The 49808-nt window shown below is 68.6% G+C and carries 45 protein-coding genes, 2 pseudogenes and 1 riboswitch; of the genes and pseudogenes, 19 read left to right on the top strand and 28 right to left on the bottom strand.

Translation table 11 applies throughout. The annotated features are described in order from the left end of the window. The 5 genes and pseudogenes from FOZ70_RS28465 to glyQ form a co-directional block, all read right to left on the bottom strand. Positions 1-117 (bottom strand): annotated as a pseudogene (locus tag FOZ70_RS28465) (metal-dependent hydrolase); the annotation flags it as partial. Between the two features lie 46 nt (positions 118-163). Further along, on the bottom strand, positions 164-928 hold the full coding sequence (locus FOZ70_RS28460; protein ID WP_021161198.1) for a lysophospholipid acyltransferase family protein: 765 nt from the start codon (positions 926-928) through the stop codon (positions 164-166). Positions 929-971: 43 nt separating this feature from the next. Further along, positions 972-1535 (bottom strand): D-glycero-beta-D-manno-heptose 1,7-bisphosphate 7-phosphatase, encoded by a 564-nt coding sequence (gmhB, locus tag FOZ70_RS28455; RefSeq protein WP_042976157.1) that lies wholly within the window; start codon positions 1533-1535, stop codon positions 972-974. Positions 1536-1545: 10 nt separating this feature from the next. Continuing rightward, positions 1546-3645 (bottom strand): glycine--tRNA ligase subunit beta, encoded by a 2100-nt coding sequence (gene glyS / locus FOZ70_RS28450; RefSeq protein WP_059620592.1) that lies wholly within the window; start codon positions 3643-3645, stop codon positions 1546-1548. Positions 3646-3667: 22 nt separating this feature from the next. Continuing rightward, positions 3668-4672: a glycine--tRNA ligase subunit alpha gene (gene glyQ / locus FOZ70_RS28445; protein WP_011885965.1), complete on the bottom strand. Its 1005-nt coding sequence runs from the start codon at positions 4670-4672 to the stop codon at positions 3668-3670. A 321-nt stretch (positions 4673-4993) separates the two neighbouring features. Here glyQ and FOZ70_RS28440 point away from each other — a divergent pair, with 321 nt between their 5' ends. Further along, a complete protein-coding gene (locus FOZ70_RS28440) occupies positions 4994-6649 on the top strand; it encodes a tetratricopeptide repeat protein (protein ID WP_219707324.1) in 1656 nt (551 codons plus the stop codon). Between the two features lie 78 nt (positions 6650-6727). On the opposite strand, the gene lnt is transcribed toward FOZ70_RS28440, so the two are convergent. The 8 genes from lnt to FOZ70_RS28400 form a co-directional block, all read right to left on the bottom strand. Continuing rightward, the gene (gene lnt / locus FOZ70_RS28435; protein WP_219707323.1) at positions 6728-8416 is read right to left on the bottom strand and encodes an apolipoprotein N-acyltransferase; all 1689 of its coding nucleotides are present in this window, start codon (positions 8414-8416) and stop codon (positions 6728-6730) included. A gap of 52 nt (positions 8417-8468) precedes the next feature. After that, positions 8469-9356: a transporter associated domain-containing protein gene (locus tag FOZ70_RS28430; protein WP_021160150.1), complete on the bottom strand. Its 888-nt coding sequence runs from the start codon at positions 9354-9356 to the stop codon at positions 8469-8471. A gap of 305 nt (positions 9357-9661) precedes the next feature. After that, on the bottom strand, positions 9662-9811 hold the full coding sequence (locus FOZ70_RS28425) for a hypothetical protein (RefSeq protein ID WP_174415894.1): 150 nt from the start codon (positions 9809-9811) through the stop codon (positions 9662-9664). A gap of 70 nt (positions 9812-9881) precedes the next feature. Beyond that, positions 9882-10514: a gamma-glutamylcyclotransferase gene (locus FOZ70_RS28420; protein WP_048025972.1), complete on the bottom strand. Its 633-nt coding sequence runs from the start codon at positions 10512-10514 to the stop codon at positions 9882-9884. A gap of 12 nt (positions 10515-10526) precedes the next feature. Continuing rightward, the gene (gene ybeY, locus FOZ70_RS28415) at positions 10527-11303 is read right to left on the bottom strand and encodes an rRNA maturation RNase YbeY (RefSeq protein ID WP_059708193.1); all 777 of its coding nucleotides are present in this window, start codon (positions 11301-11303) and stop codon (positions 10527-10529) included. A gap of 146 nt (positions 11304-11449) precedes the next feature. Then, the gene (locus FOZ70_RS28410) at positions 11450-12496 is read right to left on the bottom strand and encodes a PhoH family protein (protein ID WP_021160154.1); all 1047 of its coding nucleotides are present in this window, start codon (positions 12494-12496) and stop codon (positions 11450-11452) included. 25 nt (positions 12497-12521) lie between these two features. Next, positions 12522-13895, bottom strand: coding sequence for a tRNA (N6-isopentenyl adenosine(37)-C2)-methylthiotransferase MiaB (miaB, locus tag FOZ70_RS28405; protein WP_059552869.1), 1374 nt, complete (start codon positions 13893-13895; stop codon positions 12522-12524). A gap of 218 nt (positions 13896-14113) precedes the next feature. After that, positions 14114-15046 (bottom strand): LysR family transcriptional regulator, encoded by a 933-nt coding sequence (locus FOZ70_RS28400; protein ID WP_048025978.1) that lies wholly within the window; start codon positions 15044-15046, stop codon positions 14114-14116. Positions 15047-15190: 144 nt separating this feature from the next. Here FOZ70_RS28400 and FOZ70_RS28395 point away from each other — a divergent pair, with 144 nt between their 5' ends. From FOZ70_RS28395 to ribB, 3 genes are all read left to right on the top strand, one after another. Beyond that, positions 15191-16366, top strand: coding sequence for an MFS transporter (locus tag FOZ70_RS28395; RefSeq protein ID WP_021160157.1), 1176 nt, complete (start codon positions 15191-15193; stop codon positions 16364-16366). Positions 16367-16576: 210 nt separating this feature from the next. Further along, entirely contained in the window at positions 16577-17269 is a 693-nt protein-coding gene (locus FOZ70_RS28390; protein WP_021160158.1) for an XRE family transcriptional regulator, read from the top strand. 188 nt (positions 17270-17457) lie between these two features. Further along, positions 17458-17606, top strand: a riboswitch (FMN riboswitch). A gap of 118 nt (positions 17607-17724) precedes the next feature. Next, positions 17725-18435, top strand: a complete 711-nt coding sequence (gene ribB / locus FOZ70_RS28385) for a 3,4-dihydroxy-2-butanone-4-phosphate synthase (RefSeq protein ID WP_034201392.1) — start codon at positions 17725-17727, stop codon at positions 18433-18435. Between the two features lie 107 nt (positions 18436-18542). On the opposite strand, the gene FOZ70_RS28380 is transcribed toward ribB, so the two are convergent. Further along, a complete protein-coding gene (locus FOZ70_RS28380; protein WP_048025979.1) occupies positions 18543-19229 on the bottom strand; it encodes an HAD family hydrolase in 687 nt (228 codons plus the stop codon). Positions 19230-19355: 126 nt separating this feature from the next. Between FOZ70_RS28380 and FOZ70_RS28375 the strand changes: the two are divergent. Next, a pseudogene (locus tag FOZ70_RS28375) lies at positions 19356-19559 on the top strand (hypothetical protein); the annotation flags it as partial. Positions 19560-19601: 42 nt separating this feature from the next. On the opposite strand, the gene FOZ70_RS28370 reads toward FOZ70_RS28375, so the two are convergent. The 3 genes from FOZ70_RS28370 to glpD all read right to left on the bottom strand — a co-directional run bounded on the left by FOZ70_RS28370 (position 19602) and on the right by glpD (position 23533). Next, positions 19602-20318: an MIP/aquaporin family protein gene (locus FOZ70_RS28370; RefSeq protein WP_021160162.1), complete on the bottom strand. Its 717-nt coding sequence runs from the start codon at positions 20316-20318 to the stop codon at positions 19602-19604. A gap of 82 nt (positions 20319-20400) precedes the next feature. Next, positions 20401-21903 (bottom strand): glycerol kinase GlpK, encoded by a 1503-nt coding sequence (gene glpK, locus FOZ70_RS28365; protein ID WP_021160163.1) that lies wholly within the window; start codon positions 21901-21903, stop codon positions 20401-20403. A gap of 106 nt (positions 21904-22009) precedes the next feature. Next, positions 22010-23533 carry a glycerol-3-phosphate dehydrogenase gene (gene glpD / locus FOZ70_RS28360; RefSeq protein WP_219707322.1) on the bottom strand — a complete coding sequence of 508 codons (1524 nt, stop codon included), beginning with the start codon at positions 23531-23533 and terminating at the stop codon, positions 22010-22012. Positions 23534-23695: 162 nt separating this feature from the next. On the opposite strand from glpD, the gene FOZ70_RS28355 reads away from it, so the two are divergent. Continuing rightward, complete coding sequence (locus FOZ70_RS28355; RefSeq protein WP_219707321.1) at positions 23696-24064, top strand: hypothetical protein; 369 nt, start codon at positions 23696-23698, stop codon at positions 24062-24064. A gap of 96 nt (positions 24065-24160) precedes the next feature. Here the strand turns inward: FOZ70_RS28355 and FOZ70_RS28350 are convergent, their stop codons facing one another. Then, positions 24161-24358, bottom strand: coding sequence for a hypothetical protein (locus FOZ70_RS28350; RefSeq protein ID WP_021160166.1), 198 nt, complete (start codon positions 24356-24358; stop codon positions 24161-24163). A 303-nt stretch (positions 24359-24661) separates the two neighbouring features. Next, a complete protein-coding gene (locus FOZ70_RS28345; RefSeq protein WP_027789189.1) occupies positions 24662-25441 on the bottom strand; it encodes a DeoR/GlpR family DNA-binding transcription regulator in 780 nt (259 codons plus the stop codon). A 221-nt stretch (positions 25442-25662) separates the two neighbouring features. Here FOZ70_RS28345 and FOZ70_RS28340 point away from each other — a divergent pair, with 221 nt between their 5' ends. From FOZ70_RS28340 to FOZ70_RS28330, 3 genes are all read left to right on the top strand, one after another. After that, positions 25663-27303, top strand: coding sequence for a gamma-glutamyltransferase family protein (locus FOZ70_RS28340; RefSeq protein WP_219707320.1), 1641 nt, complete (start codon positions 25663-25665; stop codon positions 27301-27303). Between the two features lie 327 nt (positions 27304-27630). Continuing rightward, positions 27631-28458 (top strand): ferritin-like domain-containing protein, encoded by an 828-nt coding sequence (locus FOZ70_RS28335; protein WP_027789191.1) that lies wholly within the window; start codon positions 27631-27633, stop codon positions 28456-28458. 70 nt (positions 28459-28528) lie between these two features. Further along, positions 28529-29035 carry a hypothetical protein gene (locus FOZ70_RS28330; RefSeq protein ID WP_059586736.1) on the top strand — a complete coding sequence of 169 codons (507 nt, stop codon included), beginning with the start codon at positions 28529-28531 and terminating at the stop codon, positions 29033-29035. Here FOZ70_RS28330 and FOZ70_RS28325 read toward each other — a convergent pair. The 3 genes from FOZ70_RS28325 to FOZ70_RS28315 form a co-directional block, all read right to left on the bottom strand. Continuing rightward, positions 29029-30471: a DEAD/DEAH box helicase gene (locus FOZ70_RS28325; RefSeq protein WP_219707319.1), complete on the bottom strand. Its 1443-nt coding sequence runs from the start codon at positions 30469-30471 to the stop codon at positions 29029-29031. The genes FOZ70_RS28330 and FOZ70_RS28325 overlap by 7 nt on opposite strands. A 134-nt stretch (positions 30472-30605) precedes the next feature. Further along, entirely contained in the window at positions 30606-31904 is a 1299-nt protein-coding gene (locus FOZ70_RS28320) for a cytochrome c (RefSeq protein WP_021160171.1), read from the bottom strand. Positions 31905-31923: 19 nt separating this feature from the next. Further along, positions 31924-32688, bottom strand: a complete 765-nt coding sequence (locus FOZ70_RS28315) for a c-type cytochrome (RefSeq protein ID WP_042975501.1) — start codon at positions 32686-32688, stop codon at positions 31924-31926. Between the two features lie 373 nt (positions 32689-33061). Between FOZ70_RS28315 and FOZ70_RS28310 the strand changes: the two genes are divergently transcribed. Beyond that, positions 33062-33994 carry a CopD family protein gene (locus FOZ70_RS28310; RefSeq protein ID WP_021160174.1) on the top strand — a complete coding sequence of 311 codons (933 nt, stop codon included), beginning with the start codon at positions 33062-33064 and terminating at the stop codon, positions 33992-33994. A gap of 204 nt (positions 33995-34198) precedes the next feature. On the opposite strand, the gene dgoD is transcribed toward FOZ70_RS28310, so the two are convergent. Further along, the gene (gene dgoD, locus FOZ70_RS28305; RefSeq protein WP_021160175.1) at positions 34199-35347 is read right to left on the bottom strand and encodes a galactonate dehydratase; all 1149 of its coding nucleotides are present in this window, start codon (positions 35345-35347) and stop codon (positions 34199-34201) included. A 163-nt stretch (positions 35348-35510) separates the two neighbouring features. Here dgoD and FOZ70_RS28300 point away from each other — a divergent pair, with 163 nt between their 5' ends. After that, positions 35511-36194 (top strand): FCD domain-containing protein, encoded by a 684-nt coding sequence (locus FOZ70_RS28300; protein ID WP_111938853.1) that lies wholly within the window; start codon positions 35511-35513, stop codon positions 36192-36194. 27 nt (positions 36195-36221) lie between these two features. Here FOZ70_RS28300 and FOZ70_RS28295 read toward each other — a convergent pair whose 3' ends face one another. Then, positions 36222-36467, bottom strand: coding sequence for a DUF1272 domain-containing protein (locus FOZ70_RS28295; RefSeq protein WP_021160177.1), 246 nt, complete (start codon positions 36465-36467; stop codon positions 36222-36224). Positions 36468-36619: 152 nt separating this feature from the next. On the opposite strand from FOZ70_RS28295, the gene FOZ70_RS28290 reads away from it, so the two are divergent. Then, positions 36620-36967: a GFA family protein gene (locus FOZ70_RS28290; RefSeq protein WP_048026339.1), complete on the top strand. Its 348-nt coding sequence runs from the start codon at positions 36620-36622 to the stop codon at positions 36965-36967. Positions 36968-37001: 34 nt separating this feature from the next. Here FOZ70_RS28290 and FOZ70_RS28285 read toward each other — a convergent pair whose 3' ends face one another. Beyond that, positions 37002-40109, bottom strand: a complete 3108-nt coding sequence (locus tag FOZ70_RS28285) for a transglycosylase domain-containing protein (RefSeq protein ID WP_219707318.1) — start codon at positions 40107-40109, stop codon at positions 37002-37004. 426 nt (positions 40110-40535) lie between these two features. Here FOZ70_RS28285 and FOZ70_RS28280 point away from each other — a divergent pair, with 426 nt between their 5' ends. Continuing rightward, positions 40536-40922: an MAPEG family protein gene (locus FOZ70_RS28280; RefSeq protein ID WP_219707325.1), complete on the top strand. Its 387-nt coding sequence runs from the start codon at positions 40536-40538 to the stop codon at positions 40920-40922. Between the two features lie 9 nt (positions 40923-40931). Here the strand turns inward: FOZ70_RS28280 and FOZ70_RS28275 are convergent, their stop codons facing one another. Beyond that, a complete protein-coding gene (locus FOZ70_RS28275; protein ID WP_021160181.1) occupies positions 40932-41849 on the bottom strand; it encodes a LysR substrate-binding domain-containing protein in 918 nt (305 codons plus the stop codon). A 199-nt stretch (positions 41850-42048) separates the two neighbouring features. Here FOZ70_RS28275 and FOZ70_RS28270 point away from each other — a divergent pair, with 199 nt between their 5' ends. The 4 genes from FOZ70_RS28270 (at position 42049) to FOZ70_RS28255 (ending at position 46643) form a co-directional block, all read left to right on the top strand. Beyond that, complete coding sequence (locus FOZ70_RS28270; protein WP_021160182.1) at positions 42049-43365, top strand: MFS transporter; 1317 nt, start codon at positions 42049-42051, stop codon at positions 43363-43365. 63 nt (positions 43366-43428) lie between these two features. After that, positions 43429-44901 (top strand): amidase, encoded by a 1473-nt coding sequence (locus FOZ70_RS28265; RefSeq protein WP_219707317.1) that lies wholly within the window; start codon positions 43429-43431, stop codon positions 44899-44901. A gap of 116 nt (positions 44902-45017) precedes the next feature. Then, positions 45018-46220: a porin gene (locus tag FOZ70_RS28260; protein WP_175890963.1), complete on the top strand. Its 1203-nt coding sequence runs from the start codon at positions 45018-45020 to the stop codon at positions 46218-46220. Between the two features lie 138 nt (positions 46221-46358). Next, positions 46359-46643: a PAAR domain-containing protein gene (locus FOZ70_RS28255; RefSeq protein ID WP_219707316.1), complete on the top strand. Its 285-nt coding sequence runs from the start codon at positions 46359-46361 to the stop codon at positions 46641-46643. A 58-nt stretch (positions 46644-46701) separates the two neighbouring features. On the opposite strand, the gene FOZ70_RS28250 is transcribed toward FOZ70_RS28255, so the two are convergent. Together FOZ70_RS28250 and FOZ70_RS28245 are read right to left on the bottom strand one after the other, a co-directional pair. After that, entirely contained in the window at positions 46702-47013 is a 312-nt protein-coding gene (locus FOZ70_RS28250; protein WP_048026350.1) for a cupin domain-containing protein, read from the bottom strand. 67 nt (positions 47014-47080) lie between these two features. Further along, positions 47081-47764 (bottom strand): DJ-1/PfpI family protein, encoded by a 684-nt coding sequence (locus FOZ70_RS28245; protein ID WP_021160187.1) that lies wholly within the window; start codon positions 47762-47764, stop codon positions 47081-47083. Between the two features lie 117 nt (positions 47765-47881). Between FOZ70_RS28245 and FOZ70_RS28240 the strand changes: the two genes are divergently transcribed. After that, positions 47882-48853 carry a GlxA family transcriptional regulator gene (locus tag FOZ70_RS28240; protein WP_042975508.1) on the top strand — a complete coding sequence of 324 codons (972 nt, stop codon included), beginning with the start codon at positions 47882-47884 and terminating at the stop codon, positions 48851-48853. A 181-nt stretch (positions 48854-49034) separates the two neighbouring features. Continuing rightward, the coding region (locus FOZ70_RS28235; protein ID WP_219707315.1) for a LysR family transcriptional regulator at positions 49035-49808 on the top strand (774 nt) is incomplete at its 3' end.

The raw sequence follows: 49808 nt of genomic DNA, 5'->3' as shown, positions 1-49808 counted from the left end.
CGCGGGCGGGGCGGCGGGCGCAGACGGTGCGGCGGCCGGCCCGTCGAAGAGCGGCAGATCCATCTGGCGATGATCGAGGGCCACGACGGCAGGCCGTGGCCGCGGACGCTGTTTCATCAATTCGCTTCTTTTTGTCGTACGCAACGGCTGCCACCCGGGGGCGTCAGACACGCGCGGCATCGCGCGTGCCGGCGTTGCCCGCCTGGCGATACGAATCCGGATCGATCCGGCGCATTTCCGCTTCGATCCATGCTTCGACCTGCGAGTTCAATGCATCGGGCGTCAGCCCCTCGCTGGGGATCGGCTTGCCGATCGACACGGTGACGACACCCGGGAATTTCGTGAACGAGTTGCGCGGCCACACCCGGCCTGCATTGTGCGCGATCGGTACGACGGGTGCACCGGTTTCGATCGCGAAGCGCGCGCCACCCGTCTTGTACTTGCCCTGCTTGCCGACCGGCGTGCGCGTGCCTTCCGGGAACATGATCATCCATGCGCCTTCCGACAGGCGCTTCTTGCCCTGGCGGATCACCGACGTGAACGCGTTTTTGCCTTCCTTGCGGTTGATGTTGACCATGTGCAGCAGCCCGAGCGCCCAGCCGAAGAACGGCACGTACAGCAGCTCGCGCTTGAACACGTAGCAGAGCGGTTTCGGCATCAGCGCGGGAAACGCGAGCGTTTCCCATGCGGACTGGTGCTTCGACAGCAGCACGGCCGGGCCGTCGGGCAGGTTCTCGTAGCCCTCGATCCGGTAGCGGATGCCGTTCAGCCAGCGCACGACCCACAGCGTGGACTTGCACCAGCCGGCCGCCATCCAGTAGCGCGCGTCGGCGCGCATGAACGGAAAGGCGATGAAGCACGCGGTGGCGTACGGCACCGTGTACACGACGAAGTAGATCAGCAGCAGCAGGGAGCGGACGAAGCGCATCGGCGTAAGTCTGGCGTTAGGGAGGATGCGCGCGGCGGCCGCATCACTCGTGTTCGTGTGAAAGGAAATCGAGCGCGAACGCGCGCAGGTCGTCGTGGACCTTCGTGCCGGGCGGCAGGTTGCCGGCGGCGAGCGTCTTCTTGCCCTTGCCGGTGAGCACGAGGTGCGGCTGGCAGCCGACCGCGACGCCGGCCTGCAGGTCGCGCAGCGAATCGCCGACCACCGGCGTGTGATCGGGATCGATCTCGAAGCGCTCGGCGATCATCTGCATCATCCCGGGTTTCGGCTTGCGGCAGTCGCAGTGATCCTCGGCCGTGTGCGGGCAGAAGAACACCGCGTCGATCCGCGCGCCGACCGCGGCCGCCGCGCGATGCATCTTCAGGTGCATCTCGTTGAGCGCGGCCATGTCGAACAGCCCGCGACCGATGCCGGACTGGTTGGTCGCGACGACCACGCGATACCCCGCGTGGTTGAGCCGGGCAATCGCCTCGAGGGCGCCGGGCAGCGCGATCCATTCGTCGGGCGTCTTGATGAACGCATCCGAATCGACGTTGATCACGCCGTCCCGGTCGAGGACGACGAGCTTTCGGTTGGGGCTGGTCGGCATCGTGCGGCCCTTATGCGGCGAGCTTCGAGATGTCGGCGACGCAGTTCATCTGCTGGTGCAGCGCGGACAGTAGCGCGAGACGGTTCGCGCGCAGTGCCGGATCTTCCGCGTTGACCATCACGTCGTTGAAGAACGTGTCGACCGGTGCGCGCAGCGCGGCGAGCGCCGACAGCGCGCCCGTGTACGCACGCGCCTCGAGCTGCGACTGCACGTGCGGCGTCACGGCCGCGAGCTGTTCGTGCAGCGCCTTCTCGGCGGCCTCGACGAGCAGCGTCGGCTGCACCGCGCCGTTCGCACCGCCTTCCGACTTCTTCAGGATGTTCGAGATCCGCTTGTTCGCGGCCGCGAGCGCCTCGGCTTCCGCGAGGCGCGTGAATTCGCGCACCGCGTCGAGGCGCGCGACGAGATCGTCGACGCGCGTCGGGTTCAGGCTCAGCACCGCGTCGATTTCGCCGGCCGAATAGCCGCGCTCGCGCAGCAGGCCGCGCAGGCGATCCATGAAGAACGCGAGGATCGCGTCGGTCGATTCGGCGACGCCCGGCACGCCTTCGAAGCGCGCATGAGCCGTGCGCAGCAGCGACACGAGATCGAGCGGCAGCTGCTTCTCGAGCAGCAGGCGCAGCACGCCAAGTGCGTGGCGGCGCAGCGCGAACGGATCCTTCTCGCCGGTCGGCGCGAGGCCGATCCCCCAGATGCCGACGATCGTCTCGAGCTTGTCGGCGAGCGCGACGGCGGTCGACACGGGCGTGGTCGGCAGTGCGTCGCCGGAGAAACGCGGCTGGTAGTGCTCGGCGCACGCGAGCGCGACGTCGTCGGCTTCGCCGTCGTGGCGCGCGTAGTACGTGCCCATCGTGCCCTGCAGTTCCGGGAACTCGCCGACCATGTCGGTCAGCAGGTCGGCCTTCGCGAGGCGCGCGGCGCGCTTCGCGTGTGCGGCGTCGGCGCCGATCGCGGGGGCGATCTCGCCGGCCAGCGCCTCGAGGCGCTCGACGCGCGCGAGCGCCGAACCGAGCTTGTTGTGATACACGACGTTCGCGAGCTGCGGCACGCGGTCGGCGAGCGGCTTCTTCTTGTCCTGCTCGAAGAAGAACTTCGCGTCGGCGAGGCGCGGGCGCACGACGCGCTCGTTGCCTTCGATGATCTCGCCCGGCGTCTTCGTCTCGATGTTCGACACGATCAGGAAACGCGAGCGCAGCTTGCCGGCGACGTCGGTCAGTGCGAAATACTTCTGGTTGGTCTGCATCGTGAGGATCAGGCATTCCTGCGGAACCTGCAGGAATTCGTCCTCGAAGCGGCACGGGTAGACGACCGGCCATTCGACCAGCGACGTCACTTCGTCGAGCAGCGACTCGGGCATCACGACGGTATCGCCGTTCGCGTGTTCGTTCAGCTGCGTGCGGATCGTTTCGCGGCGATCGGCGAAGTGCGCGATCACGCGGCCCTTGTCGCGCAGCGTGTCGGCGTACGCGCGCGCATGCTGGATCGCGACGAGGCCGTCGGACAGGAAGCGGTGGCCGAGCGTCGTATCGCCGGCATCGACGCCGAATGCGGTGACGGGCACGATGCGGTCGTCGTGCAGCACCGTCAGGCGATGCACCGGGCGCACGAACTTCACGTCGGAGCCGTCCGGGCGCTGGTAGGTCATCACCTTCGGGATCGGCAGCTTCTCGAGCGTTTCGTCGAGCGCGGCCTGCAGGCCGTCGGCGAGCGTCGCGCCGGCTGCCGAATAGTTGATGAAGAACGCTTCGGCCTTGCCGTCCTGCGCACGCTCGAGATCGGCGATCGACAGGTTCGGGTGGCCGAGCGCCGCGAGCTTCTTCGCGAGCGGGGCGGTCGGCTTGCCTTCGGCGTCGAGCGCGACCGACACGGGCAGGACCTTTTCGCGGACCTGCTTTTCAGGGGCGACGGCGCGCACGTTCTGCACGACGACGGCGAGGCGGCGCGGCGTGGCGTAGCGTTCGAACACGAGTTCGCCGTCGACGAGGTCGCGTGCCGCGAGGCGTTGCGCGAGGCCTTCGGCGAATGCGTCGCCGAGGCGCGCGAGGGCCTTCGGCGGCAGCTCTTCGGTCAGCAGTTCGACGAGCAGGGGGGCGGGATGATTGTGCGTCATGTCTGGAATAAATCTCGTCTCGTCAGTCCTGATCGATCTTGCGTTCGACCTTGAGCGGCGGCGCCCATGCCGGCTGCGCGGCATCCTGGGCGTCGGTGGTGAGGCCCGGCACGCCCGGCGGGTTGCCGAGCATCGGGAAGCCGAGCTTCTCGCGCGAGTCGTAGTAGGCCTGTGCGACGAGACGCGACAGCGCGCGGATGCGGCCGATGTACGCTGCCCGCTCGGTGACCGAGATCGCGCCGCGCGCGTCCAGCAGGTTGAACGTGTGGCCGGCCTTGAGGACGAGCTCGTACGCGGGCAGCGCGAGCTGCGCGTCGATCATCTTCTTCGCTTCCGCTTCGTAGCTGTTGAAGAACGTGAACAGCAGGTCGACGTTCGCGTGCTCGAAGTTGTAGGTCGACTGCTCGACCTCGTTCTGGTGATAGACGTCGCCATACGACAGGCGGCGCAGCTCGGGGCCGTTCGGGCCTTGCTCTTCCCACTCGGTCCACACGAGGTCGTACACGTTCTCGACCTTCTGCAGGTACATCGCGAGGCGCTCGAGGCCGTACGTGATCTCGCCGAGCACCGGCTTGCAGTCGAGGCCGCCGACCTGCTGGAAATACGTGAACTGCGTGACTTCCATCCCGTTCAGCCACACTTCCCAGCCGAGGCCCCACGCGCCGAGCGTCGGGTTTTCCCAGTCGTCCTCGACGAAGCGCACGTCGTTCTGCTGCAGGTCGAAGCCGAGCGCCTCGAGCGAGCCGAGGTACAGGTCGAGGATGTTTTCCGGTGCCGGCTTGAGCACGACCTGGTACTGATAGTAGTGCTGCAGGCGGTTCGGGTTCTCGCCGTAGCGGCCGTCCTTCGGGCGGCGCGACGGCTGCACGTACGCGGCGCGCCACGGCTCGGGGCCGACCGCGCGCAGGAACGTGTGCACGTGCGACGTGCCTGCACCGACTTCCATGTCGATGGGCTGGAGCAGGGCGCAACCCTGCTTGTCCCAGTAGGACTGCAGCGTCAGGATGATTTGCTGAAACGTAAGCATGAAGAGCCTTCGTGGCGCTGGCGCTCCGTTGCGGGCGGCGCTCCGGGCGGGGCCCGGAGGGTCGGCTCGCGCGGCGGCGCGGCTTGTTAGTGTGCTGAAACGCGTAATTTTACCGGATCGGCGAGCGGATGCGGCCGGAACGCGGGCGGGCGTGCCGTCGGCCCCGTCCGGGCGGCCTGCGCGGGCATGGCCGGCGCGCGCCGGGCGGCCGCGCGCGGCAGGTCGCGACGCGCGTGCCGCACGGCTTCGCACGGGCGTTAAGATGCGCGTATTGCGGTGCGCGCGACGCGTGCCGCGCCACCGCTTGCCGATCCCGACTGCATGGACGAACCGACCGACATCCTCATTCCGCTGCTTCCGCCCTTCCTCGCGCTGCTCGGGCAGGCCGCCGACGCGCAGGCGCGCGGCGAGGCCGCCGCGCACGATCTGTGGCTGGCCGCCGCCGCGCACCTGCATGCGGTCGACGCCGATGCGCTCGCGCAACTCACCGGCGCGCTCGTCACGCGGCAGCGCACGGCCGATGCGGTCGCGCTCGCCGAATGCGCGGCGCGCGTGCAGCCGGGCGCGACCGCATACTTCAATCTCGGCTACGCGCTGCAGATGGCCGGTCGTCACGCGGACGCCGTGGCGCCGTATCGCGCGGCGCTGGCGCTCGATGCCGGGCGGCCGTCGCTGCGCAACAACCTCGCGATCGCGCTGCGGCTGTCGGGCAGCGACCGCGCGGAGGAGATCGCGCTGCTCGACGCGGCCGTGCGCGCCGATCCGTGCGACGTGCAGGCATGGATCAACCTCGTCGTCGCGCGGATCGCGACGCACGACCTGGACGGCGCGCTCGCGTGCGCCGCGCGGCTCGTGGAGCTCGCGCCCGACAACGCGCTCGCGATGAACAACGTCGCGATGGCGATGAAGGAGGCGCAGCGCTGGGACGATGCCGAGCGCTGCGCGGCGCGCGCGTGCGAGCTGGCGCCCGACGACGCGTCCTACCGTTTCAATCTGGCGATCATCCAGCTCGTGCGCGGCAACCACGCGGCCGGCTGGCGCGGCCACGAGGCGCGCTGGGACGGCGCGGGCGAGTTGCGCGGCCGCCGGCCGGTGTTGCCGGGCCCGCGCTGGCAGGGCGAGCCGCTCGCCGGCAAGACGCTGCTCGTGTGGGGCGAGCAGGGGCTCGGCGACGTGCTGCAGTTCTGCCGCTTCGTCGCGCCGCTCGCCGAGCGCGTGCATCGCGAGGGCGGCCGGCTCATATGGAACACGTTTCCGCAGGTGGGCACACTGATGCAGCGCAGCCTCGGCGCGCATGCGGATGCGTTCAGCGCGGGTGGCGGCGTCGACGTGCTGCCCGCCTTCGATTACGAAATACCGCTGATCGGCCTGCCGCTGATGCTCGGCATGGAAGCGTCGACGCTCGCGTCGTCGGTGCCGTACCTGCATGCCGATCCGCCTGCGCGTGACGCGTGGCGCGCGCGGCTCGCGGGCGACAGCCGGCTGAAGGTCGGGCTCGTGTGGACGGGCAGCGCGGGGCACCAGCGCAATCCGTTCCGGCGCGTCGGGCTCGAGCGTTATGCCGACGCATTCCGCGGGATCGACGGCGTCGCGTTTCATTCGCTGCAGCCGGGTGCGCAGGCGGATGTCGCGGCGGCGCGCGCGGCCGGCTTCGCGATCGAGGACTTCACGGCGGAACTGACGAGCTTCGACGATACGGCCGCGTTCATCGGCGCGCTGGATCTCGTGATCACCGTGTGCACGTCGGTCGCGCATCTGGCGGGCGCGCTCGGCGCGCGCACGTGGGTGCTGCTCGACGTGAATCCGCACTGGCCGTGGTTGCTCGAACGCACGGACAGCCCGTGGTACCCGAGCGCGACCCTGTACCGGCAGCCGGCGTTCGGCGCATGGGAGCCCGTGATGGAAGCGGTGAGCCGCGACCTGCGGCGCCTGTCTGCGCAGCCGGTTCAGGCGGTGGAGTCGGCCCGGCGGGCCTGAGCGGCCGGCCGGTTCGCGGTCAACGGCCGCTGCATGCGGCGGCCGCCACCACGCGCTGCGCGGTGGCGGCGTGCCGCATCATTTCGGCGGGGCGTCGCCGTTGTTCCCGCCGTTGCGCCGGCGCAGCCCGGGGCCGAACGTGAAGCCGAACGCGAGCAGCACCAGCGACACCGCGAGCACGATGTTGTTGCCGCTCGTCACGTAAGGCGTGAAGCCGCTCGTGCCTTCGATCCGCACGTCGAGCGAGCCGATCGTGAACGGCTTCAGCTGGCCGAGCACGCGGCCGCGCGCATCGATCGCGGCCGTCATCCCGGTGTTGGTCGAGCGCAGCATCGGCCGGCCCGTCTCGAGCGAGCGCATCCGTGCGATCTGCAGGTGCTGGTCGAGTGCGATCGTGTCGCCGAACCACGCGAGGTTCGTCACGTTGACGAGCACGCCCGGCGGCTGCGGGTTGTCGCGGATCGACGCGGCGATTTCCTCGCCGAACAAGTCCTCGTAGCAGATGTCGGCCATCACCGGCTGGTTGTGCACGAGGAACGGCTTCTGCACCGGCGCGCCGCGCGCGAAGTCGCCGAGCGGCATCTTCATCAGGTCGACGAACCACCGGAAACCCCACGGGATGAATTCGCCGAAGGGCACGAGGTGGTGCTTGTCGTAGTGATAGATGTCGCGCGAATTCGGCGTCACGCCGTACAGGCTGTTCGTATAGTCGACGTAGTGGCCGTCCTCGGTCACCGATGCGCCGACCGCGCCGAACAGCACGGCCGAGCCCGTCGTGTCGCTGAACTTGCGGATCGCGACGGCGAACGGCTCGGGCAATTCCTGGATCATCACCGCGATCGCGGTTTCGGGCGTGACGATCAGGTCGGCCGGCTTCTCGACGATCATCTGCGTGTACATCTTGATCGCCGCGTCGATGCCCGCTTCCTCGAACTTGATGTCCTGCTTCACGTTGCCCTGCAGCAGCCGCACGGTGAGCGGCGCGTTCGCGGGCACGGTCCACGTGACCTGCGACAGCCCGAGACCGGCCGCGATCAGCGCGACCGCGATGCCGGCCGGCGCGGCGATGCGCACACGCGCATTGCCGGCACGGAGTTCGGCGAGCGGCGACGGCCGGGCGGCGGCGAGCGCCTGTACGACGAGCGCGGCAAACAAGGCCAGCACCCACGCGATCCCGTACACCCCGGCGACCGGCGCGAAGCCCGCGAACGGGCCGTCGACCTGCGGATAGCCGCTTGCGAGCCACGGGAAGCCGGTGAAGACGGTGCCGCGCAGCCATTCGCCGAGTGCCCATGCGCTCGCGAATGCGAATGCGCCGTGCCAGGTCGGCGAAAACGGCCGCGGGTCGGGCGTGCGGCGATGCCACGCATGGCCCGCGCAGAACGACCACAGCCCGGCGGAGAACGCCGGGTACAGCGACAGGTACAGCGAGAACAGCACGAGCGCGCCGCCCGCGAGCGGCGCGGCCATCTCGCCGTAGACGTGCATGCTGATGTAGAGCCACCAGATGCCGCTGATGAAATTGCCGAAGCCGAACGCGCCGCCGGTGAGCGCGGCGCTGCGCCAGCTCGCGGTGCGCGTGAGCTGCGCGAAAAACCAGACGAATACGACGAGTTGCAGCCAGCCGCCATGCGGCGTCGGCGCGAAGCTGAGCGTATTGGCGGCGCCGGCGAGCAGCGCGGCCGGGTAGTGCCAGCGCGGCAGCGCGCGCCCGGGAGGCGGCGCGAGAAGACCGCCAGCCGGGCGGGACAGGATCGGATCGTCCATGTGAAGCGAAGGTGGGCGAGCGGTTGTGGAACGCGCGGCTGGCGCGCGACGGTCAGTCCTCGTGCGAGGTTTCGGCGCGACGGCTCGCGAGCGGATTGCGGCGTACCAGCAGCACGTGGACCTGGCGCGCATCGCCGCGCTGGATTTCGAACACGAGGTTGCCGAGCTGCAGCTTCTCGCCGCGATGCGGGACGCGGCCGAAATGATGCGTGATCAGCCCGCCGATCGTATCGACTTCGTCATCCGGGAAATCGGTGCCGAACGTCTCGTTGAACTGTTCGATCTCGGTAAGCGCACGCACGCGGTAGCGGCCGTCGGGCCCCGAGATGATGTTGCCGGCTTCCTCGTCGAAATCGTATTCGTCCTCGATGTCGCCGACGATCTGCTCGAGCACGTCCTCGATCGTGATCAGGCCCGCGACGCCGCCGTATTCGTCGACGACGATCGCAAGGTGGTTGCGGTTCACGCGGAAGTCGTGCAGCAGCACGTTCAGGCGCTTCGATTCGGGAATGAACACGGCCGGGCGCAGCATCCCGCGCACGTCGAATTCCTCTTCGGCATAGAAACGCAGCAGATCCTTCGCGAGCAGCACGCCAATGACGTTGTCGCGGTTCTCCTCGTACACGGGGTAGCGCGAGTGCGCCTTTTCGAGGACGAACGGGATGAAATCCTCGGGCTTGTCGGCGATGTTGATCGCGTCCATCTGTGCGCGCGGCACCATGATGTCGCGCGCGCACAGGTCGGACACCTGGAACACGCCTTCGATCATCGACAGCGAATCGGCGTCGATCAGGTTGCGTTCGTGGGCGTCCTGGAGGATTTCCAGCAGCTCGCCGCGGGATTCGGGCTCGGGCGAGATGAAGTCGGTCAGGCGCTCGAGCAGCGAGCGCTTTTCTTGCGGTTTGTCGGTTGGCTTACGACTGGGATACGAATCGTTCATGGTGGTGCGCCCGGGTCATGCCGGAGCGCGCTGTCACGGAGTAGGCAAGGATACACCAAGGGCACGACGCGACCGTGTCACACCGGCCGCACGGCCAGGGTGGGCAGCGCGTACGGGCCCCGCTCTCGGACGGCCGCGCCGGGCGCGACATCGTCCTCGCGCCCATCCTATCCCAGAAAAGGGCGGCGGGGCAGCGGCGAAAAAAACGGGTGCGGACGGGAAGCGGAGCCGTGACGCGGAAAAGCGTTCGGCCGGGGTGGTGAGCGGCGGCATTCTGCCGCACGCGGACTTCGCCCGGCCGCGGTTCAGAACCGCATGCCGGCCGAGCAGCCGCCGGCGGCTGCGCCGTTGGTCGCGGCGCCGCCGCAGCCGAGTATTCCGCAGCCGGACAGCGCGACGCTCGCGGCGACGATCAGCGCGGCAACCCTGCAACACGACCAGCGAGACGGTTTCATCGGTCTTGCCCTCGCAAGAATGCGCCCACGGCGCGGCAGCGCGTGGCGGCGAGCCGGGCGCCGTGCCGCGTCACCGGCATCGCGCGAGCAGCCCTTCGAGCGCGCGATCGGGGATGCCGCTCGCGCGCAGCGCGTCGACCGTGCGGCTGACGTAGTCGAGCGTCGTGCCGTAGCGGCCGGCCGCGCAACTGAACACTTCCCTGACGACGGGGTCTGGCAGCTTGCCCGTATAGGTCGGCGCTTCGCGGCGCATCACGAACGCGAGTGCGTTCACGCGCTCGCCGTTCTCGAGCGAGCACGGCAGCCATGCGGGCCGGTACGAACCCATCGGCATCTCGCGTTTCCACAACGTTTCGAGGTGCGGTTGCGCGGTCGGTCCGGCGAGCCGGAACGCGATGCCCGAGCACGAGCCGCCGCGATCGAGCGCGAGCACGAGGCCCGGGCGTTCGGGCGTGCCGCGGTTCACGCGCGACCACAGGTAGAGCCCGCGATGATAGCCGTGCACCTTGCCGCGTATGGCTGCGACGGTCGGCAATCCCGGGTTCCAGATCAGCGAGCCATAGCCGAACAGCCACAGATCCTGCCGGCCGTCCCAGTCGCGCATCGTGTGCGCGAGCGACGCCGCGAGTTCGTCTTCCGTCAGCAGGCGCCCGTCGCCGATCGACGGCGGGTAGGCGGGCGAGAGCGTCGCGGCGTTGCGCATCGTGCGGACGGCTTACTGGTACGGGTTCGGGAAGCCCAGCTTCGCGAGGATGTCGACTTCGAGCGCTTCCATTTCGGCTGCGTCCTCGTCGCTCGTCTCGTGGTCGTAGCCCTGCGCGTGCAGCGCGCCGTGCACCAGCAGGTGCGCGTAATGGGCGGTGAGCGGCTTGTCCTGGTCGTGCGCTTCCTTCTCGACGACCGGGCAGCACAGCACGAGGTCGCCGATCACGGTGCCGTCGGGCGCCGCGTCGTACGCGAAGGTCAACACGTTGGTCGGATAGTCCTTGTGGCGGTAGCCGGCGTTCAGCGTGCGGCCTTCTTCTTCGCCGACGAAGCGCACGGTGAGCTGCGCACTGGAGAACAGCGCCGGTTCGAGCCATTCGGCAATCAGCTTGCGCTTGGGCAGCGTCTTGCGCACGTCGCTCGTGATCTCGTCGCCGTACTGCACGGACAGGTCGAGCTCCGGCTCGCGCAGTGCGTCTTCGGTGTCGTCCTCGCGCGGTGCGGGCTCGGCACCCACGTGCAGCGTCACGCTGTCGTAGTGCTCGGGCTGCAGCGCGATCTTCGCGCGCATGGCCGGATCGTTGTGCTGCGCGACGATCGCGACGGCGGCTTCCCCGGAACTGCCCGACAGGTCGAACATCAGGCTGCGGCCGTCAGGGAAGTCGATGCGCAGCCCTTGTGCGTTGACGGTCCGGGCCTTGCCTTTCGCATCGAACAGCGAAAGGCGGGGGGAGGCGGGCGCGGCGGACTGGGCGCGCCCGGACTTGCGGGAACGGGAGGATTTCATGACGCGTGCGGCGATTGGGACGCGTTGAGGATACACCAAACGGCCGATCGCACCCGAATTCGCGCAGGCGAAAAAAAGCCCGGCGCGCCGTCTGGCGGGCCGGGCCGGGCTGTCAGGCCGGGCGGCGTGCGGGTGCCGCCGGCCGGTCAGCCGTCCTGGTGCTGCGCGTGGAATTCGTCGTACGCCTCGACGATGCGCGCGACGAGCGGATGGCGCACGACGTCCGCGCTCGTGAAGCGCGTGAGCGCGATGCCGCGCACGCCGCCGAGCACCTGCTGCGCCTCGACGAGGCCGCTCTTGTGGCCGCGCGGCAGGTCGACCTGGCTCGTGTCGCCGGTCACGACCGCCTTCGAGCCGAAGCCGATCCGCGTGAGGAACATCTTCATCTGCTCGGGCGTCGTGTTCTGCGCCTCGTCGAGGATGATGAACGCGTGGTTCAGCGTGCGGCCGCGCATGTACGCGAGCGGCGCGATCTCGATCATCTGGCGCTCGAACATCTTCGCCGTCTTGTCGAATCCGAGCAGGTCGTACAGCGCGTCGTACAGCGGGCGCAGGTACGGGTCGACCTTCTGCGCGAGATCGCCCGGCAGGAAGCCGAGCCGCTCGCCGGCCTCGACGGCCGGGCGCGTCAGCACGATCCGCTTGACCTGGTCGCGCTCGAGCGCGTCGACCGCGCAGGCGACCGCGAGGTAGGTCTTGCCGGTGCCGGCCGGCCCGATGCCGAACGTCACGTCGTGCGACAGGATCTGCTTCAGGTATTCGCGCTGCGCCGGCGTGCGTCCGCGCAGGTCGGCACGCCGCGTGTAGAGCTTCGGCGCGGGCTCCTCGTCCGGCTCGCTGGCGTCGAGCTGGACGACGGGGTCGTCGAACGGATGGTCGGGGTCGCCGCGGAAGCGCACGTCGAGCGTGTCCTGGCGGCCGTTGCCGCCCGTGTGGCGCACCTCGACCAGCGCGAGCTGGATGTCGTCGACCGACAGCGCATCGCGCGCGCGGTTGTAGAAGTTCTCGAGCGCGGCGAGCGCGAGCTTGGCGCCGCGCCCGCGGATCGCGATCCGGTGGCCGCGTCGCGACAGCGTGACGTCGAGCGCCTGTTCGATCTGCCGCAGGTTCTCGTCGAGCGGGCCGCAGAGGTTGGCGAGGCGCGCATTGTCGTCGCGCGGCGCGACGAATTCCAGTGCTTGGGTCGGCTTCAAAGTGGCGTCGGGCTCCAGTGGAACGTCAGTGCGTGGCCGCGCTCGCGTCGTCGCTCACGAGCACGAGCTCGCCGCGCAGCGAATGCGGGTACGCGTGGTTGATCTTCACGTCGATCATCTGGCCGATCAGGCGCGGGTGCGACGCGAGCGGCGCCGGGAAATTCACGACCCGGTTGTTCTCGGTGCGGCCCGCGAGTTCGTTCGGGTCCTTGCGCGACGGGCCCTCGACGAGGATCCGCTCGACCTTCCCGACCATCGACTGGCTGATGCGCGCGACGTTTTCCTCGATGGTCGCCTGCAGATGTTGCAGGCGTTTGAGCTTGACCTCGCGCGGCGTGTCGTCGTGCAGGTTCGCGGCCGGCGTGCCGGGGCGCGGGCTGTAGATGAACGAGAAGCTCGTGTCGTAGCTCATCTCGTGCACGAGCGCCATCATCTTGTCGAAATCCTCCTCGGTCTCGCCGGGGAAGCCGACGATCATGTCGGTCGACAGCGACAGGTCCGGGCGGATCGCGCGCAGCTTGCGGATCACCGACTTGTATTCGAGCACCGTGTAGCCGCGCTTCATCGCCATCAGGATGCGGTCGGAGCCGTGCTGCACGGGCAGGTGCAGGTGGCTCACGAGCTTCGGCACCTTCGCGTAGGTGTCGATCAGCCGCTGCGTGAACTCCTTCGGGTGCGACGTCGTGTAGCGGATCCGCTCGATGCCGGGGATGTCGGCGACGTATTCGATCAGCGTCGCGAAATCGGCGATCTCGGTCGAGCCGGCCGCCAGCGCGCCCCGATAGGCATTCACGTTCTGGCCGAGCAGCGTGACTTCGCGCACGCCCTGGTCGGCGAGGCCGGCCACTTCGGTCAGCACGTCGTCGAGCGGGCGCGATACTTCATCGCCGCGCGTGTACGGCACCACGCAGTAGCTGCAGTACTTCGAGCAGCCTTCCATGATCGACACGAACGCGCTCGGCCCCTCGACGCGCGCGGGCGGCAGGTGGTCGAACTTCTCGATCTCGGGGAAGGTGATGTCGACCTGCGCGCGGCCGCTCTCGCGGCGCGCGTCGATCATCTGCGGCAGGCGGTGCAGGGTTTGCGGGCCGAACACGAGGTCGACGTACGGCGCGCGCGACACGATCGATGCGCCTTCCTGGCTGGCGACGCAGCCGCCGACGCCGATCAGCAGGCCGGGCTTCGCTTCCTTCAGCTCGCGCACGCGGCCGAGATCGGAGAACACCTTTTCCTGCGCCTTTTCACGCACCGAGCACGTGTTGAACAGGATGATGTCCGCGTCTTCCGGCGTGTCGGTCTTTTCGAGGCCTTCGGCCGCATTCAGCACGTCCACCATCTTGTCCGAGTCGTACTCGTTCATCTGGCAGCCGAAGGTCTTTACGTAAACTTTCTTGGTCATGGGGATTCGCCGTTCGCAGTGGTTGACCTGGGGGCGTCGTCAAGAGTGAATCGGGACGGCCGCGCGCGCCGCACGCGGATCGCGTGCAGCCAGCATGTGAAAGGCCGTCGGGAAAGCTTTCCATTATAGCTTTTCACGCTGCCCGGGACGGGCGGCGGGTTGCGGCCGCGCGACGCCGGCCGGCGCGTTCCGACCCTCGAGCCGCGATGCGCCGGCCGTCAGCGGCACGCGTTCAGCAGGTCGTCGTGCGCGGCTTCCTCGCGCGCGAAGCGTTCGGCGAGAAAGTCGAGCAGCACGCGCACGCGCGGCGCCATGTAGCGCTTGCCGGGATAGATCGCGTGCAGCGGCGCGCTCTGGTGCCGCCAGTCGGGCAGCAGGACCTTGAGCCGCCCGGCGCGGATGTCGTCGGCGACATCCCAGATCGAGTTCAGCACGATGCCGCGGCCGCGCAGCGCCCATTCGCGGGCGAGGCCGCCGTCGTTGGTCTCGAACGCGGTGGCGAGCGGCACCGTGCAGGTCTGCGTGTCGTCGCCGCGCGTGAAGCGCCACGTGTTCATCGGCCCGGACGCGATCGTGATCACGTTGCATGGAAAGCGGGCCAGATCGTGCGGATCGCGCGGCACGCCGTGGCGTTCGACGAACGACGGCGCCGCGCACGGCACGCGCCGGTCCGCGGCGAGCCGGCGGGCGATCAGCGCGCCGTCGGGCGGCGCGGCGAAACGGATCGCGAGGTCGATCTCGTCCTGCCACAGGTTCACCGTCGAGTCGGACGCCGTCAGCGAGAACGTCACGTCCGGGTAAAGCGCGGTGAATTCGTCGAGCCAGTCGAGCAGCCGGCGGCGGCCGAAATCGGACGTCGCCGACAGCCGAACCCGGCCGGCGACCACGTTGCGGCCGGCCTGGAGCAGCGCGTTTGCGTCGTCGAGCGCCTGCAACGCCTGCCGGCAGCCGTTCAGGTACAGGCGCCCCTCGTCGGTGAGCCGCAACTGCCGGGTCGAACGGTCGAGCAGCCGGGTGGCGACCGCCGCCTCGAGCTTCGCGAGGCGCGCGCTCGCGGCGGCCGGCGTGAGGTTCAGCTTGCGCCCGGCGGCGGACAGGCTGCCCAGTTCGGCCGCCTCGACGAACAGCCGGATATCGCCCAGTCGGTCCATGCGATTTTCCAGAAATATTTGAAAATGGTTCAAACGCCACGCCAATTATCAAATAGCGATGTCTTCGGGACAATGCGCACATCCTGCCTTTTGTGCGGTGCGGCACCGACCGGGCGCCGCGTCCGCCGCCTTCCGGAGAACGTCATGCCCATTCCGTTACTGGCGCTTGCGATCAGCGCCTTCGCCATCGGTACCACCGAGTTCATCATCATGGGCCTGCTGCCCGAAGTGGCGCACGACCTGGCCGTGTCGCTGCCGTCGGCCGGCCTGCTGGTCACCGGCTACGCGCTCGGTGTCGCGGCCGGCGCGCCGCTGCTCGCGGTGCTGACGAGCCGCATGCCGCGCAAGGCCGCGCTGCAGCTGCTGATGGCGATCTTCATCGTCGGCAACGTGCTGTGCGCGACCGCGTCCGGCTACGCGATGCTGATGGTCGCGCGCGTCGTCACGTCGTTCGCGCACGGGTCGTTCTTCGGGATCGGCGCGGTGGTCGCCGCGTCGCTCGTGCCGGCCGACAAGCGCGCGAGCGCGATCGCGCTGATGTTCACGGGGCTCACGCTGTCGAATGTGCTCGGCGTGCCGTTCGGCACGTTCGTCGGCCAACTGCTCGGCTGGCGCGCGTCGTTCTGGATCGTCGCCGGGCTCGGCGTGCTGGCGCTCGGCGGCGTCGCCGCGCTCGTGCCGAACCGTCACGACAGCGGGCCGGGCGGCCTCGGCCACGAAGTGCGCGTGCTGAAGGAGCCGCAGGTGTGGCTCGCGCTGTTGATGACCGTGCTCGGCTTCGGCGGCGTGTTCGTCGTGTTCACGTACATCGCGCCGATCCTCGAGACCGTGTCCGGTTTCTCGCCGCGCTCGGTCGCGCTGATCCTCGTGCTGTTCGGCGCGGGGCTGACGATCGGCAACACGCTCGGCGGCAAGTTCGCCGACCGCGCGCTGATGCCGTCGCTGATCGCGATCCTCGTCGCGCTGATGGCCGTGATGGCCGTCTTCGCGAAGACGAGCCACCTGCCGGTCGCGGCCGCCGTCACCGTGTTCGTGTGGGGGATCGCCGCGTTCGCGACGGTGCCGCCGCTGCAGGCGCGCGTGGTCGAGAAGGCCGCGAGCGCGCCGCATCTCGCGTCGACGCTCAACATCGGCGCGTTCAACGTCGGCAATGCGGGCGGCGCGTGGCTCGGCGGCCTTGCGCTGGAACACGGCCTCGCGCTCGATGCGCTGCCGTGGGTCGCCGTCGCGGTGACGTTCGCGGCGCTCGTCGTCACGTGGTTCGCGATGCGGCTCGACACGCGCGGGTCGGCACGCGGTGCGGCGCCGGCGGCGCAATGAGCGAGCCCGGCGGCGCGATGCGATAGCGGCGGGAAACGGGGCGCGAGAAACGCATTCCTCCGCGATGCTGATAACGGTGTGAAGATAACTTCGTTTGCCGGTGCAAGGCCGGGTGATAGCGTTTCGATACGCGCCGTTGCTGGCGCAACCCGATTCCCCATCCCGGCTTACCCCATACGCAGGGCCGCACAGCGGCCCGGAGGCAATGCTATGTCTTCATCCCTGGCGCTCGTGCGCGACGTGTCTTCCTTCGAGTCCGGCGACGCCGCCGATGCGCGGGCGTCCGCGTCGCTCGACGTTCTCGAGCAGGTCGTCGGCGTGAACCTCGCGCGCTTGCGTGCCGAGCGGCAGTTGTCGCTCGATGCGCTCGCGCGGCTGTCCGGCGTGTCGCGCGCGATGCTCGCGCAGATCGAGTCGGCGCGCAGCGTGCCGTCGATCAAGGTGCTCTGCAAGATCGCCGCGGCGCTGAAGGTTTCGGTCGCCGCCTTCCTGCGCCGCCATGCGGTGAACGGCTTCGAGCACCTGGCGGCCGAGCGCGCGTCGCGCGTCGTCAGCTCGAACGGCCGCTTCTCGGCGCGCGCGCTTTATCCGGAAGGCGAGCCGGCCGCGGCCGAATTCCACGAGCTGCGGATCGCGCCGCTGCACACGGAGCCCGGCGCACGCCGCGCGCCCGGCACGACGGTCAACCTCGTCGTCAGCGAGGGCACGCTCGAAGTCAGCGTGCACGACCGCCGCCAGTTGCTCGCGACCGGCGATGCGATCGTGTTCGATGCCGACCAGCCGTACAGCCTGCGCAACCCGGGCGACAGCGAGGCGCGCGCGTTTCGCGTGACGGTGAGCCCCGAGGTGCCGCCGCGCTGGCTCGTGCCCGATGCGGCACACGCCGCGCATGCGGCCGGCTGATCGCGCAGGCCGCCCGGAGCGGGCCGCGTTCCCGTCGTTCGGGCGGGATCGCGGGTCGTCCGTCGGCCGTTCGGACGATGCCGTTAGACGGGGTCGTCGGTAAGGTTTTAGCTGGAGTTCACTGCGCCGCGCGCGCAGCTGTTGTATGCTTGGCCCGCCGTTGACGGGGTTGTCCCGTCCGGCAATCAGTGCGTCTTCAGGGCGGGGCGAAATTCCCCACCGGCGGTAGGCTGGCGTAAGCCGGCGAGCCCGCGAGCGCCCGCGCATCCGCGCGGGGTCAGCAGATCTGGTCGAATGCCAGAGCCGACGGTCACAGTCCGGATGAGAGAAGATGTGCAGATAGTCATGTCCGCCAGGGCCGCTTCGCCACATGTGCGAAGCGGGTTGTCGTTCTGTCTGTTTGCAATGCCCTGAAACGTTTTTCGCCCAAACCGTATTTGCGAGGAGCGTTTCACATGTCCTTGATGTCCGTTTCGTCGGCACCTGCCGACGCCTTTGCCGATCTCCCGTTGCTGGATTCCGAACCGGTGCCGCCGCGCATCGCCGCCGCGCTCGATGCGATGCGCGCAGGCCGTGCGGTCGTGCTGCAGGACGACCACGACCGCGAGAACGAAGCCGACCTGATCGTTGCCGCCGAGCGCATCACGCCCGAGACGATGGCGCTGCTGATCCGTGAGTGCAGCGGCATCGTGTGCCTGTGCCTGACCGACGACACGGTGCGCGCGCTCGAGCTGCCGCCGATGGTGCAGACCAACGAGAGCCGCAACGGCACCGCGTTCACCGTCTCGATCGAGGCACGCGAAGGCGTGCATACGGGCGTATCGGCGGCCGATCGCGTGACGACGATCCGCGCGGCGATCGCCGACGGGGCGAAGCCGCACGACATCGTGCGCCCTGGCCATGTGTTTCCGTTGCGTGCGCAGCCGGGCGGCGTGCTGGCACGCCGCGGTCACACCGAAGGCACGGTCGACCTGTCGATCCTCGCGGGCCTGAAGCCGGCCGGCGTGCTGTGCGAGCTGATGAATCCCGACGGCACGATGACGCGCGGCGACGATGTCGAGCGTTTCGCGCAACGGCACGGGCTGCCGATGCTGACGATCGCGGAACTCGTCGAGTTCCGCGAGTCGCTGGCCGCTGCGCGCGAGCGCTGCTGCGAACCGGCCTGAGTGAAAGGGAAGGGGAAAGCGGGTGCGTTCATGCGCCCGTGGCACGGCGTGCGTGAAGCGGCGCACGCTGGACAGGCCCGGTCAGCCTGACCGGGCCGGAACGACCGTCAGGACTGTACGTCCGCGAATTCTCCGCGCATGCCGGCTTCGACGAACGCCGGCAGCTCGTCCATCCTGCGCATGATCCGCGTGATGCCCATCGCGCGCAGCGCGTCCGCGTAGTTGTCGGGGATGTGGCTCGCGCCGACGAACGCGATCGTTTTCATGCCCGCCGCCCGCGCGGCATTCAGCCCGGACACGCTGTCTTCGACGACGATGCAGCGCGCCGGCGCGACGCCGAGCGTTTGCGCCGCATGCAGGTAGACGTCGGGGTAGGGCTTCGGCCGCGCCACCTGCTCGGAGCTGAACACGCGATCGCCGAAGATCTCGGTGAGCGATGCGCGCTTCAGCGAACTGCGCACGCGCGCGAGCCGGCTGTTCGACACGACGGCCGCCGGCAGGCTCACCTGTAGCAGCGCGTCGCGCACGCCGGTGATCGGCGCGAGCGATTGCGCCAGCGCGCTCTCGATGTTGTGCTCGATCGTTTCGATGAAGTTGGCGGGCATCTCGATCCCGAAGCGGGATTCGATCCCGGCCAGGAAGCGCGACGTCTGCTGGCCGAACGCCGACTTCGCGGCGGCTTCGAAATCGATGTTCGGGAACGTGGAGGACAGCGTATCGAGCAGCACGCGGTCGGCGATGACTTCGCTGTCGACGAGCACGCCGTCGCAGTCGCAGATGAGGTGATCGAGCATGGTGGTGAAGAAGCGGAATGTCGGCGACGCAGATCAATTCGCCATCATACGTGCTTTCACGCGCATGCCGCGAGACGCTTCGGCAGGTTTTCCCGATGCCGCGCGTGTGGCTTGGCGATTCCGGTCGCGCGGCGCGTCGCCGCGCGCGGGTTCGGCCGTGCGGTGGGGTTCGTCGAGGGAATGCGCGTGGCGAGCATGCCGGTCGAACGCGGGATCGACGTGAGCCCGGCGGCCGTGGCGGATGCGGGCGTGAAGCTGAAGTCGCTCGTGTCGGCCGGAGGCGAGCGCCAGCGCGAACGTGGCGGGGGAGGCGCGAAGAAAGGCGCATGAAGCGCGCGGCAGTGGCGGCCGCGCGCTTCGGTCAGGCCGAGATCAGGCCATCGCGTGCAGGTGCAGGTACAGGCCGGCCGCCGCGGCGCCGCCCAGCAGCGGGCCGACGACGGGCACCCATGCATAGCGCCAGTCGCTGTCGCGCTTGCCGGGGATCGGCAGCAGCGCGTGCATGATGCGCGGCGACAGGTCGCGCGCGGGGCTCATCGCGTAGCCGGTCGGGCCGCCGAGCGAAATGCCGATGCCGAGCACGAGCAGGCCGACGGGCAGCGCGTCGAGCGCGCCGAGGCCGACCTGCGGCGACGCGAGGTACAGCACGCCGAGGATCAGCACGAAGGTGCAGATCGCTTCGGTCAGCACGTTGTGCGTGACGCTGCGGATCGCGGGCGCCGTGCAGAACACCGCGAGCTTCAGGTCCGCATCGGCTTCCTTCGCGAAGTGCTGGCGATACGCGAGCCACACGAGCAGGGCGCCCGCCATCCCGCCGAGCATCTGCGCGAGGATGTAGCCGCCGACTTTCGACCACGCGAACTTGCCCGCGAGCGCGAGACTGATGGTGACGATCGGGTTCAGGTGCGCGCCGCTGAACGACGCGGTCACGTAGACGGCGACGAATACGGCCATCGCCCAGCCCATCACGATCACGATCAGGTCCGCGCCTTTGCCCTTGGTCTTTGCAAGCAGCACGTTTGCGACCGCGCCGTTGCCGAGCAGCACGAGGATCGCTGTGCCGATGAACTCTGCAATATAAGGTGACATGGTTGTCTCTCGTATGTCATCGCGGACTCGCGCGCAAGCGCGGTCCGCCGGTGTTGTTGTATTTCGTATGGATGGCTGACGATTACTGGGTATCGTCGGCCCACGCCTTCGCGGCGCGTACCGCGCGCTGCCAGCCGGCCATGCAGCTTTCGACCTGCTCCTTCGGCATCGACGGCGAGAAGCGGCGATCGAGCTGCCACTGGCTGCGCACTTCGTCGAGGTTCTTCCAGTAGCCGATCGCGAGGCCCGCGAGGTAGGCCGCGCCGAGCGCGGTCGTCTCGGTGATCTGCGGACGCACCGCGTCGACGCCGAGCAGGTCGGCCTGGAACTGCATCAGCAGGTCGTTCGCGCTCGCGCCGCCGTCGACACGCAGCTCGCCGATGCTGATGCCCGAATCGGCTTCCATCGCGGCCAGCACGTCGAGCGACTGGTACGCGATCGAATCGAGCGCCGCCCGTGCGAGGTGCGCGGAGGTCGTGCCGCGCGTGACGCCGAATACCGAGCCGCGCGCCCGTGCGTTCCAGTGCGGCGCGCCGAGGCCGGCGAACGCGGGCACCAGGTAGACGCCGTCGGTGTGCGGCACGCTCGCGGCGAGCGCTTCGATTTCGGCGGCCGACTTGATGATGCCGACGCCGTCGCGCAGCCACTGCACCACCGCGCCCGCGATGAAGATGCTGCCTTCCAGCGCGTACTGCACGTTGTCGCCGATCTGCCAGGCGATCGTCGTGACGAGGTTGTTCTTCGATTCGATCGGCTTGTCGCCGGTGTTCATCATCAGGAAGCAGCCGGTGCCGTAGGTGTTCTTCACCATGCCGGACTGCGTGCACATCTGGCCGAACAGCGCCGCCTGCTGGTCGCCCGCGATGCCCGCGAGCGGGATCTTCGACGCGAACACGGTGGTCTTCGTGTGACCGTAGATTTCCGACGATGCCTTCACGTCCGGCAGCATGCTGCGCGGGATGTCGAGCATCTCGAGCAGCTCGTTGTCCCATTCGCGCGTGTGGATGTTGAACAGCATCGTGCGCGACGCGTTCGTGACGTCGGTCACGTGCAGTTCGTGCTTCGTGAAGTTCCACACGAGCCAGCTGTCGACGGTACCGAACGCGAGCTTGCCCTGCCTGGCCTTCTCGCGTGCGCCCGGCACGTTGTCGAGGATCCAGCGGATCTTGGTCCCGGAGAAGTACGAGTCGATCGGCAGGCCGGTCTTCGCGCGCACCTTCGCCTCGAGGCCCTGGGCTTTCAGCGAATCGCAGAAGTCGGCCGTGCGGCGATCCTGCCAGACGATCGCGTTGTAGACGGGCTGGCCGGTCTCGCGATCCCAGACGATCGTGGTTTCGCGCTGGTTGGTGATGCCGATCGCGGCGATCGACGTGCCGTTCAGGCCCGTGCGCGTGACGGCTTCGGCGGCGACGCCGGCTTGCGTCGACCAGATTTCCTGCGGGTCATGCTCGACCCAGCCGGGTTGCGGGTAGATCTGCTCGAATTCCTTCTGGGCGATCGATACGATATTGCCCTGGCGATCGAACAGCATCGCGCGGGAACTCGTGGTGCCCTGGTCAAGCGCGAGGATGTACTGATCCTGCATGTCTCTCATCTCCATCCGTGGATTTGGCTTAGTTGTGATGCGCGCCGCATGGGGGGCGGCGCGTCGGTGAGTCAACGTCGGTACGGCAACTGCTACTGCATTCGGGTCAGGCCTGCGGCGCGTGCGCAGCGGCGAACCACGCGTCGATCGCGGCCGTCACCGCGTCGAGCGTGCCCGGCGCGACGTGCAGGCCGAGCTTCGAGCGGCGCCACAGCACGTCCTGCGCGCAGGTCGCCCATTCGGCGTCGCGCAGGTAGCGCAGTTCGGCGTCGTGGATGCCCGGGGCGATTTCGGTGCCGAGATCGGCGAGCGACTTCGCGCCGTCGATCACGCGCTCCGCGCGCGTGCCGTACGCACGTGCATAGCGGCGGGCGAGCGCGGCGGGCAGCCACGGGTGGCGTTTCGCGAACGCGGCGGCGAACACGTCGAAGTTCGCGTTCGCGATGTCGCCGCCCGGCAGCGCGACGCCGGCCGTCCAGGTCTTCGCGTCGCGGCCGAGCGCGCGGCTCAGCATGTCGCCGGCTTCTTCCGCGAGCTTGCGGAACGTCGTGATCTTGCCGCCGAACACCGACAGCAGCGGCGCACCCGCGCCTTCGTCCATTTCGAGGCGGTAGTCGCGCGTGACGGCCGATGCGTTCGCCGCGTTCTCGTCTTCCAGCAGCGGGCGCACGCCCGAATAGGTCCAGTGCACGTCGGCCGGCGAGATCTTGCGCTTGAAGTAGCGGTTGATCGAATCGCACAGGTACTGCGTCTCGTCGCGATCGATCGCGACCTTCGCGGGATCGTTCGTGTATTCGACGTCGGTCGTGCCGATCAGCGTGAAGTCGTGCTCGTACGGAATCGCGAAGATGATCCGCTTGTCCGGGTTCTGGAAGATGTACGCGTGATCGTGATCGAACAGGCGGCGCGTGATGATGTGGCTGCCCTTCACGAGCCGCACGCTGTGATGCGCGCCGCGGCCGAGCGCGCCGTGCAGCACGTCGCCGACCCACGGGCCGGCCGCGTTCGCGATCGCGCGCGCATGCACGACGCGGATCGAACCGTCGGCGTGCTGCAGCCGCGCTTCCCACTCGTCGCCGCGGCGTTCGGCGGAAACGAGCTTCGTGCGCGTGAGGATCTCGGCGCCGCGCTCCTTCGCATCCATCGCGTTTAGCACGACGAGGCGGGCGTCGTCGACCCAGCCGTCGGAATACACGAAGCCGCGCTTGATCGAGTCGATCAGCGGCGCGCCGGCCGCATGGCGGCGCATGTCGATGCCGCGCGAGCCGGGCAGCAGTTCGCGTTTCGCGAGGTGATCGTAGAGGAACAGGCCGATGCGGATCAGCCAGGCCGGCCGCAGGTTCGGCATGTGCGGCATCACGAAGCGCAGCGGCCACATGATGTGCGGCGCCGCGCGCAGCAGCGTCTCGCGTTCCTGCAGCGCCTTGCGCACGAGCCCGAACTCGTTGTACTCGAGGTAGCGCAGGCCGCCGTGAATCAGCTTCGTGCTGCACGACGACGTGTGCGACGCGAGATCGTCCTGCTCGCAGAGCAGGACCGACAGGCCGCGGCCGGCCGCATCGCGCGCGATGCCCGCGCCGTTGATGCCGCCGCCGACGACGAGCAGATCGTAGCGATTCGGTTGGGTCACCTGCTGTCCTTATCGTCTGAGGGAAATGGTTGAACAGAAAATGTTCGAATTCGAAATTTAACGAACGAAATCGAAAAAGTAAAGTTCGATAAAGCGGGGCCAGTAGCGCGCTGCGCGATCCCGGACGATACTGGCGGAATCGACCGTTTCGCGAGGTGAATCATGCGTATTGGGATGTGGGCCGGCGTGTGCGCCGTCCTTCTGGCGGGGTGCAGTGCCGGTATGCCGCCGCTCGTCGGCAACTGGCGCACGCCGTCGTTCATCGACCTGCAGACGTCGTGCGGCGGCGCGGCGCGCGACTGGGGCGTGGACGCGCAGCCGGTCTATTCGACGCTGTACGACGCATACGTGGCGAAACGGTATCGCGGGCTGACCGAAGCGAACTATTGTGCGTTCGTAAACGAACTTTCGACGCGCTATGCGGCGCCCGACGCGGCGGCGCGTGCCGGCTGGATCGCGTATTTCAACGGCGCGCGCGCGCAAGCCATCAGCTGGCGGGCGGCGGTCGATCCGACGCTGCGCGGCGGCTGAAGCAGGTCAGGGCGACGAGGCGGGGAAGCGAGGAAGCAGGAACGACCGCGCGGCCCGGAATCCGGGCCGCGCGGTCAGGTCGGCAACGGTGTGGTTTTACGAATAGCGGTATTTGATGGATCGCAGCGCGGCGTCGCCGGTCTCGGTCACGCAGTATTTGCGCCCCGATCCGAGCCCTTCCAGGCGGACGAGCTGCTGCTCCAGCAGTGCGTCGATTTCGTCCCGATCCATCGAGGTTTGATCGGGAGCGTCCTTCACAAGCAATAGCGTGGCGAATTCATGCGGACTCAGCATCGTTCTCTCCATGGCGACCAGTCAGCCCGCGCGGCCGGCGCAACGGCCGGCGCGCGATACCCAGCGGGGTATGGTTTGGGGGGAAAAGCTGCATTCGCCGGCCATGCCATTCGTCCGCGCCCTGGCACAGGCGCAACGGTCGGACGGGCCGGGGAACTGGAGTCTAGTCGAGCATGCGGGCAACCACAAATCGTGCCCCGTTAATTTTCCGTTTGACAGCCGGACCCCGCGCAAGCGGTTTGCTCGCAGCGCCAACTTCTTGATTTCACTTGAAGTTTCAGGTGCGGTGCAGCATCGCGGCCGTCACTCCGCGACGTACACCTGCGTGCCGGCGGTCGCCACCGCGTCGGCCATCTCCGGCGGCAGCGGCTTGTCGGTGAAGAGTGCGTGCACCTGGCTCAGGTGGCCCTGGCGCACCAGTGCCGGGCGGCCGACCTTCGAATGGTCGGCGACGAGGTAGACCGTGCGCGCATGCTGCATGATCGCCTCGGCCACACGCACCTCGCGCGTGTCGAAGTCGCGCAGCGTGCCGTCGGCCTCGATCGCCGACGTGCCGATGATCGCGTAGTCGACCTTGAACTGGCGGATGAAGTCGATCGCGAGTTCGCCGACGATCCCCTTGTCCCATGGCCGCACGATGCCGCCCGTGATCAGCACCTCGCAGTCGGGGTAGCCGCTCATCATCGACGCGACGTTCAGGTTGTTCGTGATCACGTGCAGCCCGTGGTGGCGGTTCAGCGCGCGTGCGACTTCCTCGGTGGTCGTGCCGAGGTTGATGAACAGCGACGCCTGGTCGGGAATGTGCGACGCCGCGAGCGCCGCGATGCGCCGCTTCTCGTCATGGAACATCCGTTGGCGCGCCGTGTACGACACGTTCTCGGAGCTGGTCGGCAGGCTCGCGCCGCCGTGATAGCGGCGCAGCAGGTTCAGGTCGGCGAGCCAGTTCACGTCGCGGCGGATCGTCTGCGGCGTCACCGCGAAGTGCGCGGCGAGATCGTCGACGGTCACGAAGCCGTCGCGCTGCACCCATTCGAGCAGTTCCTGCTGGCGCGCGTTGAGGGTGAGGCGGGGATCTCGGGTCATGGCTCGGTGGTCGTGTCGTGAGACGGAGCGGGTATTGTAAGGGCGGCAACGCTGTTAGGCCGGTATGGCCGCCAGGGTCGCCGGCGATTCATGCGGAAATTGCATTGATTCATGTGACAAATGAATTTGTGCGATCGCGCTGATCGCGCTGCAATGGCGGATTGCCCGCGCGCGCGGGTGCGCGCTCGGCGCTTCATTCAGCTTTCGACGAGGTGGAACCGATGACTGGCTTCAACTGGCACAACCCGTATCCGACGACCCGCATTCCGATGTTCGCGCGCAACGTCGTGTCGACGTCGCACCCGCTCGCCGCGCAGGCCGGGCTCCGGATGCTGTGGAAGGGCGGCAACGCGGTCGACGCGGCGCTGGCCGCCGCGGCTGCGATCACGGTCGTCGAGCCCGTGTCGTGCGGGCTCGGCGGCGATGCGTTCGCGCTCGTGTGGGACGGCGAGCGGCTGTCCGGGCTGAACGCGTCGGGCGTCGCGCCGGCCGCGTGGAACGTCGACTATTTCCGCCGGCGCCACGGCGAGGCGGCGAACGGCACCGCGAACAAGCCGACGCGCGGCTGGGATACCGTCACCGTACCGGGCGTGATCGCGGGCTGGGAAGCGCTGCATGCGAAGTTCGGTTCGCTGCCGTTCGCGGACCTGCTCGAGCCGGCGATCGAGATCGCGGAGCGCGGTTATGCGGTGCCGCCGATCGTCGCGCACAAGTGGGCGGCCGCCGTGCCCGAGCTGCAGGGGCTGCCGGGCTTCGCGGAGACCTTCATGCCGCGCGGTCGCGCGCCGCTCGTCGGCGAGCGCGTGTGCCTGCCCGGTCATGCGCAGACGCTGCGCACGCTCGCGAAGGAGGGGGCCCGCGCGTTCTACGAGGGCGCGCTCGCCGAGCGCATCGCCGCGTTCTCGCGCGAAGGCGGTGGCGCGCTGACCGCAGCCGACCTGCGAGCGTACCGGCCGGAATGGGTCGAGCCGATCGGCAAGCGCTTTGGCCGTCACACGATCCACGAGATTCCGCCGAACGGGCAGGGCATCGCCGCGCTGATCGCGCTCGGGATCGCCGAGCACGCGGGCGTGACGGAATGGCCGGTCGATTCGGTCGACTCGCAGCATCTGCAGATCGAGGCGATGAAGCTCGCGTTCGCGGATGTCTATCGCTACGTCGCCGATCCGCGCGCGATGGAGGTCACGCCTGAGCAGATGCTCGACGACGCGTATCTCGCCGAACGCGCGAAGCTGATCGATCCCGCGCGCGCGACGCACTTCGGCGCCGGCCGGCCGCGTTCGGGCGGCACGATCTACCTGTCGGCGGCCGACGAGCGCGGGATGATGGTGAGCTTCATCCAGTCGAACTACATGGGCTTCGGTTCGGGGCTCGTCGTGCCCGGCACCGGTATCGCGCTGCAGAATCGCGGGCACGGCTTCTCGATGGACCCGGCATCGCCGAACGTCGTCGCGGGCGGCAAGCGGCCGTTCCACACGATCATCCCGGCGTTCGTCACCGAGGAGGCCGACGGCCGCACGCAAGCCGTGATGAGCTTCGGCGTGATGGGCGGCGACATGCAGCCGCAGGGGCACCTGCAGACCGTCGTGCGGATGCTCGGCTACGGGCAGCAACCGCAGGCCGCCTGCGATGCGCCGCGCTGGAAGGTCAACCGCGACTTCACGCTCGACGTCGAGGCCACGATGAATCGCGCGACCGTCGATGCGCTGGCCGCGCGCGGCCATACGATCAAGTCGATCGACGATCCTTACATGGATTTCGGTTCCGGGCAGTTCATCTGGCGTCTCGACCGCGACGATCGCGAGCGCGGCTACGTGGCCGCGAGCGACAGCCGGCGCGACGGCCTGGCGGCAGGTTTCTGACGGATTGCGGCCCGCTTTCACCGGCATTTCCAGCGCTTCACGGGCGGCCGGACGGCCGCCCGTTTCGTTTGCCGCGGCCCGTATCGTCGAGCGGGCGCAAGCGGTTTGAAGGACTCGTCTAACGAACGGCAACAGACGTCGTGGAACTGCGCTTGTCAGGTATGGTCAGTGCTCTGGAGCACGAACGTCAAAGTCCGGCTAAGATGCCAGCATGGTTCGGCCGGACCAATCCACTATAAACGCAAGTAAAACGCCGCCTGCGGGTCGGTCGGCGCCTGTGCCGAAGGCATGGGCCGGCGCCCGTGCGACGACTGGGAGCGCACCACCATGGACACCAAAACGACGCATGTGATGCCGTGGCGCATCGAGGACATCGACCTGAACCGGATCGATCGTCAGCGTGCCGCCGCGAACGAGGATCTGTTGCTGCTGCTGTGCGCGTCGTCGTTCATCGAAAGCGGCTCGGATCTCTACACGAGCAATCTGAGCCAGTTCTTCAACGACGATCCGGAAGTCTCCGCATGGCTCAACAATGCATGGGAGCACGAAGAATTGCAGCACGGGCGCGCGCTGAAGGCGTACATCGCGCACGTGTGGCCCGAGTTCGACTGGGATACCGCGTTCGCGAATTTCTTCGCCGAGTATTCGTTGACCTGCAAGGTCGAGGCATTCGAGAAGACCCGCGCGCTCGAGATGGTCGCGCGCTGCGTCGTCGAGACGGGCACGGCCACGCTCTATCGCGCGATCAACGAATGCTCGGACGAGCCCGTGCTGAAGGAAATCACCGACAACATCCGCACGGACGAAGTGCGTCACTACAAGCACTTCTTCAAGTTCTTCAAGAAGTACAACCAGCTCGAAGGCAACGGCCGGCTCGCGGTGCTCGGCGCGCTCGCGCGTCGCGTGATGGAAATCAAGAACGAGGATTCCGAGATCGCGCTGCGCCACGTGTTCGCGGTCCGCTATCCGGATCGTGTCGGCGACAGCCAGTACAACCGTGAGCGCGCCGCGCGCATCAGCAAGCTGGTGCGGCGCAACCTGTCGGCCGACATGTGCGTGAAGATGCTGCTCAAGCCGCTCGACCTGCCCGCGAAGATCCAGCCGGGCGTCCACTATCCGCTCACGAAGATCACGCGGCACGTGTTCCTGCGCTGATCGCCGCGGCGCGGCCCGTCGCGCGTATGCTGCGGCTTGCTCATCCGCTTTCCACCGGGGCCACGCCACCATGACCGATACCCATCGCCACGCGCTCGAACAATGGACGTTCGATGCGTGGCCGCCGGCCGTCGTCTCGCTGTTCGACGGCACTGCGCTCGAGCGTCATGCCGACTTCGCCGCATCGCTGATCGTCGCGACCGACGACGGCCAGTTGCGCACGACGCTGCTCGGCGTCGGCGAGATCTATGCACACGATGCGCGCACGCTGCTGCTTGCGCTCTGGCCGCAATCGCGCGCGGCGCGCGCGGTCGCGCAACGGCGTACGGCCGCGCTGACGCTCGTCGCGGACGGCGCGTTCTTTCAGGCGCAATTGACGATGGAGCCGCTCGAAGGGGACTTCGGCGGGCTGGCCGGATTCGCTGCGACGATCGCGCACGGCGATGCGCAGCGGGTCGGTTATGCGCGTCTCGCGACAGGCGTCACGTTCACGCTGGAAGGGGAGCGCGCCGCGGTGCTCGAACGCTGGCAACGCCAGGTCGAGCACCTGCGGCGCGCGGCCGCGCGGCTTCAGTGACCGCGCTGGCCGCTGCGCGACGAACGGTTGCGGTTCGGGTGCGCGGCGTTGCCGTTCGCGGGGCGTGCGCCATTGCCGCCGCCCGCCGGGCGTCCGCCGCTGCCGCCGGCACCGCCTTGCGTGCGCGGCTTCGCGGCCTTCTGCTGCGATGCTTTCGGCTGTGCGTTGCCGTCGCGTTTCGGGGCCGGCTGGCCTGAGCCGCCCGCACGCGGCTGGCGATTGCCGCCACCGCCGCCACCGCCGCGCGGCTGCTGTTGCCCGCGGCGCTGCTGGATCGGCTCCGGCTTCGCGTTCGGATCGGGTTCGAAGCCCGCGATCACTTCCTGCGGAATCTCGCGCTTGATCAGCCGCTCGATGTCGCGCAGCAGCTGCTTCTCGTCGACGCACACGAGCGACACGGCTTCGCCGGTCGCGCCCGCGCGGCCCGTGCGGCCGATCCGGTGCACGTAGTCTTCCGGCACGTTCGGCAGGTCGAAGTTGACGACGTGCGGCAACTGGTCGATGTCGATCCCGCGCGCGGCGATATCGGTCGCGACGAGCACCTGCAGCGTGCTGTTCTTGAACTCCGCCAGCGCGCGCGTGCGGGCCGACTGGCTCTTGTTGCCGTGGATCGCCATCGCGCTGATGCCGTCCTTCGTCAACTGCTCGGCAAGCCGGTTCGCGCCGTGCTTCGTGCGCGTGAACACGAGCACCTGGAACCAGTTGTGTTCGCGGATCAGGTGCGTAAGCAGTTCGCGCTTGCGGTCGCGGTCGACCGGGTGGATCTTCTGCGCGACGCTCTCGGCGGTCGTGTTGCGGCGTGCGACCTCGATCAGCGCGGGCGAGTCGAGCAGGCTGTCGGCGAGCGCCTTGATCTCGTCGGAGAACGTGGCCGAGAACAGCAGGTTCTGGCGCTGCGGCGGCAGCTTCGCGAGCACGCGCTTGATGTCGTGGATGAAGCCCATGTCGAGCATCCGGTCGGCTTCGTCGAGCACGAGGATGTCGAGGTCCGACAGGTCGATCGTCTTCTGCTGCATGTGATCGAGCAGGCGGCCCGGCGTCGCGACGACGATGTCGACACCGCGCTTGAGCGCGTCGATCTGCGGATTGATGCTGACGCCGCCGAACATCACGGTCGAGCGCAGCTTCAGGTACTTGCTGTAGGCACGGACGCTTTCCTCGACCTGGGCGGCGAGTTCGCGCGTCGGCGTGAGGATCAGCGCGCGCACCGCGCGCTTCGCGCCGCGATGCTCGGCGTAGAACGTGTGCAGGCGTTGCAGGATCGGCAGCGTGAAGCCTGCCGTCTTGCCGGTGCCCGTCTGCGCACCGGCGAGCAGGTCGCCGCCGCCGAGGACGGCAGGGATCGCCTGCTGCTGGATGGGAGTCGGCGACGTATAGCCGAGCTCGTTGACCGCCTTGACGAGCGGTTCGGCCAGGCCGAGAGATTCGAAAGACATAGATACCACTCTTCAGTTTTATGATCGGCGACGTCTCGCGCGGCCCGCGCGGGAGGTGACATCGCAAATTGCAAAATGCAAAAGGGCGCGGCCGCGGTTTCCCGCAGCCGCGCCCCGTGTGTGTCAGCCGCTTCTTAGTCGAGCGGCGCGGAACGCAGGTCGCTCACCTGTTGCGGCGAGATCGGCGTACCGTTGTTACCCCACGACATCCGGATATACGTGACGACCGCCGCAACCTCCTGGTTCGACAGCGACTGTGCGAACGGCGGCATCCCGTACGGACGCGGATTCTTGAACGTGCTCGGCGGATAGCCACCGTTGAGCACCATGCGGATCGGGTTGACCGCCGATTCCATCACGATCGAGTGGTTGCCCGCGAGCGGCGGATAGGCCGGCGGCTTGCCCGCGCCGGTTTCGGCGTGGCAGGTCGCGCAGTTGTCCGCGTAGATCTTCTTGCCCTGGTCGAACAGCGCGTTGCCGAACTGCTTCGACGGCTCGTACTGCATGTTCTTCGGCGCTTCAGCCTTCTGCGGGATCGACTTCAGGTACGTCGACATCGCGCGCGTATCTTCGTCGCTCATGTACTGCAGGCTGTTGTGCACGACGTCGGCCATCGGGCCGAACACCGCGCCCTTGTTCGACACGCCGGCTTGCAGCAGGTCGGACAGCTCCTGCACGTGCCAGTCGCCGAGGCCGAGTTCCTTGTCGTTCGTCAGCGACGGCGCATACCAGTTCTGCAGCGGGATCAGGCCGCCCGCGAAGGCTGCCGAGCTCACCGGGCCGCCCATCATGTTGATCGACGTGTGGCACATCGAGCAGTGGCCGAGGCCCTCGACGAGGTACGCACCGCGGTTCCATTCGACCGACTTGGTCGGATCCGGCTTGTACTCGCCTTCCTTGAAGAACAGCGTGCGCCAGCCGATCAGCAGGTTGCGGTTGTTGAACGGGAACTTCAGTTCGTGCGGACGGCTCGGCACCGACACCGGCGCGACCGAACGCAGGTACGCGTAGATCGCGTCGGAATCCGCGCGCGTGACCTTCGTGTAGCTCGCGAACGGGAAGCCCGGGTAGAGCAGGCTGCCGTCCTTCGAACGGCCGGTGTGCATCGCGCGGTAGAAGTCGTCCGACGTCCACTTGCCGATGCCGTCCTTGTCGTCCGGCGTGATGTTCGGCGTGTACATCGTGCCGAACGGCGTCGCCATCGGCAGGCCGCCCGCGAACGACTTGCCGCCGCGCACGGTGTGGCACGCGATACAGTCGCCGACGCGCGCGAGGTACTCGCCCTTCTTGATCAGTGCGGCCTGGTCGGCCGGCGTGGCCGCGACGGCGGCGGCGCCGTGCAGCGTGTCGTTGCCCGGCCACAGGACCGGCACGAGGGCGGCGGCCGCGACGATCGCGACAGCCGAGAGTGCAAACAGGGACTTGCGTTTCATTGTGTCTGTCTCCCTTGCCTTATTGCGGTTCGCTGCCGCAGGCGAGCGGAGTCTTCATCGAACGCGCCGGAGCCGGCACGGGGTTGGCGGGCGCCGGTTGCGCGGCGAGCCATGCGGTCACGGCCGTCACGTCTTCGTCGGAAAGCTTCGAAGCGACTTCATGCATGCAATCGGGCGCCTTCGCGTGGCGGTTGCCCGAGCGCCATGCACCGATCTGCGCGCTCAGGTAGTCGGCGTGCAGGCCGACCAGGCCCGGGATCGCCGGCTGCATGCCGGTGAGCGTCGCGCCGTGGCAGGCCACGCAGGCCGGCAGCTTGCGGGACGGGTCGCCTTGCGTGACGAGCTGCTTGCCGCGCGCGAGCGTCGCGGCCGGCAGCGTCGGCTTCGCCGGCGCCGGGTACGGCGGGCGTTCGGCCGAGAAGTGCTCGGCCATCTCGCGCAGGTAGTCGTCGTTCAGGTACGTCAGCAGGTAGTTCATCGGCGGGTACTTGCGCCGGCCGTCACGGAAGTTGACGAGCTGGTTGTACAGGTACTCGGCCGGCTTGCCGGCAAGACGCGGGAAGTAGTCGTTGTCCGTACCCTGGCCATGGACGCCATGGCAGGCCGTACAGCCGCGCACGCGCTCGGCCATGGTATCGGGTGCCTTGAGCGGCGCCTGCTGGGCGTGCGCTTGCTCCGTGGGCTTGGTCTGCGCTTGGGCAGCGCTCATAAGGCCCGCGCCGCCGAACATCAGAACGGCGAGCAGCGGACGGAAGAGGCGTCTTGAAGACACACGAGACTCCATGTTTATTCGACGGGGACCTGTCCGGGCTACGATCGGCTCGGCGCATGACGGCAAGGCAGCCGGGCTGCTGCGACGCGGCATTCTATCATCGATGGGTAATGACGGCTATTTGGCAAAAGGACATCGGTTCCTGTCCGTTTGCGACTTGCGACAATTTGACGCGCATTGCGCCGCACCTGTGTGAACCGGCGTGCGTTTTCACCATCGAAGACCGTACACTCGCGGGTCGCGCGGCGCCGCCTCCGCCGCAGGTCCAGTCATTTCTCCCGTTTCCGGATTCATCGATGACGTTTTCTACCGTGCCGTTGCCTTCCTCACGCTGTCCGTCCCGTTGCCGCATCGTCGGCCTGCCGCTTTCGGGAGGGTGTGCGCGATGAAGTTCGACAGCTTGTGGATCGGTCAGGTCGCGCTCGCGGCGCTGATGGACGCCGCGTTCGCGATGGCGGTCGGCTCGGCGCTGCTCAAGGCTTGGCTCGGCAAGGACGGGGCACGTCCGGTCGTCGCGCCGTCCCATCCCGCGTGGCTGCGCGCGCAACATTCGCTGGTCGCGGCGGCGCTGGCGCTGGTGCTCGCGGATCTCGGCTGGCTCGTCTACGAGGCCGCGACGATGAGCGGCGCGGGGCTCGGCGGCGCGTTCGCCGCGATTCCCGTGATGTTGACGCAGACCCATACGGGCTTCGCATGGAGCGTCGCGTTCGCCGGCGCCGTGGTGCTCGCGATCGTCGCGCTGGCGAAGCCGGAAGGCCCGGTCGCGCACGCGGTGCTGTGGCTCGCGGTGATCGTGGTCGCGGCCGGCAAGGCCTCGCTCGGCCATGCGGCCGACACGGGTGCGCTGTCCGCGGCGGTCGGCGTGCAGACGCTGCACCTGCTCGCGACCGCCGTGTGGGGCGGCCTCGTGCTCGCGGGCGGGCTCGCGGTGCTGCCGGCGCTCGGTTCGTCGGTCGCGCGCGGCGCGCTGATCCGCATCGGCCAGCACCTGTCCCGCACGTCGATCGTCGCGGTCGTGTTCGTGCTCGGCACCGGCGCGCTCAATGCAATCCGCGGGCTCGGCGGGTCGCTTGCGCCGCTCGACGGCAGCACGTGGGGGCGCGTGTTGCTGCTGAAGCTGCTGCTCGTCGCGCTCGCGCTCGTGCTCGGCGGCCTGAACCGCTTCTCGGCGCTGCCGCGCCTGCGCCGCACCGCGTCGACCGAGGATGCGCACACGTTCCGCAACATCCTGCATCTCGAGGCGCTGACGATGATCGGCGTGTTCGTCGCGGCCGCGGTGCTGTCGTTCAGCGTGCCGGGGTTCGCGGCGCTCGGCTGACGGCCGGTTGCGCGCGGCGCGACGCCAGGCCGCCGACGCGCATCCGCCACGTGCATTCACCATGTGCCCGGCGCCGCGCCGGGCATGCAAAAACGGCTGCCTGTCGGGCAGCCGTTCTCGTATCGATACTTGCCGCGACTCAGCGCGACTCAGCGCGACTCAGCGCGACTCAGCGCGACTCAGCGCGCACGCCGCGCATCGCGCTCACCACTCGGCGACGCTGCCGTCCGCATGGCGCCATACCGGGTTGCGCCAGCGGTGGCCCGTCTTCGCCATCTCGCGCACCTTCTCCTCGTTCACGTCGATGCCGAGCCCCGGACCCTGCGGGATCGCGACGAAGCCGTCCTCGTAGCGAAACACCTCGGGGTTGCGCAGGTAGTCGAGCAGGTCGTTGCCCTGGTTGTAGTGGATGCCGAGGCTCTGCTCCTGGATGAACGCGTTGTAGCTGACCGCGTCGAGCTGCAGGCACGCGGCGAGCGCGATCGGGCCGAGCGGGCAGTGCAGCGCGAGCGCGACGTCGTAGCTCTCCGCGAGCGTCGCGATCTTGCGGCACTCGGTGATGCCGCCCGCGTGCGACGCGTCGGGCTGGATGATGTCGACGTAGCCGCCCGCGAGGATGTGCTTGAAGTCCCAGCGCGAGTAGAGCCGCTCGCCGAGCGCGATCGGCGTGTTGGTCTGGTTGACGATGTCGCGCAGCGCCTCGGCGTTCTCCGACAGCACGGGCTCCTCGATGAACATCAGCTTGTACGGGTCGAGCTCCTTCGCGAGCACCTTGGCCATCGGCTTGTGCACGCGGCCATGGAAGTCGACGCCGATTCCGACGTGCGGGCCGACCGCGTCGCGCACGGCCGCGACGTTCGCGATCACCTGCTCGACCTTGTCGTAGGTGTCGACGATCTGCAGCTCCTCGGAGCCGTTCATCTTCACGGCCTTGAAGCCGCGCTCGACCACCGCGCGCGCATTGTTCGCGACGTCGCTCGGCCGGTCGCCGCCGATCCACGAATACACCTTGATGCGATCGCGCACCTGGCCGCCGAGCAGCGCATGCACCGGCACGCCGTGATGCTTGCCCTTGATGTCCCACAGCGCCTGGTCGACGCCCGCGATCGCGCTCATCATGATCGGGCCGCCGCGGTAGAAGCCCGCGCGGTACATCACCTGCCAGTGATCCTCGATCAGCAGCGGGTCGCGGCCGACGAGGTAGTCGGCCAGCTCCTGCACGGCGGCCTCGACCGTGTGCGCGCGGCCTTCGACGACAGGCTCGCCCCAGCCGACGATGCCCTCGTCGGTTTCGATCTTGAGGAACAGCCAGCGCGGCGGGACGACGAAGGTTTCGAGGCGGGTGATTTTCACGATGCGGGTCTCCATGATTGACCGGCGCGGGCAGTCGGGCGCCGCGCGCGGTCGCGTGCTTTCGCGGTTATCCTAGCGCAGACCGATAAAAAATAGTATTAATAGCACTATTGTGCAGATAGTGGGCAGCCGGACCACCCGGGTACCGGCATAACGGAGAACGATCATTCGACGCGACCTGCATGGACAGACGGCCTTCCGGCTCGCCACGGCGATCCTGCGCGGCGACTACCCGCCCGAGTCGCTGCTGCCGAGGGAACCCGACCTGATGGAGATGTACGGCGTGAGCCGCACGGTGATGCGCGAGGCGCTGCGCACGCTCACGTCGAAGGGGCTCGTCGAGTCGCGGCCGAAGATCGGCACGCGCGTGCGGCCGCGCGGCGTATGGAACCTGCTCGACGCCGACCTGCTCGACTGGTATGCGCGCGTCGCGCCGCCGCTCGCGTTCGCGCTGAAGCTGCAGGAGATGCGCGAGATGGTCGAGCCATACGCGGCCGCGCTCGCCGCGCGCATGCATACACCGGCAACGTTCGATGCGATCGACGGCGCGGCGCGTGCGATGGCCGCTGCGCGCAACGTCGACGAATGGGTGCGCGCCGACCTGCGTTTTCACCTGAGCGTGCTCGAGGCCGGCGGCAACGAACTGCTGGTGCCGCTCGGCACGCTGATCGATCGCACGCTCGAGGCGCAGCTGCACCTGAACGCGCGCCGCGCGGACGTGTACAACGCGTCGCTCGCCGAGCACACGGCCGTCAGCGACGCGATCCGCATGCGCGACGAGGACGGTGCGCGCCGCGCGATGGCGGCGCTGCTCGCGGTGACGCGCGCGCGGATCGAGATGTCGTGACGCGAAACGGCGGGCGGCGCGGCGCGGTCAGGCGTTCGCGCAGCCGCCCGGCTTGTGGATGCGCTCGGTCGACGCCGGGTATTTCGCGAGCAGGCTCGCCGGTCGCCGCGGGCGCACGGCGAAGTCGCCGCCGCAGTTAGGGCAGCGGCCCTTCAGTACGTCGTCGGCGCAGGTCGCGCAGAACGTGCATTCGAACGTACAGATGCGGGCATCCGCCGAATCGGGCGGCAGGTCCTTGTCGCAGCATTCGCAGCCGGGGCGCATTTCGAGCATGACGGTTTTCCTTGTTCGGACAGGGCGGGAAGGGCGCCGCCGGACATTGCGCGCGGCGCATCTGCGCGCTACTGTACCTGCCTTGATCGGTCTGGCCAACGGTGTCCCGCCGGGGCGCCGCCGATGCGCACGGGCCGCACCGGGAGACGACCATGATTTATCGCGGAAGCTGTCATTGCGGAGACGTGAAGTTCGAGGCGGAAGGCGACCTGCAGGGCGTGATGGCGTGCAACTGCTCGATCTGCCAACGCAAGGGCGCGCTGATGTGGTTCGTGCCGCGCGATCGCATGACGCTGCTCACGCCCGACGCGCATCTCGCCACCTACATGTTCAACAAGCACGTGATCAAGCACCGCTTCTGCAAGCGCTGCGGGATTCACACGTTCGGCGAGGGCGTCCACCCGAACGGCACCGCGATGGTCGCGATCAATGTGCGCTGTCTCGAAGGTGTCGATCTCGACGCGCTGCCGGTCACGCACTACGACGGCCGCTCGCACTGAGCGGCGCGTCGGCGCATGGCACGACGTGCGGCCGTCAGGACGGTTGCGCGGCCGCGGCACCTGTCGCCGGCGCTGCCGCCTGCGGGGCGGCGCCCGCGGTATGCGTGCCGGAGCCGGCCGGGCGTTCGATCAGCGGCGCGAGTGCCGGCGCCATCGACTTCAGCAACTGCACGGCCATCGCGCTCGTGAAGTCGTAGCGTGCCGCGTACGGTTCGTGCGCGGTTGCCGTCAGGACCCCGAAGAACCGGTCGCCGAGCACGAACACGAACGTGCCGCTGCGGTTCACCTTGCGCGACTCGATCAGCCGTGCGCCGCGCGCATAGACGTTGAAGCGCTGGTCGCCCGTCCCGGTCTTGCCGTACACGTCGAGCGTCTTGCCGTCGGGCAGCGTGAAGCCGCCCGCGAGGCGGCGCGCGGTGCCGTTGAGCACGACGTCGCGCAGCAGCGTGTGCGCGACGTTGACGATCTCCGGCGACAGCATCGGTTGCGGCTGCGCGGCCGCGCGCACGAAGCGCGTTTCGTACGGTGTGCCCTTCGCGAAGTCGAGCTGCGTGATCGTCTCGGTCGGCGCTTTCTGCCCGCCGTTCGCGATCAGGCCGATCAGTTTCGCGAGCGCGTCGGGCTGGTCGCCCGATGCGCCGATCGCGGCCGCGTACGACGGCGTGACTTCCGCGAACGGGTAGCCGAGTGCCCGCCACGACTTCGTGATCTCCGCGTACGCGCGCAGTTCGACCATGCGACGGATGCGGCGGTCCTGGGTCGCGTGGTAGCGCGTCTTGTACAGCCACGAGTACGTGTAGAAACGCGCGTCGCGGCTGTCGCGCTGGACATCGGCAAGCGGCGCCGCCGGGTGGGCGCGCAGGTAGTTGAGCGTCCACAGCGCGAGCGGATGCACGCTCGCGATATAACCGCGATCGTTGAGGTTGAAGCGGTCGATCGCATATTTCGCGTAGAGCCTGGCGAGATCGTCGTCGGACAGTGTCGCGGCCGGCGTGCCCTTCAGTTGCGCGCGCATCTGCGCGTCGAACCATGCGAGCGATTCGTTCGGCGCGACGCTGCGCAGCACCGTCGCGATCTTCGGCGGCGACTTGCGCACGTCCTTCAGCATCAGCGCGAGCGCGTCGTCGGGCGCCTTGCCCGCATAGCGCGTGTAGTAGCGCTTCACGTAGACCTGGCTTTCACCGTCGACGAACTGCTGCAGGTAATGCCGGCGCTGTTCGGGGTCGCCGAGCCACGACGACGACGGGCCGGCCGCCTGCAGCGTCTCGTAGTGGACGATGTCGCGCATCAGCCGCACGAACACGAGGTTGACCGAGTGCTCGAAGGCCGCGTGCAGCGTCAGGATGCGGCCGTTGTCCGACTTTTCGAAATTCGAGAACACCTGTGCGCCGCCGCCCGTGTAGAACACGTCGGGGCTCGCCGAATACTTGCGTTCGACGGCCGCGTCGAGCATCGCCTGCAGCGAGCGGTCGCGCGTATGCGACAGGTAGTCGAGCGCCCAGTGCGACAGCCCGTCGATCGGGTCGGGCTTCACGCGGGCCAGCTCCGCGTTCGACAGGTTCGCGTAGCGTGCATGCAGGTCGGACACGATCTGCAGGTAGGTGATCAGCGTGCGCAGCTTCGCGGTCGAGCCGAGGTTGATGCGGCCGCCGCGATTGACGTCGAACGGCTCGTTCACGCTGTCGGTCTGCACGCGCAGCAGGTTCGCGCCGTTGCGGTGTTCGTACAGCGTGAAGCTGTACGTGAGGTGCGACGGGTCGTCCTTCGGCGCGAGCATCTCGAAACCGTACAGGCCGGCCGCCTGCGCGCCGTCGCGCGTCGACGCCCGTGCGAGCCGTTCGGCGACGGCCTGCTGCACGCCGTTGTCGAGCGTGCTGGTCGCCTGCAGGTCGAACTGGTCGAGCTGGTACAGGTCGCTGATGCCGAGCGCCGACAGCAGCGACGCGCGCGCGGACGTCACGGCCTTGCGCGACACGAACGACTGCACGTGCGCGGCGGCCGGCGGCGCGCTGCGTTCGATCTGCGCGGCAAGCGCGGCGTCGCGCAGCGCCGGCGAGATCACGCCGCCGTTCGACAGCAGCCTCAGGTAGCTGTCGGTCAGCCGCTCCAGGGCCGGATAACCGCGATTGAGGAAGTACGACGGCGCGCGCTGCGCGATGATCAGCGACAGCACCTCGCGGAACGCCTTGCCCTGTTCGTCGACGTTGTCGCCCGTCGTCGGCGCGGACAGGATGCGGTTCACGTCGTTGAAGTCGCGGCCGTACCACGCGGCGAGACCGTCGCCGATGCCAGTGATCTCGCCGATGTGCGGCCGCGCGGCGAGCGGGACGGAATTCAGGTAGCGCACGACGATGGTACGGCGCGCGGGCATCGTCTGCGGACCGTTCAGGTACGCACGCACCGACGCCGACGCGATCTGCCGCAGCTTCTCGGGCGGCGTCGCGGTGCGGCCCTCGGGCGAATGTCGGAACTTCTCGATCTGTGTCGCGAGCGTGCTGCCGCCCGGGCGCGCCTGGTGGCGGTTGACGACGTGCAGCGCCTGGTCGGCGAGCGCGCGGCTGAAGCGCCCCCAGTCGATTGCCGGGTTGCGGTTCGGCTCGTTCGCGTCGAGCAGGTAGCGATCCTCGATGAACAGCAGCGAATCGGCGATCACGCGCGGCACCCTGTCGAAGTCGGCATAGACGCGCTGCGGGAACACGGTCGCGAACAGCGGTGCACCGGTCGAGTCGAACAGCGTCAGGCCCGCCTGGTCCTTCTCCTCGAACGGGAGGAACAGCCCGCGATCGCCGATCGACAGCATCCGCTGCGAATCGCGCGCCTGCTTGCCGACGACGAAGCCGCGCGCGAGCAGCCGTTCCTGGAACGCCGGAATCATCGCGTAGCCGAGGCGCTGGTCGTACGGGCCGTTCGCGGGGAAGCGGATGCGATCGCTCGGGCCCGCCTCGAGCGTGTAGCCGACGTCGCGGGTGAGATCGGACAGGTAGTGCGCCTGCAGCCGGGACGTTTCGATCTCGCTCTGCACGAGCCGCGCGACGATCGCCACCGCGATCAGCAGCGCGGCGAGCAGGGACCACTTGACCCACGTCCAGACCGATGCGGGACCGGTCACGCGCGGCAGGATACGATTCAGCGGCCGATTCATGGCGGCGTCTCCCTGAAGGCGCGGGCTCCGGCCGCACCCCATTAAGGATTAGTGTAGTCCTCCGCAGCGGGCTGCCAAGGGCGTCGACTACCGAGATGCGTCGACGCAACGTGCATGCCTGTGACGCGGGGCAACGGGCGCCGCGCCGCGATGGTGCGCGCCGCTGCGGCTCAAACGTTTGCGCGTTGCGCGCGGCGACGTCCGCGTGGCAGGGGCGGCGGCGGCCAGGCCCGCGTGGCCGGGCCGACGGACGATGCACGGATTTCGTGCGCTGCGGCATCGTTCCAATTCGGGCCGGAACCCGTTCGTGAAAGAGAGGCGTCGCACGGCGACGCTACGGGTATCCGCGATAGCCGCGCGCGCCGGCGGCGGGTACGATCGCCGGATGTGCGGCGCATGTCCGCTTCCGCCCGGAGTCCCAGGGCGATCCATCCCGTCGCACTCGTGTGCACGGCCATCCTCGGGCTGCTGCTGTTCGGGCTCGGGTTCGTCGTGTCCGTCACGCGCTTTCGATGCACCATCGGGTCCGGGTGTGCGTCCGACCCGACGAACGGGCTGCACAAGATCGTGCGTGCGCACGGCAACACGGCCGAATACGCGCCGTTCCTCGCGGTGCTGTTTCTCCATTTCGGCGCGCACGATCCGTCTCGCGCGCTCCTCGCGCTGATCGTCGCGGCAACCGCGTGCCGCTGCCTGCTGGTGATCGGATTGCTCGCGTGGCCGACGATGGCCAACCCGAATCCCGTGCGTTTCATCGGCGCGCTCGGCACGTACCTGTGCGGGGCCGCGCTGTGCATCGCGCTGTTCGTCTGAACGCTGGCGCTACCGCCATAGCAGCGTCGCGCGATCGTGCCGGCGCACGGCTTCGACGAAGCAGTGGATCAGGTAGTCGCAGGCAATCGTGTTCAGCGCATCGCGGCGCGTGAGCACGCCGACCGACACGGCCGGAATCGTTTCCTCCACGTCGATCGCGACCATCCGCTCGCGAATCCAGTCGATTTCCATGAAGCTCTTCGGCACGCACGACACGGTGTCGGTGTGCACCGACAGCGAAAACGCCGCGCTGAACGACGTGCATTCGACGATCGGCTGCGGCGCCGGATAACCGTGTGCGACGAACACGTCCTGCAGCAGCCGGCCGATGCTTTCAGGCGACGTGTTGAGGATCCACTGCGCGTCCTGCAATTGCGCGAGCGACGTGCAGTGACGCAGCGGATTGCTCGCGCGCGTCATCAGGATCAATTCCGATTCGAGCAGCGGCCGGAACGTGAATTCCGGCGACAGCCGGGCCGCGTCGACGATCGCGATCACGAAGTCGAGCGAGCCGTCGCGCAGCCGCGGCAGCGCCGTGTCGAGAAATCCTTCGCGCACGTCGAGGCGGATCGTCGGCATGCGCTGCCGGAACGCGTCGAGCGCGGCCGGCAGGAAGCCGAGCGACACCAGCGGCGTCAGCGCGCATGCGAGCGCACCTTCCTTGCCGCCCGACAGCTGGATCACGTCGTCGCGCGCGTGCTGCATCTCCGCGAGGATCAGCCGCGCGCGGGCATAGACGGCCTGCCCGAAACGCGTGAGCTGCGCGCCGCGCGCGTTGCGCGTGACGAGCGGCACGCCGAGATCGAGTTCGAGTTCGCGGATCGCCTTCGTCAGCGCGGGCTGCGACAGGTGGATCGCGCGCGCGGCCGCGCGCAGGCTGCCGTGTTCGGCGATGGCGGCAAGCGCCCGGAGCTGGTGGTGTTTCACGGCGAGGCGGGGCGCGGCGGCGGTGGCGACGTTCGTATCCTACACCGCGTTTCCGCGCGGAAAGCACGCGATAACCGTGCGTTATCACGATCGAAAAATGTCGCTCCGGGCTGCGTATTTTGAATGCCTAGACTGCATGCGCAGGCCGTCCAACGGGCCGTGCACACGACACGCATAACCAGTACGGAGACACACCTTCATGAAGGCGCCCCGAGCAGGCAGCATGTTCGGCGGGCATGTCGGCGACGTTGCCGCATCCCCGTCCAATCGTCAGCTGATTGTCGCGATCACGATCGGCAACGGCCTCGAATTCTTCGATCTCACCGTGTTCAGTTTCTTCGCGGTGCTGCTCGGCAAACTGTTCTTTCCCGCGGTCTCCGCGCAGCAGCAGTTGCTGATGTCGGTCGCGACCTTCGGCGTCGGCTTCATCGCGCGGCCGATCGGCGGTGTCGTGATCGGGCTCGTCGCCGACCGCTTCGGCCGCGTGCCCGCGATGAACCTCACGCTCGTCACGATGGCGATCGGCACCGGGATGATCGGCGTGCTGCCGACCTATGCGCAGATCGGCATCGCGGCGCCCGTGCTGGTCGTCGTCGCGCGGCTGCTGCAGGGCTTTTCGGCCGGCGGCGAGGTCGGCGTATCGACGTCGCTGCTCGCCGAGCGCGCGCCGGCCGGCGAACGCGGCTACTACACGAGCTGGCAGTTCGCGAGCCAGGGCGCCGCGGCGCTGGCCGGTTCGTTCGTCGGCTTCCTGCTGTCGCATTTCCTCGATACCGCCTCGCTCGAAGCGTGGGGCTGGCGCGTGCCGTTCCTGCTGGGCGTGCTGATCGCACCGATCGGCCTCTACCTGCGCGCACGCTTCAGCGCGCTCGAGCAGCACGCGCCGGCCGCGGCCGCGCGGCGTTCGTCGGCCGTGCTCGGCACCGTGCTGCGGCGCGACGGCGGCGCCGTGCTGACCGCGCTCGGCCTCGTGGTCGGCGGCACGGCCGCGCACTTCATCGTGCTGTATTACATGTCGACGTACGCGATCAAGGTGCTGCACCTGCCGATGGATACCGCGCTGTGGTGCGGGATCCTGTCCGGCGCCGTGATGTTCGTCGCCGCGCCCGTCGGCGGACGGCTGTCGGATCGCAACGGCAGCAAGCGCGTCGCGCTGTGGTCGCGCCTCGCGCTGACCGTGCTGATCCTGCCGGGCTTCTGGCTGATCCGCGCGGTGCCGTCGATCGCGACGATGTACGCGGTCGTGATGCTGCTCGCCGCGCTGCACTCGATCAACGCGGGCGCGAACGGTGTGATCCTCGCCGAGCTGTTCCCGAAGAGCACGCGCGCCACCGCACTGTCGATCGCATATGCGGGCGGCGTGTCGATCTTCGGCGGCTTCGCGCAGTTCATCGTCACGTGGATGATCGGCGCGACCGGCAATCCGGCGGCGCCAGCGTGGTACGTGATCGTCTGCGGCGTGCTGTCGCTCGTCGCGCTCGCGTTCGCATCGGATCGCAGCGAACACGATGCGTGACCGCTGCCGCCGCCTTCCTTCCCGCTTTCTTCCCCGCTTTTTTCCCTCTTCGCCCCGAACCGTATGACCGCTACCGTTTCGCTATCGTCCCCGCCCGCCGACGTGATGGCCGGCGACCTGTGCGACCTGTCCGCCCGCACGATGCTCGACCTGCTGAAGACACGGCAGATCGGCGCGTGCGACCTGCTCGACGCGCATCTCGCGCGGATCGCGACGGTCAACCCGCGCGTGAATGCGCTCGTGACCGTCGTCGATCCCGACGTGCTGCGCGCCCGTGCGCGCGACATCGACGCCCGCTGGATGCGCGGCGAATGGCAGGGGCCGCTGCACGGGCTGCCGGTGTCGCAGAAGGATCTCACCGCGACGCGCGGCCTGCGCACGACCTACGGTTCGCGGTTGTTCGCCGATCATGTGCCGCTGCATGACGCGCTCGTCGTGCGCCGCTGCGCGAGCGCCGGTGCGCTGATGATCGGCAAGTCGAACACGCCCGAATTCGGCGCCGGGTCGCATACGTTCAACGACGTGTTCGGCGCGACGCGCAACCCGTGGGACCTGACGCGTTCCGCGGGCGGCAGCAGCGGCGGCGCGGCGGCCGCGCTCGCGTGCGGGATGAATCCGCTCGCATGCGGCAGCGACATGGGCGGTTCGCTGCGCAACCCGGCCGCGTGGAACAACGTCGTCGGGTTGCGGCCGTCGCCGGGCCGCGTGCCGCGCGCGCCCGACCTGAACGGCTGGGCGACGCTCGGCGTCGACGGGCCGATGGCGCGCGACGTGGCCGATACCGCGTTGCTGCTGTCGGCGATCGCCGGGCCGGGCGGCGAGACCGCGACCGAACTCGCGGACCCGGGCGCGCGCTTCGCGCAGCCGCTCGAACGCGACTTCCGCGGCACGCGCATCGCGATGTCGCGCGGCCTGCCCGGCGTGCCGGTCGATCCCGAGATCGCGCGGGCGGTCGATGCGCAGGCGCGTGTGTTCGCGGCGCTCGGCTGCGAAGTCGAATTCGACGATCCCGATCTGTCGGACGCCGAGGACGTGTTCCGCATCGAGCGCGCATGGATGATCGGCACGCTGGTCGACGGGTTCGACGATGCGCAGCGTGCGGCGCTGAAGCCCGAGATTCACGATGAATACCGGCTGCATCGGTCGCTGACGGCCGCCGATCTCGGCCGCATGTTCGTGCGCAAGACGCGGCTGTTCGAGCGGATGCGCACGTTCATGCAGCGCTACGCGTTCTACGTGCTGCCGACGACACAGGTGATGCCGTTCGACGTCGGCCTGCGCTCGCCTGCGCACGTGCAGGGGGCCGCGAGCACGTCGTACATCGACTGGATGCGCGTGTGCTGGTACCTGTCGTCGACCGAGGCGCCGATCCTGTCGGTGCCGTGCGGCTTCGGCGCGACCGGTTTGCCGATCGGCATGCAGATCGTCGGCCGCTATCGCGACGACTGGGGCGTGCTGCAGTTCGGTCACGCATACGAAGTCGCGGCCGGCCGCCGCTGGGCCCCACCGGCGGTCGTCGCCGACGCGATGCGCTAGCCGTCCTCCCCGATTTACCCCTGACCGTTCCGGTTTGCTCCGGAGCAGGCCGCGCGCCTGCGGGGGACGCGCACGCCTGCGTTTTGCCATTCGACCCGCGCAATGGAGACCTTCCGATGAAAAAACGGCTGTTGGCAGGCGCGGGCGTCGCGCTGATCGCGGGTGCGGCGCACGCACAGAGCAGCGTGACGCTGTACGGCATTATCGACGAAGGGCTGACCTATACGAGCAACCTTGCGGTCGCCGGCCCGAACGGCACCGTGAGCGGCAAGCCGGCGTGGCGGATGCTCGGCAGCGTGCAGCAGGCGAGCCGCTGGGGGCTGCGCGGCGTCGAGGATCTCGGCGGCGGGCTGGCGGCCGTCTTCACGCTCGAGAACGGCTTCGACCCGAGCACCGGCAAGCTCGGGCAGGGCGGGCTGATCTTCGGCAAGAAGGCGTTCGTCGGGTTGTCGGGGCCGTTCGGCACCGTCACGCTCGGGCGCCAGTACGACACCAACGTCGACTTCCTCGGGCCGCTCGAGGCCGCCGCGCTGTTCGGCGGCTACATGGTTGCGCACCCCGGCGATCTCGACAACGTGAACAACGCGAACTCGACCAACAACGCGATCAAGTTCACCAGCAACGACTACGGCGGATTGCGCTTCGCGGCCATGTACGGCGTGGGCGGCATCGCGGGCGCGGCGACGCGCAACCAGGTGTGGTCGATGACGGCCGGCTACACGCGCGGGCCGCTCGTGGTCGCGGCCGGCTACCTGAATGCGCGCAACCCGAACGTGTCGTTCTTCGGCACGACCGGCAGCCCCGCGCCGGTCGTCGGCGGCGTGCCGGGCAACAACATGCTGTCGCCCGTGTATTCCGGTTATGCGTCGGCGCGCACGCTGCAGGTCGCGGCGGCGGGCGGCACCTACGCGATCGGCGCGGTGACGCTCGGCGCGATGTACACGAACACGTCGTTCCGCGGGCTCGGCGACCTGTCGTCCGGGCCGAACCCCGGTGGCGTGTCCGGCAACGCGGTGTTCAACAACGTCGAGGGCAGCGTGCGCTACCAGTTCACGCCCTACCTGTTCGGCGGCGTCGCGTACGACTACACGCGCGGCGGCGGTGTGAACGGCCGCGACGGCGCGACGTACCACCAGGTGGCGGCCGGGCTCGACTATTTCCTGTCGAAGCGCACCGACGTGTACGCGACCGCCGTCTTTCAGCGCGCGTCGGGCACCGATTCGACGGGGCATGCGGCGGTTGCCGCGATCAACGGCCCCGGCGCGTCCGCGAACGACCGCCAGTTCGAGGCGCGGATCGGCATCCGGCACAAGTTCTGACGAATGCGGCGATCGGCAGGCGGCGGCCGCGAGCGGTGATATGCTCGCGGCACGCCCGCGATCGACGGGCGGATTCCGATTGCCCGTGTGCGGCCTTGATGCCGCGCTGCACGGCATTTCCGAGGGAAGAACCGACACATGAGCCGCAAATTCATTCTGAAGGGCGACACGACCGACCACGGCGGCGTGGTGCTCGAAGGGATCGCCAATTCGTCGTTCGACGGACGTGAACTCGCCTATCTCGGCGCGTCGGTGTTCTGTGCCGCCTGCAAGTCGCCCGGCGTGATCGTGTCCGACGGCGGCGATCGGACGATGACCGTGATGGGCAAGGTCGTCGCGCTCGAACACGACCTGTGCCAGTGCCAATGCACGCCGCAGCCGAAGCTGATCGCGTCGCAGGCCACCGGGACGATCACCGGATGAAACCCGCCGCGCGGATGCGGTCGGCATCCACGCGGCCTCGACGCACGGCCAATGGCCGTCAGACGCTGCCTTCGGTTTCGATCACGAGGATGCGTGCTTCGCCGAGCGGATGCGCGACGTGCTCGGTGCCGGCCGTCGCGTGGAATACGTCACCCGTTTCGAGCACCGTCGCGTGCTCGACGCCTGCTTCCCGATAACGCATCTCGACGCGACCGTCGAGCACCGCGAACACTTCCTCGCCGTCGTTCACGTGCCATCGATACGGCTGGTCGGTCCAGTGCAGGCGAACCGTGATGCCGCGCAGGTTCGCGATGTCGAGCGCGCCCCACGCACGGTCCGCGGTGAACGCGGCGCTGCGGACGATGTTCATCGATATGTTCTCCGGCGCGAGTGCGGGTCGTCTTTCAGTCGTCGAGGCAATTTCCCCGTACCCGCATTCAGCGCGACATCGCGCGCAGCGCCTGCTCGATCGTCGCCTTGCGCTTCGCGAAACCGGCCGCCGAACGTTCGGTGACGCGCTTCACGACGGCTGCCGGCGCGGTGTCCGGCGAACCGGCGTCGAACGGCGGTGCGGGCGCGTATTCGAGTTGCAGCTGGATCGCCTGTGCTTCCTCGTCGCCGGCCAGTTCCGCGGCGATCGTCAACGCGAAGTCGATGCCGGCCGTGACGCCGCCGCCCGTGATCAGGTTGCCGTCGCGCACCACGCGCTCGCGCACCGGCACCGCGCCGAGCGGTTCGAGCAGCGTGTGGAATGCCCAGTGCGTCGTCGCGCGCCGCCCGCGCAGCAGGCCGGCCACGCCGAGCAGCAGCGCGCCCGTGCAGACCGACGTCACGTAGCGCGCGGTGGCCGCGCGCTGCTGCACGAAGGCGATCGTTTCGGCATCGAGCAGCAGTTCGTTGATCCCGATGCCGCCCGGAATGCAGATCACGTCGAGCGGCGGGCAATCGTCGAACGTGCAGGTCGGCGCGAGCGCGAGCCCGCTGCTCGACGCGACGGTGTCGCGCGACTTCCAGACCAGGTGGACGGCCGCGTCGGGCAGCGACGCGAGCACGTCGTGCGGGCCGGTGAGATCGAGTTGCTGGACGCCCGGGAACACGAGAAAGCCGATATGCAGGGTCATGCGAAGACTCCGGTTGGAAGGGGGACGCACCGTTGCCGGCGCGGGATGGACAGATCGATTCTAGGCGCGTAGTGTTTGGCGAAATTGCCATATCGCCCACGTTTTCAGCCAATCGCCATGCCTGCCGCCCCGCGTTCGATCCTGGTCCTCGCGTTCCCTCGTGCCCAGCTGCTCGACGTGTCGGGGCCGCTGCAGGTGTTTGCGTCCGTCAACGAGCTCGCGCTGGAGCGCGGCCAGCCGGCGCCCTACGCGCCGCGTGTCGTCGCGGCCGAGGCGGGGCCCGTCGAGACGTCGTCGGGTCTCGTCGTGATGGCCGAGTCGCTGCGCTCGGCCGCACGCCATCCCGATACGCTGATCGTCGCCGGCGGCAAGGGCGTGCATGCGGCATCCCGGGACGCACGGCTGGTGCGCTGGGTGCGGCAGCAGGCGGCGCGCACGCGGCGCGTGGCGTCCGTCTGCACCGGCGCATTCCTGCTCGCCGAGGCCGGCCTGCTCGACGGGCGCCGTGCGGTCACGCACTGGGCGCGTTGCGACGAGTTCGCGGCGCGCTATCCGAACGTGCACGTCGAATCCGATCCGATCTTCATCCGCGAAGGCGCGCTGTGGACCTCGGCCGGCGTGACGGCCGGCATCGATCTCGCGCTCGCGCTGGTCGAGGAGGACCTGGGGCGGGCAACCGCGCTCGACGTCGCGCGCGAACTCGTCGTGTTCCTGAAGCGCCCGGGCGGACAGGCGCAGTTCAGCACGATGCTGTCGATGCAACGCACCGACGACCGGTTCGGCGAACTGCATGCGTGGATGGCGGAGCACCTGACGGCCGACCTGTCGGTGCCCGCGCTGGCCGAGCGCGCAAGCATGAGCGAGCGCAGCTTCGTGCGCCACTACCGCGCGGGCACCGGCCGCACCCCTGCGCGCGCGGTCGAGCAGCTCCGCGTCGAGGCCGCGCAGCGCCTGCTCGGCGAAACGGCGTGGCCCGTCAAGCGGATCGCCGCGCGTTGCGGCTTCGGCTCCGAGGAGACGCTGCGACGCTGTTTCGTGCGGGTGCTGGGCGTGTCGCCGCAAGGCTATCGCGAGCGATTCGTGCGATAACGCACGGCGTACGGCTGCGCTCGGGGCCGGAACGATCGCCGGGTGCGACTGAACGGAAATCGATCGATTTCCAGTCCGAAACGCAGAAACTATTCAGGATCGGAGAACAATGGGCGGGGGCTTGTGCCGTGCCCGTCGCGCGCTCTATTCTGTTCCGTTGGCGATTCGAAGGGGGAGCAGCATGGACCGAATCCAGGCAATGGAAGTTTTTACCCGTGTGGTCGACGCGAACAGCTTCACACGCGCGGCCGACACGCTCGCGATGCCGCGCGCGTCGGTGACGACCATCATTCAGAACCTCGAGGCGCTGCTGGGCGTGCGCCTGATGCACCGGACGACACGCAGGCTGTCGCTGACGCCGGAAGGTGCGGCGTACTACGAGCATTGCACGAAGATCATCTCGGAGATCGCGGAGGCCGACGCGAGTTTCCAGACGGGCAATCGCAAGCCGAGCGGCGTGCTGCGTGTCCACATGCCGAGTTCGCTCGGGCGGCGCATCGTGCTGCCGTCGCTGTCGATTTTCCGGCAGCGCTACCCCGACATCACGCTTGAGCTGGGGCTCTCCGACCGCTACGTGGATCCGGTCGAGGAGGGCATCGACTGCATGATCCGGGTCGGGCCGCTCGAGGATTCGTCGATGGTCGCGCGGCGGATCGGGATGCTGAAGCGCGTGACCTGCGCGTCGCCCGATTACCTCGCGCGTCACGGCGAGCCGCACGAGATTGCCGATCTCGCCGACCATCACGCGGTGAATTTCCGTGCGAGCCACGGCGCGCGTGCGATTCCGTGGGTGTTCATGATCGACGGGAAGCCGTTCGAGGTGCGGATGAACGGCAGCGTCACGGTCAATGATTCGGATGCCTACGTGACGTGCGGGCTCGAAGGGTTCGGGATGATCCAGCCGACGCTGTTCATGGTGCTGCCGAACCTGCTCGACGGCTCGCTGGTCGAGGTG

It is taken from the genome of Burkholderia sp. COPS, assembly GCF_019425585.1.
In the GTDB taxonomy this organism is placed as follows: Bacteria; Pseudomonadota; Gammaproteobacteria; order Burkholderiales; family Burkholderiaceae; genus Burkholderia; species Burkholderia cepacia.
Note: the sequence above shows the minus strand (reverse complement) of the source record. Positions and strands in the feature narration are given on the sequence as shown.

What these genes read in the sequence shown, in the direction of transcription:
- FOZ70_RS28355 (WP_219707321.1), top strand. Translation starts at nt 23,696, where the DNA reads ATGCGTATTGGGATGTGGGCCGGCGTGTGCGCCGTCCTTCTGGCGGGG.
- FOZ70_RS28440 (WP_219707324.1), top strand. Translation starts at nt 4,994, where the DNA reads ATGGACGAACCGACCGACATCCTCATTCCGCTGCTTCCGCCCTTCCTC.
- FOZ70_RS28325 (WP_219707319.1), bottom strand. Translation starts at nt 30,471, where the DNA reads ATGTCTTTCGAATCTCTCGGCCTGGCCGAACCGCTCGTCAAGGCGGTC.
- FOZ70_RS28290 (WP_048026339.1), top strand. Translation starts at nt 36,620, where the DNA reads ATGATTTATCGCGGAAGCTGTCATTGCGGAGACGTGAAGTTCGAGGCG.
- gmhB (WP_042976157.1), bottom strand. Translation starts at nt 1,535, where the DNA reads ATGCCGACCAGCCCCAACCGAAAGCTCGTCGTCCTCGACCGGGACGGC.
- glyS (WP_059620592.1), bottom strand. Translation starts at nt 3,645, where the DNA reads ATGACGCACAATCATCCCGCCCCCCTGCTCGTCGAACTGCTGACCGAA.
- FOZ70_RS28260 (WP_175890963.1), top strand. Translation starts at nt 45,018, where the DNA reads ATGAAAAAACGGCTGTTGGCAGGCGCGGGCGTCGCGCTGATCGCGGGT.
- FOZ70_RS28425 (WP_174415894.1), bottom strand. Translation starts at nt 9,811, where the DNA reads ATGAAACCGTCTCGCTGGTCGTGTTGCAGGGTTGCCGCGCTGATCGTC.
- FOZ70_RS28400 (WP_048025978.1), bottom strand. Translation starts at nt 15,046, where the DNA reads ATGGACCGACTGGGCGATATCCGGCTGTTCGTCGAGGCGGCCGAACTG.
- ribB (WP_034201392.1), top strand. Translation starts at nt 17,725, where the DNA reads ATGTCCTTGATGTCCGTTTCGTCGGCACCTGCCGACGCCTTTGCCGAT.
- FOZ70_RS28430 (WP_021160150.1), bottom strand. Translation starts at nt 9,356, where the DNA reads ATGAACGATTCGTATCCCAGTCGTAAGCCAACCGACAAACCGCAAGAA.
- glpK (WP_021160163.1), bottom strand. Translation starts at nt 21,903, where the DNA reads ATGCAGGATCAGTACATCCTCGCGCTTGACCAGGGCACCACGAGTTCC.
- FOZ70_RS28390 (WP_021160158.1), top strand. Translation starts at nt 16,577, where the DNA reads ATGTCTTCATCCCTGGCGCTCGTGCGCGACGTGTCTTCCTTCGAGTCC.
- FOZ70_RS28285 (WP_219707318.1), bottom strand. Translation starts at nt 40,109, where the DNA reads ATGAATCGGCCGCTGAATCGTATCCTGCCGCGCGTGACCGGTCCCGCA.
- FOZ70_RS28335 (WP_027789191.1), top strand. Translation starts at nt 27,631, where the DNA reads ATGGACACCAAAACGACGCATGTGATGCCGTGGCGCATCGAGGACATC.
- FOZ70_RS28395 (WP_021160157.1), top strand. Translation starts at nt 15,191, where the DNA reads ATGCCCATTCCGTTACTGGCGCTTGCGATCAGCGCCTTCGCCATCGGT.
- ybeY (WP_059708193.1), bottom strand. Translation starts at nt 11,303, where the DNA reads ATGAAATCCTCCCGTTCCCGCAAGTCCGGGCGCGCCCAGTCCGCCGCG.
- glyQ (WP_011885965.1), bottom strand. Translation starts at nt 4,672, where the DNA reads ATGCTTACGTTTCAGCAAATCATCCTGACGCTGCAGTCCTACTGGGAC.
- FOZ70_RS28245 (WP_021160187.1), bottom strand. Translation starts at nt 47,764, where the DNA reads ATGACCCTGCATATCGGCTTTCTCGTGTTCCCGGGCGTCCAGCAACTC.
- FOZ70_RS28370 (WP_021160162.1), bottom strand. Translation starts at nt 20,318, where the DNA reads ATGTCACCTTATATTGCAGAGTTCATCGGCACAGCGATCCTCGTGCTG.
- FOZ70_RS28310 (WP_021160174.1), top strand. Translation starts at nt 33,062, where the DNA reads ATGAAGTTCGACAGCTTGTGGATCGGTCAGGTCGCGCTCGCGGCGCTG.
- FOZ70_RS28460 (WP_021161198.1), bottom strand. Translation starts at nt 928, where the DNA reads ATGCGCTTCGTCCGCTCCCTGCTGCTGCTGATCTACTTCGTCGTGTAC.
- FOZ70_RS28330 (WP_059586736.1), top strand. Translation starts at nt 28,529, where the DNA reads ATGACCGATACCCATCGCCACGCGCTCGAACAATGGACGTTCGATGCG.
- miaB (WP_059552869.1), bottom strand. Translation starts at nt 13,895, where the DNA reads ATGACCAAGAAAGTTTACGTAAAGACCTTCGGCTGCCAGATGAACGAG.
- FOZ70_RS28340 (WP_219707320.1), top strand. Translation starts at nt 25,663, where the DNA reads ATGACTGGCTTCAACTGGCACAACCCGTATCCGACGACCCGCATTCCG.
- FOZ70_RS28270 (WP_021160182.1), top strand. Translation starts at nt 42,049, where the DNA reads ATGAAGGCGCCCCGAGCAGGCAGCATGTTCGGCGGGCATGTCGGCGAC.
- FOZ70_RS28345 (WP_027789189.1), bottom strand. Translation starts at nt 25,441, where the DNA reads ATGACCCGAGATCCCCGCCTCACCCTCAACGCGCGCCAGCAGGAACTG.
- FOZ70_RS28295 (WP_021160177.1), bottom strand. Translation starts at nt 36,467, where the DNA reads ATGCTCGAAATGCGCCCCGGCTGCGAATGCTGCGACAAGGACCTGCCG.
- FOZ70_RS28255 (WP_219707316.1), top strand. Translation starts at nt 46,359, where the DNA reads ATGAGCCGCAAATTCATTCTGAAGGGCGACACGACCGACCACGGCGGC.
- FOZ70_RS28350 (WP_021160166.1), bottom strand. Translation starts at nt 24,358, where the DNA reads ATGCTGAGTCCGCATGAATTCGCCACGCTATTGCTTGTGAAGGACGCT.
- FOZ70_RS28315 (WP_042975501.1), bottom strand. Translation starts at nt 32,688, where the DNA reads ATGGAGTCTCGTGTGTCTTCAAGACGCCTCTTCCGTCCGCTGCTCGCC.
- FOZ70_RS28265 (WP_219707317.1), top strand. Translation starts at nt 43,429, where the DNA reads ATGACCGCTACCGTTTCGCTATCGTCCCCGCCCGCCGACGTGATGGCC.
- FOZ70_RS28420 (WP_048025972.1), bottom strand. Translation starts at nt 10,514, where the DNA reads ATGCGCAACGCCGCGACGCTCTCGCCCGCCTACCCGCCGTCGATCGGC.
- FOZ70_RS28240 (WP_042975508.1), top strand. Translation starts at nt 47,882, where the DNA reads ATGCCTGCCGCCCCGCGTTCGATCCTGGTCCTCGCGTTCCCTCGTGCC.
- FOZ70_RS28320 (WP_021160171.1), bottom strand. Translation starts at nt 31,904, where the DNA reads ATGAAACGCAAGTCCCTGTTTGCACTCTCGGCTGTCGCGATCGTCGCG.
- lnt (WP_219707323.1), bottom strand. Translation starts at nt 8,416, where the DNA reads ATGGACGATCCGATCCTGTCCCGCCCGGCTGGCGGTCTTCTCGCGCCG.
- FOZ70_RS28250 (WP_048026350.1), bottom strand. Translation starts at nt 47,013, where the DNA reads ATGAACATCGTCCGCAGCGCCGCGTTCACCGCGGACCGTGCGTGGGGC.
- FOZ70_RS28380 (WP_048025979.1), bottom strand. Translation starts at nt 19,229, where the DNA reads ATGCTCGATCACCTCATCTGCGACTGCGACGGCGTGCTCGTCGACAGC.